Annotated in this window: 58 protein-coding genes and 1 pseudogene (2 of these 59 cut by a window edge); 36 read left to right on the top strand and 23 right to left on the bottom strand. The window is 72.8% G+C overall.

The window, feature by feature from the left end:
- The 10 genes and pseudogenes from Q0967_RS11070 to Q0967_RS11025 all read left to right on the top strand — a co-directional run.
- Positions 1-702, top strand: partial view of a DUF1028 domain-containing protein gene (locus Q0967_RS11070; RefSeq protein ID WP_299450042.1) — the 3' portion only. 225 nt of this gene lie to the left of the window's left edge; 702 of the gene's 927 nt are visible here — the last part of the coding sequence; its start codon lies off the left edge, out of view; it ends in the stop codon at positions 700-702.
- Positions 699-1,958 carry a Zn-dependent hydrolase gene (locus tag Q0967_RS11065; RefSeq protein WP_299450039.1) on the top strand — a complete coding sequence of 420 codons (1,260 nt, stop codon included), beginning with the start codon at positions 699-701 and terminating at the stop codon, positions 1,956-1,958. Before Q0967_RS11070 ends, Q0967_RS11065 begins: the two co-directional genes overlap by 4 nt.
- Positions 1,959-2,148: 190 nt before the next feature.
- Positions 2,149-3,327, top strand: coding sequence for a mandelate racemase/muconate lactonizing enzyme family protein (locus Q0967_RS11060; protein WP_299450036.1), 1,179 nt, complete (start codon positions 2,149-2,151; stop codon positions 3,325-3,327).
- Positions 3,328-3,359: 32 nt separating this feature from the next.
- On the top strand, positions 3,360-4,367 hold the full coding sequence (locus Q0967_RS11055) for a TAXI family TRAP transporter solute-binding subunit (protein WP_299450033.1): 1,008 nt from the start codon (positions 3,360-3,362) through the stop codon (positions 4,365-4,367).
- Positions 4,364-6,334, top strand: coding sequence for a TRAP transporter fused permease subunit (locus tag Q0967_RS11050; protein WP_299450031.1), 1,971 nt, complete (start codon positions 4,364-4,366; stop codon positions 6,332-6,334). The genes Q0967_RS11055 and Q0967_RS11050 overlap by 4 nt, the downstream gene beginning before the upstream one ends.
- Before the next feature lie 61 nt (positions 6,335-6,395).
- A complete protein-coding gene (locus Q0967_RS11045) occupies positions 6,396-7,505 on the top strand; it encodes a mandelate racemase/muconate lactonizing enzyme family protein (protein WP_299450028.1) in 1,110 nt (369 codons plus the stop codon).
- A gap of 56 nt (positions 7,506-7,561) precedes the next feature.
- Positions 7,562-8,566 carry a LacI family DNA-binding transcriptional regulator gene (locus Q0967_RS11040; protein ID WP_299450025.1) on the top strand — a complete coding sequence of 335 codons (1,005 nt, stop codon included), beginning with the start codon at positions 7,562-7,564 and terminating at the stop codon, positions 8,564-8,566.
- An 89-nt stretch (positions 8,567-8,655) separates the two neighbouring features.
- Positions 8,656-9,492: a hypothetical protein gene (locus Q0967_RS11035; RefSeq protein ID WP_299450023.1), complete on the top strand. Its 837-nt coding sequence runs from the start codon at positions 8,656-8,658 to the stop codon at positions 9,490-9,492.
- 84 nt (positions 9,493-9,576) lie between these two features.
- Positions 9,577-9,705: a hypothetical protein gene (locus Q0967_RS11030; protein ID WP_299450021.1), complete on the top strand. Its 129-nt coding sequence runs from the start codon at positions 9,577-9,579 to the stop codon at positions 9,703-9,705.
- 58 nt (positions 9,706-9,763) lie between these two features.
- A pseudogene (locus Q0967_RS11025) lies at positions 9,764-10,392 on the top strand (winged helix-turn-helix domain-containing protein).
- A gap of 13 nt (positions 10,393-10,405) precedes the next feature.
- On the opposite strand, the gene Q0967_RS11020 reads toward Q0967_RS11025, so the two are convergent.
- Positions 10,406-11,095 carry a GNAT family N-acetyltransferase gene (locus Q0967_RS11020; RefSeq protein WP_299450019.1) on the bottom strand — a complete coding sequence of 230 codons (690 nt, stop codon included), beginning with the start codon at positions 11,093-11,095 and terminating at the stop codon, positions 10,406-10,408.
- 37 nt (positions 11,096-11,132) lie between these two features.
- Entirely contained in the window at positions 11,133-12,008 is an 876-nt protein-coding gene (locus Q0967_RS11015; protein WP_299450017.1) for a LysR family transcriptional regulator, read from the bottom strand.
- Positions 12,009-12,108: 100 nt separating this feature from the next.
- Here Q0967_RS11015 and Q0967_RS11010 point away from each other — a divergent pair, with 100 nt between their 5' ends.
- A complete protein-coding gene (locus tag Q0967_RS11010; protein ID WP_299450015.1) occupies positions 12,109-13,029 on the top strand; it encodes a DMT family transporter in 921 nt (306 codons plus the stop codon).
- Here Q0967_RS11010 and Q0967_RS11005 read toward each other — a convergent pair.
- A complete protein-coding gene (locus tag Q0967_RS11005; RefSeq protein WP_299450013.1) occupies positions 13,013-14,413 on the bottom strand; it encodes an amidohydrolase family protein in 1,401 nt (466 codons plus the stop codon). The genes Q0967_RS11010 and Q0967_RS11005 overlap by 17 nt on opposite strands.
- Positions 14,414-14,537: 124 nt before the next feature.
- Between Q0967_RS11005 and Q0967_RS11000 the strand changes: the two genes are divergently transcribed.
- The 16 genes from Q0967_RS11000 to Q0967_RS10925 all read left to right on the top strand — a co-directional run bounded on the left by Q0967_RS11000 (position 14,538) and on the right by Q0967_RS10925 (position 27,085).
- Complete coding sequence (locus tag Q0967_RS11000) at positions 14,538-15,044, top strand: hypothetical protein (protein WP_298751323.1); 507 nt, start codon at positions 14,538-14,540, stop codon at positions 15,042-15,044.
- A gap of 97 nt (positions 15,045-15,141) precedes the next feature.
- Positions 15,142-15,549: a hypothetical protein gene (locus tag Q0967_RS10995; protein ID WP_298751326.1), complete on the top strand. Its 408-nt coding sequence runs from the start codon at positions 15,142-15,144 to the stop codon at positions 15,547-15,549.
- Between the two features lie 301 nt (positions 15,550-15,850).
- A complete protein-coding gene (locus Q0967_RS10990; protein ID WP_299450009.1) occupies positions 15,851-16,207 on the top strand; it encodes a hypothetical protein in 357 nt (118 codons plus the stop codon).
- A 136-nt stretch (positions 16,208-16,343) separates the two neighbouring features.
- The gene (locus tag Q0967_RS10985) at positions 16,344-17,336 is read left to right on the top strand and encodes a DUF389 domain-containing protein (RefSeq protein ID WP_299450006.1); all 993 of its coding nucleotides are present in this window, start codon (positions 16,344-16,346) and stop codon (positions 17,334-17,336) included.
- A gap of 49 nt (positions 17,337-17,385) precedes the next feature.
- Positions 17,386-18,231: an alpha/beta hydrolase gene (locus tag Q0967_RS10980; RefSeq protein ID WP_299450003.1), complete on the top strand. Its 846-nt coding sequence runs from the start codon at positions 17,386-17,388 to the stop codon at positions 18,229-18,231.
- 121 nt (positions 18,232-18,352) lie between these two features.
- On the top strand, positions 18,353-18,745 hold the full coding sequence (locus Q0967_RS10975; RefSeq protein WP_299450000.1) for a hypothetical protein: 393 nt from the start codon (positions 18,353-18,355) through the stop codon (positions 18,743-18,745).
- A 137-nt stretch (positions 18,746-18,882) separates the two neighbouring features.
- The gene (locus Q0967_RS10970; RefSeq protein ID WP_299449997.1) at positions 18,883-19,107 is read left to right on the top strand and encodes a hypothetical protein; all 225 of its coding nucleotides are present in this window, start codon (positions 18,883-18,885) and stop codon (positions 19,105-19,107) included.
- A gap of 75 nt (positions 19,108-19,182) precedes the next feature.
- Positions 19,183-19,395, top strand: coding sequence for a DUF2945 domain-containing protein (locus Q0967_RS10965; protein WP_299449994.1), 213 nt, complete (start codon positions 19,183-19,185; stop codon positions 19,393-19,395).
- Between the two features lie 46 nt (positions 19,396-19,441).
- On the top strand, positions 19,442-19,876 hold the full coding sequence (locus Q0967_RS10960; protein ID WP_299449991.1) for a hypothetical protein: 435 nt from the start codon (positions 19,442-19,444) through the stop codon (positions 19,874-19,876).
- Positions 19,877-20,020: 144 nt separating this feature from the next.
- Entirely contained in the window at positions 20,021-21,184 is a 1,164-nt protein-coding gene (locus Q0967_RS10955; protein WP_299449988.1) for a PIG-L deacetylase family protein, read from the top strand.
- Positions 21,181-22,194: an ATP-grasp domain-containing protein gene (locus Q0967_RS10950; protein WP_299449985.1), complete on the top strand. Its 1,014-nt coding sequence runs from the start codon at positions 21,181-21,183 to the stop codon at positions 22,192-22,194. The genes Q0967_RS10955 and Q0967_RS10950 overlap by 4 nt, the downstream gene beginning before the upstream one ends.
- The gene (locus Q0967_RS10945) at positions 22,191-22,895 is read left to right on the top strand and encodes a PHP domain-containing protein (RefSeq protein WP_298751347.1); all 705 of its coding nucleotides are present in this window, start codon (positions 22,191-22,193) and stop codon (positions 22,893-22,895) included. The genes Q0967_RS10950 and Q0967_RS10945 overlap by 4 nt, the downstream gene beginning before the upstream one ends.
- Positions 22,892-24,391: a glycosyltransferase family 2 protein gene (locus Q0967_RS10940; protein ID WP_298751349.1), complete on the top strand. Its 1,500-nt coding sequence runs from the start codon at positions 22,892-22,894 to the stop codon at positions 24,389-24,391. Before Q0967_RS10945 ends, Q0967_RS10940 begins: the two co-directional genes overlap by 4 nt.
- Positions 24,388-24,528: a hypothetical protein gene (locus tag Q0967_RS10935; protein WP_298751351.1), complete on the top strand. Its 141-nt coding sequence runs from the start codon at positions 24,388-24,390 to the stop codon at positions 24,526-24,528. The genes Q0967_RS10940 and Q0967_RS10935 overlap by 4 nt, the downstream gene beginning before the upstream one ends.
- Positions 24,525-26,345 carry a hypothetical protein gene (locus Q0967_RS10930; RefSeq protein WP_299449981.1) on the top strand — a complete coding sequence of 607 codons (1,821 nt, stop codon included), beginning with the start codon at positions 24,525-24,527 and terminating at the stop codon, positions 26,343-26,345. The genes Q0967_RS10935 and Q0967_RS10930 overlap by 4 nt, the downstream gene beginning before the upstream one ends.
- 29 nt (positions 26,346-26,374) lie before the next feature.
- The gene (locus Q0967_RS10925) at positions 26,375-27,085 is read left to right on the top strand and encodes a hypothetical protein (protein WP_298751355.1); all 711 of its coding nucleotides are present in this window, start codon (positions 26,375-26,377) and stop codon (positions 27,083-27,085) included.
- A gap of 16 nt (positions 27,086-27,101) precedes the next feature.
- Here the strand turns inward: Q0967_RS10925 and Q0967_RS10920 are convergent, their stop codons facing one another.
- From Q0967_RS10920 to Q0967_RS10910, 3 genes are all read right to left on the bottom strand, one after another.
- On the bottom strand, positions 27,102-27,917 hold the full coding sequence (locus Q0967_RS10920) for a class F sortase (protein ID WP_299449978.1): 816 nt from the start codon (positions 27,915-27,917) through the stop codon (positions 27,102-27,104).
- A complete protein-coding gene (locus Q0967_RS10915; protein WP_298751359.1) occupies positions 27,914-28,861 on the bottom strand; it encodes a hypothetical protein in 948 nt (315 codons plus the stop codon). The genes Q0967_RS10920 and Q0967_RS10915 overlap by 4 nt, the downstream gene beginning before the upstream one ends.
- A 134-nt stretch (positions 28,862-28,995) precedes the next feature.
- Positions 28,996-29,541: a DUF421 domain-containing protein gene (locus Q0967_RS10910; protein WP_298751362.1), complete on the bottom strand. Its 546-nt coding sequence runs from the start codon at positions 29,539-29,541 to the stop codon at positions 28,996-28,998.
- Between the two features lie 133 nt (positions 29,542-29,674).
- Here Q0967_RS10910 and Q0967_RS10905 point away from each other — a divergent pair, with 133 nt between their 5' ends.
- The 3 genes from Q0967_RS10905 to Q0967_RS10895 all read left to right on the top strand — a co-directional run bounded on the left by Q0967_RS10905 (position 29,675) and on the right by Q0967_RS10895 (position 33,272).
- Positions 29,675-31,024 (top strand): amidohydrolase, encoded by a 1,350-nt coding sequence (locus tag Q0967_RS10905; RefSeq protein WP_298751363.1) that lies wholly within the window; start codon positions 29,675-29,677, stop codon positions 31,022-31,024.
- Positions 31,025-31,098: 74 nt separating this feature from the next.
- Complete coding sequence (locus Q0967_RS10900; RefSeq protein ID WP_298751365.1) at positions 31,099-32,784, top strand: AbgT family transporter; 1,686 nt, start codon at positions 31,099-31,101, stop codon at positions 32,782-32,784.
- A gap of 29 nt (positions 32,785-32,813) precedes the next feature.
- The gene (locus Q0967_RS10895) at positions 32,814-33,272 is read left to right on the top strand and encodes a hypothetical protein (RefSeq protein WP_298751367.1); all 459 of its coding nucleotides are present in this window, start codon (positions 32,814-32,816) and stop codon (positions 33,270-33,272) included.
- Here the strand turns inward: Q0967_RS10895 and Q0967_RS10890 are convergent.
- The 11 genes from Q0967_RS10890 to Q0967_RS10840 form a co-directional block, all read right to left on the bottom strand.
- Positions 33,238-33,585 (bottom strand): hypothetical protein, encoded by a 348-nt coding sequence (locus tag Q0967_RS10890; protein WP_298751369.1) that lies wholly within the window; start codon positions 33,583-33,585, stop codon positions 33,238-33,240. The genes Q0967_RS10895 and Q0967_RS10890 overlap by 35 nt on opposite strands.
- A gap of 54 nt (positions 33,586-33,639) precedes the next feature.
- A complete protein-coding gene (locus Q0967_RS10885; RefSeq protein ID WP_298751371.1) occupies positions 33,640-34,428 on the bottom strand; it encodes an SDR family NAD(P)-dependent oxidoreductase in 789 nt (262 codons plus the stop codon).
- 18 nt (positions 34,429-34,446) lie between these two features.
- Positions 34,447-35,598 (bottom strand): acyl-CoA dehydrogenase family protein, encoded by a 1,152-nt coding sequence (locus Q0967_RS10880; protein WP_299450219.1) that lies wholly within the window; start codon positions 35,596-35,598, stop codon positions 34,447-34,449.
- Positions 35,599-35,796: 198 nt separating this feature from the next.
- Positions 35,797-36,882 carry an ABC transporter ATP-binding protein gene (locus tag Q0967_RS10875; protein ID WP_299449974.1) on the bottom strand — a complete coding sequence of 362 codons (1,086 nt, stop codon included), beginning with the start codon at positions 36,880-36,882 and terminating at the stop codon, positions 35,797-35,799.
- Positions 36,879-37,679 carry an ABC transporter permease gene (locus Q0967_RS10870; protein WP_299449971.1) on the bottom strand — a complete coding sequence of 267 codons (801 nt, stop codon included), beginning with the start codon at positions 37,677-37,679 and terminating at the stop codon, positions 36,879-36,881. Before Q0967_RS10870 ends, Q0967_RS10875 begins: the two co-directional genes overlap by 4 nt.
- Entirely contained in the window at positions 37,676-38,470 is a 795-nt protein-coding gene (gene modA / locus Q0967_RS10865; RefSeq protein ID WP_299449968.1) for a molybdate ABC transporter substrate-binding protein, read from the bottom strand. The genes Q0967_RS10870 and modA overlap by 4 nt, the downstream gene beginning before the upstream one ends.
- A complete protein-coding gene (locus tag Q0967_RS10860) occupies positions 38,467-38,862 on the bottom strand; it encodes a molybdopterin-binding protein (RefSeq protein WP_299449967.1) in 396 nt (131 codons plus the stop codon). The genes modA and Q0967_RS10860 overlap by 4 nt, the downstream gene beginning before the upstream one ends.
- 113 nt (positions 38,863-38,975) lie before the next feature.
- Positions 38,976-39,647 carry an HpcH/HpaI aldolase/citrate lyase family protein gene (locus Q0967_RS10855; protein ID WP_299449964.1) on the bottom strand — a complete coding sequence of 224 codons (672 nt, stop codon included), beginning with the start codon at positions 39,645-39,647 and terminating at the stop codon, positions 38,976-38,978.
- A gap of 10 nt (positions 39,648-39,657) precedes the next feature.
- Entirely contained in the window at positions 39,658-40,503 is an 846-nt protein-coding gene (locus Q0967_RS10850) for an SGNH/GDSL hydrolase family protein (protein WP_299450216.1), read from the bottom strand.
- A gap of 128 nt (positions 40,504-40,631) precedes the next feature.
- Positions 40,632-41,309, bottom strand: coding sequence for a uracil-DNA glycosylase (locus tag Q0967_RS10845; RefSeq protein WP_299449963.1), 678 nt, complete (start codon positions 41,307-41,309; stop codon positions 40,632-40,634).
- Between the two features lie 22 nt (positions 41,310-41,331).
- Positions 41,332-41,622, bottom strand: a complete 291-nt coding sequence (locus Q0967_RS10840) for a DUF3263 domain-containing protein (RefSeq protein ID WP_130014664.1) — start codon at positions 41,620-41,622, stop codon at positions 41,332-41,334.
- A gap of 245 nt (positions 41,623-41,867) precedes the next feature.
- Between Q0967_RS10840 and Q0967_RS10835 the strand changes: the two genes are divergently transcribed.
- Positions 41,868-43,535 carry a formate--tetrahydrofolate ligase gene (locus Q0967_RS10835; RefSeq protein WP_299449961.1) on the top strand — a complete coding sequence of 556 codons (1,668 nt, stop codon included), beginning with the start codon at positions 41,868-41,870 and terminating at the stop codon, positions 43,533-43,535.
- A 127-nt stretch (positions 43,536-43,662) separates the two neighbouring features.
- On the opposite strand, the gene Q0967_RS10830 is transcribed toward Q0967_RS10835, so the two are convergent.
- Together Q0967_RS10830 and Q0967_RS10825 are read right to left on the bottom strand one after the other, a co-directional pair.
- A complete protein-coding gene (locus tag Q0967_RS10830) occupies positions 43,663-45,342 on the bottom strand; it encodes a sodium:solute symporter (RefSeq protein ID WP_299449959.1) in 1,680 nt (559 codons plus the stop codon).
- On the bottom strand, positions 45,339-45,785 hold the full coding sequence (locus Q0967_RS10825; protein WP_298751391.1) for a universal stress protein: 447 nt from the start codon (positions 45,783-45,785) through the stop codon (positions 45,339-45,341). The genes Q0967_RS10830 and Q0967_RS10825 overlap by 4 nt, the downstream gene beginning before the upstream one ends.
- Before the next feature lie 166 nt (positions 45,786-45,951).
- Here Q0967_RS10825 and Q0967_RS10820 point away from each other — a divergent pair, with 166 nt between their 5' ends.
- Together Q0967_RS10820 and groL are read left to right on the top strand one after the other, a co-directional pair.
- Entirely contained in the window at positions 45,952-46,788 is an 837-nt protein-coding gene (locus Q0967_RS10820; protein ID WP_298751393.1) for an MBL fold metallo-hydrolase, read from the top strand.
- 258 nt (positions 46,789-47,046) lie between these two features.
- On the top strand, positions 47,047-48,672 hold the full coding sequence (gene groL / locus Q0967_RS10815) for a chaperonin GroEL (RefSeq protein ID WP_298751395.1): 1,626 nt from the start codon (positions 47,047-47,049) through the stop codon (positions 48,670-48,672).
- A gap of 289 nt (positions 48,673-48,961) precedes the next feature.
- Here the strand turns inward: groL and Q0967_RS10810 are convergent, their stop codons facing one another.
- Positions 48,962-49,258 carry a WXG100 family type VII secretion target gene (locus tag Q0967_RS10810; RefSeq protein WP_010147143.1) on the bottom strand — a complete coding sequence of 99 codons (297 nt, stop codon included), beginning with the start codon at positions 49,256-49,258 and terminating at the stop codon, positions 48,962-48,964.
- A 104-nt stretch (positions 49,259-49,362) separates the two neighbouring features.
- Between Q0967_RS10810 and Q0967_RS10805 the strand changes: the two genes are divergently transcribed.
- Positions 49,363-50,142, top strand: coding sequence for a DUF4031 domain-containing protein (locus Q0967_RS10805; protein ID WP_298751400.1), 780 nt, complete (start codon positions 49,363-49,365; stop codon positions 50,140-50,142).
- Between the two features lie 310 nt (positions 50,143-50,452).
- Here the strand turns inward: Q0967_RS10805 and Q0967_RS10800 are convergent, their stop codons facing one another.
- The gene (locus Q0967_RS10800; RefSeq protein WP_298751403.1) at positions 50,453-51,124 is read right to left on the bottom strand and encodes a hypothetical protein; all 672 of its coding nucleotides are present in this window, start codon (positions 51,122-51,124) and stop codon (positions 50,453-50,455) included.
- 41 nt (positions 51,125-51,165) lie between these two features.
- On the opposite strand from Q0967_RS10800, the gene Q0967_RS10795 reads away from it, so the two are divergent.
- The gene (locus Q0967_RS10795; RefSeq protein ID WP_298751405.1) at positions 51,166-52,152 is read left to right on the top strand and encodes a phosphotransferase family protein; all 987 of its coding nucleotides are present in this window, start codon (positions 51,166-51,168) and stop codon (positions 52,150-52,152) included.
- A 1-nt stretch (position 52,153) separates the two neighbouring features.
- Here Q0967_RS10795 and Q0967_RS10790 read toward each other — a convergent pair whose 3' ends face one another.
- Entirely contained in the window at positions 52,154-52,834 is a 681-nt protein-coding gene (locus tag Q0967_RS10790; RefSeq protein WP_298751408.1) for a hypothetical protein, read from the bottom strand.
- A 113-nt stretch (positions 52,835-52,947) separates the two neighbouring features.
- On the opposite strand from Q0967_RS10790, the gene Q0967_RS10785 reads away from it, so the two are divergent.
- Positions 52,948-53,913 (top strand): glycosyltransferase family 2 protein, encoded by a 966-nt coding sequence (locus Q0967_RS10785; RefSeq protein ID WP_298751410.1) that lies wholly within the window; start codon positions 52,948-52,950, stop codon positions 53,911-53,913.
- A 63-nt stretch (positions 53,914-53,976) separates the two neighbouring features.
- Here Q0967_RS10785 and Q0967_RS10780 read toward each other — a convergent pair whose 3' ends face one another.
- A protein-coding gene (locus Q0967_RS10780; protein WP_298751412.1) for an AAA family ATPase crosses the window boundary here: on the bottom strand, positions 53,977-55,657 show its 3' portion. The gene runs 386 nt beyond the window's last position; 1,681 of the gene's 2,067 nt are visible here — the last part of the coding sequence; the start codon falls outside the window, past its right edge — the gene reads right to left on this strand; it ends in the stop codon at positions 53,977-53,979.

Raw genomic sequence — 55,657 nt, 5'->3', positions numbered from 1 at the left:
GACCAACCGGCATACCGACAGCTGGCCGTCATCGATGGCGCCGGCCGCGTCGCCAACTACACCGGGGACCTGTGCGTCCCCGCCGCCGGGGCCTTGTCCGGGGACCAGGTGTCGGTGCAGGGGAACATGCTCACGTCCACCGCTGTGTACGAGTCCATGATCGGCGCCTACGTCGATGCGTCAGGGACGACGTTCGCCGCGAGGCTCCTGGCAGCCCTGCGCGCGGGCGAGGATGCCGGCGGAGATGCCCGCGGGTCGCAGTCGGCCGTGCTGAAGATCGTGTCGGGCAACCGTGCAGGGAGCCCCTGGGAGGAGACGCTCCTGGACATCAGGGTGGACGACCACCCGGACCCGGTCACCGAGATCACCCGGCTGGCCTCCCTCAGCGGTGCCTTCGACCAGATCGGATCGGTCCTCTTCACCCCGCGTCTGATGATCGGTGCGTACGAGGATGTCGACGGCGAGGCGTTGACCGAGGCGCTCGACGCCCTGCAAGGGGCGCGTGCCGTCCTGGGGGACGACAACCAGGAGGCTGCGTTCTGGAAGGCCGTCCTGCTGCTGCGGGCCGGCCGGCAGGAGGAGGCGGCCGGGTTGTTCTCCGAGGTCTTCGGGCGAGCGAACCACTGGAGGTCCTATCTGCGTCAGGTCGCCGAGGCCGGGTTCGTCGACACCGCAACGGCCGCCTCGTTGGCGCAGCGGTGAGCGGCCTGGTGCTGGTCAACGCCGAGCGTCTCACCACCACGCTGCGGGCGTTGGCGCGCTTCGGGCTCAACGAGGACGGGGGCGTCGACCGAGCCTCCTTCTCCTCGGCCGACCGGCAGGCACGCACCTGGCTGACCTCGTGGTGCGAGGAGCAAGGTCTGCAGGTCGCCGTGGACGGCATCGGCAACATGATCGTCTCCTCTCCCGAGCTGGAGCGGGGCATCGCCGATCGAGCGCCGGTGTGGTCGGGTTCCCACATCGACGCCGTGCCCAACGGGGGACGGTACGACGGGCCTCTGGGTGTCCTCGCCGCGATCGAGTGCCTCACCCGCCTGCAGGAGGAGGAGGTCTCGCTGGAACGACCCGTGCGCGCGGTGGTGTATGCCGACGAGGAGGGCAACTACGCCCACCTCCTCGGCTCCAGCGCGCTGGCGCGTGGGTTCACCGTCGATGAGCTGAGCGCGCTGGTGGGTAGGGACGGGGACCGGTTCGCCGACACCTTCACGGCGGCAGGCGGTGACCTGCTCGCCGCGGCACGCGTGCGACTACCCCAGGGCAGCATCCACGCCAGCGTGGAGCTGCACATCGAGCAGGGTCCGGTGCTCGAGCGCGAAGGTCTGGACGTGGCCAACGTGACCGGGATCGTGGCCATCGGTGGCGGCACGCTGCGCTTCCTGGGTCGAGCCGACCATGCGGGCACCACGCCCATGGACGGGCGCCAGGACGCCGTCCTCGCCATGGCCGACTTCGTCACGCGCCTGCCCGGCCTCGCCAGGGAGGTGGGGGACACCTCCGTCGTCACGACCGGCATCGTCAAGGTCTGGCCAGGGGGATCGAATGTCGTCGCCAAGATGGCAGAGGTGGTCGTGGACTACCGTGACCCCTCCACCGAGAAGGCGGCGGCCCTGGGTGACCTCATCGCCTCGGCGGCACAGGACGCGGCCCATCGCCGAGGACTCCAGGTGGAGAGCCACGTCGAGCCCCTCATCCCGGCGGCCCCTCTGCACGAGACCGTGCGACAGGCCATCCAGGCGTCCGTCCAGGCGCACGGCTACAGCTCGCGAGATCTCCCCTCGGGGGCCGGGCACGACTCGCAGAACCTCGCGACCCTCGCGCCGACCGGCATGATCTTCGTCCCGAGCGTGGACGGCCGCAGCCACAGCCCGGCCGAGCTGACCCACGACGCCGACGTCGTCCGCGGGGCCAACGTGCTGCTGGGGACGCTGATGCGTCTGGCGGCCGCCCCCACGGCCTAGCTCGCGCGGCGGCGACGCGGCACCGCCCCAGACCTCGGTGGCGCTCCTCATCCTCCTGCGAACCGGACGGCTGCCGCCGTCCGCGTCGGCGCCGCGACGGGTACCGACGTCTCGGCGTGCCGATGTCCCATGGCACTGGTGTGCCAGTGGTGGTAACGTTACCGGTATCGCTACCAATGGAGGTTCGCCCGTGAGTGCCACCCGAGTGGAGTCCGTAGAGGTCCGCATCCTGGAGGTGCCCCTCAGTCGGGCGTTCTGGATGTCGCAGCAGGCGTACATGACAGCGGGTCAGGTGACGGTCTCCATCACCACGTCCGACGGTCTGGTGGGTTTCGGTCAGGCGCACGGAAACCCCATGGCGGAGATCGCGGGCCACGTGCGGGAGCGCCTGGGGCCAGCGCTCATCGGCCGCTCCCCCTGGGAGGTGCGGTCCCTGTGGCAGGAGATGTTCGGTCTCAGCAACGCCGGACGTGAAGAGGTCACCACCGGGCAGCCTCACTTCGGCACCCGTGGCAGGTACCAGTTGCTGGCAGCGATCGCAGCGGTCGACATCGCCCTGTGGGACCTCCGTGCCCAGGCCGCCGAGCAGCCGTTGTGGCGCTTCCTCGGGGCATCGGAAGCACGGATCCCGGCGTACGCGACCGGGGGCTACTACCCCAACGGCGACGGTGACGACGCGGGGATCGACCAGCTGCTGTCGGAGGTCGCGAGCTACGTCGAGCTGGGCCTGTCAGCGGTGAAGATCAAGGTGGGGCGGGACCCCGCGATCGACATCACGAGGGTGCGGGCCCTGCGCGAGGCATATCCGGACCTGCGCATCAAGGTCGATGCGAACGGGGGGTGGACGCTGGCCGAGACGCTGCACATCGCGCCGGCGCTGAGAGAACTGGGCGTGTTCTGGCTGGAGGAGCCGCTGCAGTGGCACTACGGCCCGGCGCACCATCACCGCGTACGCACGGAAGGGGGCATCCCGCTGGCCGCCGGCGAGCAGGAGATGCACCAGTGGGGCGCCATGGAACTGGTCGACAGCGGGGATGTGAGCTACCTGCAGACGGATGCGACACGAGCGGGCGGTCTGACGGCCTGGATGGACGCGGCCAACTACGCACACATGAGGGGTGTCGGGGTGGCGCCCCACCACGACGGGCACATCCACGGTCACTACCTCGCCACCCTGTCGGGGGAGAAGTACTGCGAGACGTTCCCCAACGCGGATCGAGACCCGCTGTGGCACGCCCTCTACACCGACAAGCCCACCCTCGCCGACGGCCACCTGACCCTGAGTGACAGACCTGGACTGGGCATCGAGCTCGACCAGGAACGCCTCTCGGCATGGACCGTCATGAGCCATCTGGTGACCCAGTCCTGACCAGCACCACAGCGAGCAAAGGAGCTCAGCACATGCACACGAAGAATCTCATCACCCTGTCGGCAGCCTCCATCGGCTGCCTGGTCCTCTCCGCCTGCGGCGGTGGCAGCCTGGGTCAGGTCGGCGCCGACGACTCCGGGACTGAGACGGAAGCATCCGGTGACGGCTCCGGGGAGGTCATCACGACCTCCTGGGGTCCCAGCGACACCGACTGGTACCTCTACGGGGTGGAGTCGATGGCCGTCATCGAGGACGCGTCCGGTCTGTCGGTCACGGTCCAGGAGAGTGCCGGCTCGGAGGAGAACGCCATCCGCATGGACGCCGAGAGCGTCGACTTCGGGATGATGGACGTCTCGGGCGCCGAAGCGGCTCTGGGTGAGCATGAGCTGACCACCCTCTACCCGCTGTCGATCGTCCTGTGGCAGCTCGTCGTCGGGGCGGACACCGGTGTCACCGGGCCGTCGGGCCTGGACGGCCTCAGCTGGAACGCCGGGCCCATCGGCGGCGGGTCCACCCAGACCACCATGGACGCCCTGGCAGTGCTCGACGTCGAACCGGACTACTACGAGGCGGGTCTGGGGGACGCCGTCTCCGCCTACACCGGGCGGCAGATTCAAGGCTTCTCCTACCGCGGCGCCGGGGTACAAGCGACCGGGGCGATCCTCGAGGCCTCCTCCAGCCGCACCATCGACCTCATCAGCTTCACCGACGACGAGATGGCCAGCATCGTCGAGGCAGAGCCGACCCTGGTCCCGGTGACGATCCCGGGCGGGACCTACCAGGACGTCCCCGAGGACGTGAACACCTTCGGGTACTGGGGCGTCGTCGTCGGTGCAGGACCACAGGTCAGCGATGACCTCGCCTACGAGGTCACCAAGACCTTCTGGGACAACATCGCGGAGGTCCAGGAGCGCCTGCCCCAGACCGAGGGACTGACACCTCAGGTGGCCGTCGACGAGCTCCTGCTCCCGCTCCACCCGGGTGCTGCTCGCTACTACGCGGAGGTCGGGGTGGACGTGCCGGAGGAGATGATCGGGTGAGCACGCCCACGGCTCCCGCGACGATCGAGCCATCGGCGGACGCAGCCATCCTTGCGTCCGGCCAGACCGGGTTCGTGCGCTGGGCGGCCATACTCCTCTCGGTCGTGGCCGTCGCCTCGGCAGCCTTCCACATCTGGACCGCTGGAGCAGGGCCCCTGCCGGGGTTCAAGCAGACCAGCGTGCACGTGATGTTCGCGGTCGTCCTCTCGCTGCTCAACCTCACCTCGGCCACCGGCGCCGCACCACCGGTCAGCCCGTGGGGGAGGCTGATCGACCGGGTGGCCATCGTCGCCGGCGTCATCGTCATCGTGTGGGCCACGGTCTACGTGTGGATCCACTTCCACAGGATCGTCTTCGAGCTGGGCTACGCACGACCCACCGCGACCGATGTCCTGCTGGGCACCCTCGTCCTGCTCGTCCTCTTCGACGCCTGCCGCAGGGCGATGGGATGGGCCTTCCCGGTCATCGGCCTGGTGACCATCCTCTACCTCCTCCTCGGGGACCGGATCCCGGGCGTCTTCGGCCACTCGGGTCAGACCTACTCCCAGGTCATCGGCAACTCTTTCACCTCACCGCTGGGGATCTACGGCAACATCACCGCGGCGTCGGCCAACCAGATCGCCATCTTCGTCCTGTTCGGCGCCCTGCTCATGCGGCTGGGCGGCGGTGACGGCTTCCTCAAGCTGGCACTCGTCGTGGCGGGTCGCCTCCGCGGCGGTCCTGGCAAGGTCGCGGTCCTGTCCAGCGCGCTGTTCGGCATGGTCAACGGGAGCGCCGTCGCCAACACCGCCAGCACCGGTGTCATCACCATCCCGATGATGAAGCGGTACGGGTTCCCGAAGCGGTTCGCCGCCGCGGTGGAGGCCACGGCCTCCACCGGCGGTCAGTGGACACCACCCATCATGGGAGCGGCCGTCTTCCTCATGGCACAGCTCCTGGGGATGTCCTACTACGGACTGATCCTGGCGGCCATCATCCCGGCCGTCATCTACTACATCTCGTTCTGGGTGACCGTCGACTCCGAGGCTGCCGTCCACGAGCTGCAGGGTCTACCCGCCGAGCACATCCCCCGGATCCGCGACTTCCTGGACGAGCTGGTCATCCTCATCCCACCGGTCGTCGCGCTGCTGTCGATGATCATCATGACCTATCCGGTCCGGATGGCCGGATTCAGCGCCACGGTCATCCTGCTGGTCACGGCGTTCGCGGTACGGGTGCTCTGGAAGCGCACGTCGTGGAAGCAGTTCGCGCGCGATCTCGTGCTCGGGTGCCGTGACGGAGCCATCACCGTCGCCATGATCGGGGTGCTGGTCGCGGCCTCGCAGGTGGTCGTCCAGGCCATCGGCACGACCGGAGTCGCCCTCAACGTCGGGCAGATCATCTTCACCGTCGCTTCTGCGTCCATCCTGCTGGCTCTCGTCCTGGCGGCCGGCATCAACATCCTGCTGGGCCTGGCGCTACCCACGGTGCCCTCCTACCTCATCGCCGTCGCCATCACCGGCACCGCCCTCATCGACCTGGGAGCCACCCCGGTCAGCGTGCACATGTTCGCCCTGTACTTCGCCGTACTCGGTGGCCTCACCCCGCCGATCGGAGCCACGGTCTTCGTCGCGGCCGCGATCGCGGAGACGGACTGGTTCAGGGCCAGCCTCACCGCCCTGCGCATCGCCGCGATCGCGTTCGTCCTGCCCTTCGTGTTCGTCATGCGACCAGAGCTGTTGCTGGACGGCTCGGTCCTCACCATCCTGACGACCTCGGCCTTCTGCGCCGTCGCGGCGGTGCTGCTCGCCTTCGCCCTCTCCGGGTACGGCGCCGGCAGGAGGATCACCCGGTGGGGTTCCGTCGCGCTCCTGGTTCCCGTGGTCCTCCTGCTCCATCCCCAGCTCGCCCTGAACCTCGCCGGACTCGGTGTCGTCGCGCTGCTCGGCCTGTGGTGGTGGAGGCAGCGCACCCCCACCACGGCCTAGACACGCGGCTCGACCCGAACCGATCCATCAACCCGCCCCACCCATCCAAGGAGCGTTCCGTATGAAGATCACCAAGCTTGACGTCATCCCGGTCGAGGTCGAGCTGCCGGAGAAGTTCTCCGGCTCCGCCTACTCGATGGAGTCGAGAGCGACCCTCGTCACGCAGCTGCACACCGACGAGGGAGTCGTCGGGGTGACCTACAACGGCGACGAGGTGCACACGCAGCACGAGATCGCTCGCATCATGCAGGAGGAGCTCTTCCCGCTCATCCAGGGAGGGGACCCGTTGATGGTGGAGCAGATGTGGCACCGCATGCTTCCCGTCACCTTCGACATCCTCCGTGACCGCAAGCTGGTGGTCATGGCCATGTCCGCGCTGGACTCGGCCCTGTGGGACATCGTCGGCAAGGCTGCGCAGATGCCGCTGTTCCAGATCTGGGGTGCGCAGCGCAGCGAGCTCCCCATCATCGCCATCGGCGGGTACTACAAGCGCAGCCTGACCCAGCTCGCGGAGGAGGTCGACTACCTCCGAGGGCTTGGTCTGGGTGGATGCAAGATGAAGGTGGGCGGCGCTGCTCCGGCGGAGGACGCGGCGCGCTTCATGGCGATGGCCGATGCAGCGGGTGACGACTTCATGCTCATGGCGGACGCCAACCAGGGATACACCCTCCATCAGGCTCTGCAGTTCCTCGACAACATCGACAAGCGCAAGCTGACCTGGTTCGAGGAGCCGGTGCGGTGGTACCACGACAAGACGTGGATGCGTGACGTCCGGATGGTCGGTGGGGTCAGGGTCGCCGCAGGACAGAGTGAGATGTCCCGTCAGGGGGTCAGGGAGCTGCTGGAGCTGGGCGCGGTCGACGTGTGCAACTTCGACGCCTCGTGGGCAGGGGGTCCGACGGAGTGGCGCCGGGTCGAGGGCATGTGCTCGGCATACGGCGTCCAGATGGCACACCACGAGGAGGGTCAGATCTCCGCCCACCTCCTGGCGTCGAGTGCCGACGCCGGGCCGGTCGAGGTGTTCGCCCCCGCTCGCGACCCCCTGGTGTGGGCCATCCACGCGCAAGGTCTCCGTGCGAAGGACGGCATGTACTCTGTGCCGACTGCCCCGGGACTGGGTCTGGATCTCGACTGGGACTGGATCAAGGCGCACCGCGTCGACGCCGCATGACGCCGTGACAGGAGGGAGTCGGTCTCCGGCAGTCGCGCACGGACGAGGAGAGCGACATGAACCGCAGCGGTCGACGATCGACCCTCAAGATGGTCGCCGAGAAGGCGGGCGTGGGGACGACGTCCGTGTCGAGGGTTCTCGCAGACCACCCTGACGTGTCCGAGGAGATGCGCCAGAGGGTCCTCCGGGCGGCGGAGGAGGTGGGCTATCAGGTGGACCTGGTCGCCCGGGCCCTGCGCAGCGGTGACTCCCGGACCGTAGGCATCATGATCGGGGATCTGCTGAACCCCTTCCTGGCGGCCATCGTGTCAGGGGCCTCCGACCACCTCAGGAGCAACGGGTATGCCGTCCTGCTCGCCACGTCGGACGGAACCCCCGACGAGGACCTGACAGCCATACGCTCCCTGATGCAGCACCGGGTGAGCGGGCTCATCGTGTCGGTGTCCGACGAGCGTCCACCTGCACTGACCTCGTTGCTCACGTCGGTCGACGCGCCTGTCGTGCAGCTGGACCGGGACCTCGAGGTGCCGGGGCTCGGGAGCGTCTGGGCCGATCACGCCGGCGGCATGCAGCAGGTGGCGGACCACCTGGTCTCGCAGGGGCATCGCAGGATCGGCCTCATCGTCGGGTCCGAGGGATCCCGGCCGACGCGCGAGCGGGTAGAGGGACTGCGTCATGGGCTGAGGAGGCTCCTCGGTGGCAGCGGCGAGGTCCTGGTGCGGTACGGCGACATGTCCGAGGCGTGGGGCTACGAGGCTTCGCACAGCTGGCTCGCGGACGACGACCGGCCCACCGCCTTCGTGTGCGGTGGCAACCAGATCACGGTGGGTTTCCTGCGGGCCCTCTCCGACGTGGGTCTCTCCATGCCGGACGACGTCTCCCTCGTGGCCTGCGATGACGTGTCCATCACCCAGCTCTTCCGGCCCGGCATCACAGTCGTCGCCCGCGACGCCCTCGCCATGGGGACGGCCGCCGCGGGAATGCTCGTCGACAAGGCGGGGTCCCGGAAGGTGGTCCTCCCGACCCATCTGATCGTGAGGGGATCGACGCGCGCACTCTAGGGCTCGGTCCACTACGCTGGCGACGTCGCGACCCCGGCGGGATGTGCCGTGCGGGCTGAAACGTCGACCTTCACCGAAAGGCCGACGACATGCCGCGACCGCAGTCCTCCTCCCGACCCCTGCACCCCACCCTGCTGCGCCTGGACCGCCTCGCGGCGCACCTGGCCGGGGACGACCACGTCCTGGCGGTCCTCGGCCTGGGGTCGGCGGGAGCGGAGACGCACCGGTTCGACGAGCACTCCGACATCGACGTCTTCGTCGTCGTCGACAGCGTCTCCGTCAAGAACGACTACCTGCGGGACCCGGCGTGGCTCGCCGGTCTGGGCGGCCACGTCGCCTACAGCTTCGTCAACGACCCGAACGGCCGGAAGGCGCTCCTGTCCGACGGGCTCTTCGTGGAGTACGCGGTCTTCACGCCAGCGCAGCTGGCGGCCCTGCCCGTCGTCGGCGCCCGGGTGGTCTGGGCGCGCGACGGCCACGACCCGCTCACGAGCGCCTCGACCCCGCCGACCCCCACCGCCCTCGACACCGTCGGCATCCACCTGAACGAGGCCCTGACCAACCTCTACGTCGGGCTGCACCGCGAGCTGCGGGGAGAGCGCCTGACGGCCATGCGCTTCATCCAGGTGTATGCCGTGGACCACGTCCTCGCTCTCGTGCGCCTCGACCCCGCCTCGCGGCTGGACCACCCCGACCGCTTCGAGCCGACCCGCCGCATCGAGCAGGCAGACCTGGCCACCGACCTGCCTCTCCACCGGATGGTCCTGGGCTACGAGCACAACGTCGACGCCGCGCGGGCGGTCCTGGGCTGGCTGACGACCCGCCACGTCACCGACCCCGCCATGACGCGGGCGATCCACCAGCTGCTCGACGAGGCCGACCAACCACCGCAAAGATCTCGTCGCGGGCGCCCCCCGGGCCGCTAACGAAGCGTCAACAAGGCCAGTTTCCGGGAGGTCGAGGTGCGGGTGGTCGACCGGGGGCCGGGTGTGCCCGAGGACGAGCGAGCCGTGATGTTCGAGCCGTCCCGGCGTCTCGGGGCCGACGGCGGGCTCGGGCTGGGACTGGCGGTGGTCGACGGGTTGGCTGACGCCATCGGTGCCCAGGTCGTGCCGGACGACACCCCGGGAGCGGTCTGACGATGACGGTGACGCTGCCCCGGTCGCTGCCCGAGACGCTCCCCGAGACGGTGCCCGCATGACCCTGGAGACGGACGGGCCCGAGCACCCCGCCACCGGCAGCCGGGTGCTCGTGGTCGACGACGACGCCGGGCTGGCGCGCTCTGGCCTCCAACCTCAGGTTCCAGGGGTGGCGGGTGAGCACGGCGGCGACCGGCCGGGCTGCCTTCGAGGCGGCGGCGGGGGAGCGCCCGGACGTGGTGGTCCTGGACCTCGGCCTGCCGGACATGTCGGGCCTCGACGTCATCGCCGGCATCCGGGGGTGGAGCTCGGTGCCCATCGTGGTGCCGTCGGCCCGGCACCTCGGGGACGACAAGGTGGACGCCCTCGACGCGGGCGCCGACGAGCCCGTCGTCGAGGCTGGAGACATCCGGATCGACCTGGCGCGGCGGGTGGTGACCAGGCGGGGGGGAGGAGGTCCGGCTGAGCCCGACCAAGTGGGCGTTGCTGGACGTCCTGGTCCGTCACCGGGGCCGCCTGGTGGGGCGCCAGACCCTGCTCCGGGAGGTCTGGGGTCCGGCCTACTCGACGGAGACCCACTACCTGCGGGTCTACACCGCCCACCTGCGCCGCAAGCTCGAGGACGACCCGTCCCACCCTCTGCACCTGCTCACCCACCCGGGCGCGGGGTACCGGTTCGAACCCTGAGACCGGCGGTCCCTCAGGAGGGTGGCGGCCCCTCCTGCCCTGACGCGCAGGGGCCCGGCAGCGCGGGTGGCGACAGGTCCTTGCACAGGAGCACCGAGCGGAAGGCAAGGGCGCCACGGACGCGGGTGTGCGCCGGCCCCACCCGTGCGTAACCGAGGGCTTCGTAGAAGGCCAGCGCCCCACCGTTGGACTCCAGGACCTGCAGCGACACCCTCTGCTTGCCAAGCTGGGCCGCCGCTGCCTCGAAGTGGCCCATGATCTCGGCCCCCGCCCCCGCGCCGCGGTGACGCCGGTCGACGACCACGGAGTGGATCTGGGCCTCCTCGGTCCTCGGGGGAGGCGCGACCGTCAGCACGGCCCGCAGCACGCCGGGGTATGACGCCAGCGCGGCGGGCACCCCGAGCACGGAGGGCAGTGCCAGGAGCCTGGAGGGCGGGGTCGCCGGGCGCGGCGCCTCCTGGGTGGCCAGGCTCCCGGATCCCACGACCTCGCCGCCGTGCTCCAGGACGTATCGCCCGGTCGGTGGTGCTGCGCCCAGCAGGCGCCGGACGGCCTCGACCCGAGCGGGCTCCTCGCCGCCCAGCATGCCGGGGAGCTCGGCGTCGTAGAGCTGCAGGAAGAGGGCGCTCAGCGCGGCCAGGTCGGCCCCCGTCGCCGGCCGCACCCGCCCGTCACCGGACGCGGACCACGCTGCACCGGTCATCCGTCCTCCTCGGCCACCTGCCGCCTCAACCTAGCGCTCATCCGCCCTGCTCGGCCGCGGCAACGCTGACCAGGTTGGCGACCTGCGGGTGCCACGGTCGGTCGAGCGGGCCGGTGAGGACGAGTCGCCGGTGCAACTCCGGCGTGAGGTCCACCATGGTGAGGGTGTCGGGTAGCAGCGTCGTGGCCAGCGACGGCATGATCGCCACGCCGATGTCGTTCTCCACCATGCTGAGCAAGGTCGAGATCTCGCGCACCCGCTGCGCGGGTTCGTAGCGCACCCCGCACCGGGTGTGCAGGTCCCTGATCTGCGGCTCGCACCCGCCGGCGGACACGAGCAGCGGGTCGTCGAGGAGGTCGGGGAGCCCGACCTCCTCGAGCCCGCTGAACGGGTGGTCGGTGCGGACCACGGCGCAGAAGCGCTCCCGCAGCAGCTCGAGAGCCCCGGGTGGCGTGGTGGTGGGATCGATGAGGATGGCGCAGTCCACCACGCCGCTGCTCAGACACTCGTCGAGCTCGTCGTCGTCACCCTCGAAGAGCCGAACCTCCACGCCGGGCAGGGCGGCGGTCCACTGCTTGAGCATCCGGGGCAGCATCCGGTGTGACACCGTCGGGGACGCGGCGACGCGGACCGTGCCGGTGGGGGGCTGCTGCTGGTGGGCGCTCACGAGGGACTCGATGGCTCGCGTGGAGGCGACCGCCGTCCGGGCGTGAGGGAGCAGGGCTCGACCCAGCTCGGTCGGGCGCAGCGGGCTCGCGCGGGTCACTAGGGATGCGCCCGCCACCTTCTCCAGGGCAGCGATGCTGTGCGAGACCGAGGACTGGTCGACGCCCAGCGCGCTGGCGGCGGCACCGAACCCCTCGTGCTCGACCACCGCCACCAGCACGGTGAGCTGCTTCAGCGTGATGCTCATGAGAATCCTTCATGTGCGAATGGTCCAGATGCATTGGACTCATGGTGGCACATCCAGAGACGCTCGACAGGTCAGAGATCGTTTGGGACCAGGAGCGAGCATGGCAGTCAACACCGCACCAGCATCGAGGACCGTGGCGTCGGTCGGGGTGCAGTACCTCGCCGTGGCAGCCGTCTGGGGAGCGAGCTTCCTCTTCATCAAGATCGCTGTCGGCGGGATGTCACCGGCGCAGGTGGTCCTCGGGCGGTTGGCCGGAGGGGCGCTGCTGCTCGCGCTGCTCATGACCCTCACCCGTCGTCGGTGGCCGACCGGTCTGCGGACGTGGTCGCACCCCTTCGCGATCGGCGTGCTGATGTATGTGGCGCCGTTCCTGCTCTTCTCCTGGGCGGCCCTGCACCTTCCCTCGGGACTGTCGAGCATCTTCAACGCCACCACACCCATCGCCACGATGGTCATCGCCCTGGCGGTCCTTCCCGACGAGCGGCTGACCCGGTTGAAGACCGCGGCGATGCTCATCGCCGCCGGAGGCATCGTCGTCGTGCTGGGCCCGTGGCGCTTCCTGGGGGAGATCCAGGAGGCCGACGTCCTGGCCCAGCTGGCCTGCCTGGCGGCGACGACGTGCTACGGGCTCGGGTTCACGTATACCCGCCGGTTCTTCCGCTCGCACGCCTTCGACGCGACCACCATCGCCGCCAGCCAGGTGGGTGCGGGTGCCGTCACCATCGCCGTCCTCACCCCCTTCATCGGGTGGGAGCCGGTCACCCTGTCGCCGTCGGTCGTCGTCAGCATCGTGCTGCTGGGCGCGGTCGGCACCGGGCTCGCGTACATCTGGTACACCAACGTCATCACCACCTGGGGGGCGACCGTCGCCTCGACCGTGACCTACCTGACCCCCGTGGTCGGGGTCATCCTCGGGGTGGTGTTCCTGCAGGAGCGCATCCAGTGGAACGAGATCCTGGGCGGCGTCGTGGTCGTGCTCGCCGTCCTCGTCAGCCACGGACGGCTCACCCGACGGACCTGAGCTCTTCCAGGTCCAGCTCGGCGAGCAGGCGTTCACCGGTGGCGCGCAGCGCGGCCATGGCTTCGTGCACCTGCCCCGGCGTGTGGGAGACGAGTCGTCCGTCGTGCTTGAGCACCTTCCCGCCGAGCAGGACGGTGTCGACGTTCCCGGGGTGGGCGAGCGCGACGACGGTGTCGGTGGGGTTGAGTCCTGGTGCGGTGTTGAGGTCGTCGCTGCGGACGAGGACGATGTCGGCCTGCTTGCCGGGGGTGAGGGACCCGACGAGGTGCTCGATGCCGAGGGCGCGGGCGTTGTCCAGCGTGGCCCACCGCAGCGCGTCGGCGCTGGTGGGCTCGTGGCGGGCGGATCGGTCGGCGTCCAGCCGGGGGCGGTCGGGTCGGGGGCGGGTGCCGTGCTCGTGCGCGAGCGCGTCGAAGAGGCGCTGGATGACGAGCGACTCGCGCATCGCGGCGAACATGTCCGTCGCGGTGGTGGCCTCGGAGTCGGTGCCGATGGACGGACGTCCGCCCAGGTCGAGGACCCGGCCGACGACGGGCTCTGGTGGCCCACCGTTGATCTCGGTCATGCTGGTGGCCGTCACCGACCCGCCGTGCTCGAGGACGGCGCGCAGCTGGGTGTCGTCGAAGCCGGTGCCGTGGACGAGGTTGTGCGGGGTGCGCAGCAGTCCCTCCTGCGCCAGTCGCTGGTATGCCCCGTCGGTCTCGCCGGGGGCGTGGGCGTGGGCGGTGGTCATGACGTCGAGGTCGGCCGCCAGCGTGAAGTCGGCGCGGTTGACCTCGATCCCGGCGTAGTCCGGGCCCAGGACGCCGAGGGCCATCCGGAGCAGGTCGTCGCCGTCGAGGTGCTCGCGGACCGCGGCCGCCACGTGGGGGTCGTGCGGGAGGGTCGAGTAGTGCTGCTGCCCGGGCGCGGGCAAGGTCTTGACCGTGCCGTGCGCGAACACCCCCCGGATGCCCGCCCCTCGGAGGCCGTCCACCGCGGCGAGGCTGTGCTCGAGGGCGCGTGCGCCGTGGCACCACTCGAGCACGGAGGTCGTCCCCGAGTCCAGCAGGTTGAGGGCGCCCACGAGCTCGGCGGTGCGGAGGTCGTCCGGCGTGAGCGCCGGGACGAAGTGGGTCTGCATGTGCAGGTGGAACTCGGTGCCGGACCAGTCGAGGCCCATCCCTCGGACCGCCGTCTGCCACAGGTGGGTGTGGGCGTTGATCAACCCGGGGATGGCGATGCGGCCGGTCCCGTCGATCTCGGTGCAGTCCGGCGGCGGTGCCAGATCGGGGCCGATCGCGACGATGACCCCGTACGAGACCAGGATGTCGGCGCGACGCAGGACACCGATGGCGGGGTCGACCGTGACGGCGGCGGTGTCGCGGATGATGACGTGCTCCACGCGGATGCCCTCTCGTCGGCCGTCGGGCCCTCCACGCTAGAGGAGCCGGCTGCGGCCTGGAGGGGCAGGCCGTGCGGGTGGCTTCTCAGGTTGCCGTGCGGCGTCCGCTGCCTACGCTCGAGAGGTGGATGCCGATACCGAGTCCCCCGACCTGCCGGAGCGCGCCCTGCTGCGGATCTACCTGGAGGACCACCTGACCGGGGCCACCGGCATGGTGCGCCGGTTGACGATGATGCGCGACAGCTACCAGGACCTCACGGTGGCCGCCGAGGTCGCCCAGCTGCTGCAGGAGGTCACCGACGACCGCCAGACCCTGGTGGACGTGATCCGGTCGCTCGGTCTGCGGCCCAGTCCCGCCAAGCTGCTGCTGGCCCGCAGCGGCGAGCTGGTCGGTCGGCTCAAGCTCAACGGACGCGTGCGACGGCGCTCCCCGCTGACCCCGCTCCTCGAGCTCGAGGTGGTCCACGCGGGCATCAGCGGCAAGTCCGGGCTGTGGAGGTCGCTGACCGTGCACGCCGATGCCCTCGGGCTGGACCCCAGGCGGTTCCGGGACCTCGAGGAGCGTGCCCGGCGCCAGCAGGACGACGTCGTCGCCGCGCACCGGCGGCTCACCCGGGGCGCCTTCGGTTGAGCCGCGGGGCGGCTCGGGCGGCGCTGGTCCGGTCGGGTTGTGTGCCATCGTGGCCCTCCCGGGGCTATGACCGCACACGGACGCACGGGGAGGCCGGATGGACCACGCGGGCGAGAACGGTGAGGTATGGCGCCAGCACAGCCGACGGCGGGCCCGCTTCTGGTGGGCGTACCTCGTCATCACCGTCGCTTTCCTGACCGCTGTCGTCGTCGTGCCGGACGTCCTGTGGGGCACCCGGGTGGGGGCCGTCGGCAATGTCGTGTTCGCCTTCCTCGGCCTCGTCGATGCCCGGGGCCGGACGATGGCCGACGCTGACGGGCTCGTGGTCCGTCAGCTGCGGGAGCGCCGCATACCATGGAACGACGTGGCGGCGACCCAGTCCGCCGCTGATCGTGACCAGGGCCCGACCAGGGTCAGGCAGCGGGACGGGAGGACGGTGAAGCTGCCCGGGGTGAGGGGCGAGGACCTCGACCTCCTCGACCGCATCCGTCGCGGTGACCGCTGACCGAGGCAGCCTCCCGATCCCCGAAGGGCCGCGCTCTCGACGTGGGAGGACGCGCCATGCGTGTCCGCAGCGGTCGCACCGACGAGTCACCCCTGGGGGTTGGGACCACCGGCCCAGTCGACGGGTGAGAGGGCGGCCCGAAAGCTCCCGCTGCCGTCGCCTGTGCTGCTAGGGTGCTGCCACCCTGGGCGGGTGGCGGCCGGACTGGTCCTCGTCGGCACCGCACGGTCGCGGGAGTGACGACGCTCGCACGGGTCCCTGCCGTTCCAGGGTCAGCGCTCCTCCGAGGAGGTCGTCCGAGATGAGCACCACACCGGAGTCGCCACGGTCGCGACTCGTCGGGGCGTGGGTGGCCGTCGCCCTCACCCCCGTCTTCGTCGCAGCAGGGCTGGTCATCGCCTACGCGCTGGAGGGTTGGGTCGCCCCTGACCTCACCGGGTCGCAGCGTTCGCTGACCTCCGACCTGCTGGGGGCTGTGGTGGTGCTGGTGCTGACCGCCGTGCCTGCAGCGGTCTGCTGGCGCTGGGCCCGGTCGGTCGAGGCCGCAGGCGGCTCCGGCGCTGCGCTGCCGCGACGCGTGGCTGCCGCGGCGGTCCTTCTGGTGGCGGCCTTCCTCGTGGTCCAGCTGGTCCGCAACGGGATGCAGGGACTCTACTGAGCAGAGCGTCTAGACCAGCCCAGGTGTGCCGGTCGATTGGCTGTGCGCGGTGGTGGCCCTCCACGGGCCATGACCGCGCACGGTGGGCTGCCGCGCTGCGGTGGACGCGAGGGTCGGGCCGGGCCACACTTCCGCCATGAGACAGGCGCTGGCCGTCACGACCGAGGACATCGACCGCATCACCGGACGGCTCTTCCTGACCCTGGGGGACCGCTTCCGCAACCTCACGGCCTTCTGGGTGCTGCTCGTGCTGGCCGGGGTCATCGCCTCGGCGGGGGTGGTCGCCGACTCGACCGCGACCGTCATCGGCGCCATGATCGTCGCGCCGCTCATGACCCCGATCCTGGGGACGGCGGTCGCGGTCGTGCTGGCCGACCGCCGGCAGCTCGTGGTCAACGTCCTGACCGTCATCGGGGCCTCCCTGGCGGTCGTCGTCATCGGCTACCTCGTGGGCCTGGTCGTCCTCACCGATGTCGTGGCCGCGACCAACAGCCAGGTGTCCGGGCGGGTCAGCCCCCGCCTCATCGACCTGCTCGCCGCGGTCGCCACGGGCATGGTCGGGGCCTTCGCGCTCGTGCGGTCCGACGTCTCGGACACCCTGCCCGGCGTCGCCATCGCCATCTCCCTGGTCCCGCCGCTGGCCGTGGTCGGGCTGACGCTGGAGTCCGGGGCGCCCGACGAGGCCGTCGGGGCGCTCCTCCTCTTCGGCACCAACGTCGCGGCGATCATCGCGACGGGCACGCTGGTGATGCTCCTGGCGGGGGTGCGCCAGGCGGCCATGGAGGCCGGCGTCGCCGTCGAACGGCTCGGGCCGCGTTCGCTGGTCGCGGTGGCCGTCTCGCTCGTCCTCGTCGCGGTCCCCCTGGGCATCGGCTCCTGGACCGTCATCCAGGAGCAGCGCCTCATCATCGCCGCGCAGCCGGTGGCCGACGCCTGGGCGCAGGAGTCCGGGTGGCGGGTCTCGCAGATCTCCCTGCAGGGCTCGACGCTGCAGATCGTGGTCATCGGCGACCCGCCGCGCCCCGGCCCGGAGCAGCTGCGGGAGGCGCTGGACGCGGCCCGGCTGGCCGGTGTCGACGTCGAGCTGACGCTGGTGGTGGGGGGCTCGCAACGGCTCGACGGCGAGTGAGGGCAGGCCCGCGCCTGGACCCGCGACGCCCGCAGGCGATCATGGGCACATGCCCCAGACCTCCCGCCGCCGGAGACTGCTCCGCCGGCTCGTCCGCGTGGGGGTCGTCCTTCTCGCCGTCGTGGCGGTGATGCTCGTGGCGGTGTGGGGTCTGCAGCGGTACTTCATCTACTTCCCCGACCGCTCGCCGGTGCCGCCCGCCGCCGAGGTGGTGCCGGGGGCGCGCGACGTCACCGCGCTGACCTCCGACGGGCTGGAGCTCGGGGCCTGGCTGGTGCCGGCCGAGGCGTCGGCGGACCGCGACCTCGCGGTGCTCTTCGCCCACGGCAACGGGGGCAACCGGGAGGGAGGGGCTGACCTCGCCCGGCGGCTCAGCGAGCGTGGGTTCACCGTGCTGCTCATGGACTACCGGGGCTACGGCGGCAACCCGGGCACCCCGTCGGAGGAGGGTCTGGCCAGGGACGCGATCGCCATGTCCGACCTCCTGGCTCGGGAGGGCTTCCCGCCGGACCGGGTGGTCTACGTGGGCGAGTCCCTGGGCACGGGGGTGGTGGCCCGGCTGGCGGAGGAGCGACCCCCGCACGCGATGCTGCTGCGCTCACCCTTCACCGACCTGGTCGAGGTCGGCCGCGCGCAGTACCCGATCCTGCCGGTCGGTGCGCTGCTGCGGGACCGCTTCGACGTGCTCTCCCGGGTCTCGCAGACGACGGTCCCCGTCACCGTCGTCCGCGCCGATGAGGACTTCATCGTGCCCAGCGAGCTGAGCGCCCGCGTGGCCGCGGCAGCCCCGACCCTCGTCGAGGAGGTCGTCCTCCCCGGCGTCGGTCACAACGACCCGGCAATGACCGGTCCACCCCTGGTCGACGCCGTCGTCCGCCTCGTGGAGGCGGTCTGACGTCCAGCAGGAGCCGGGGGCGCTGCGTCCGCCTCCGTCCTGGCCAACCCCGGCCGACCCGCGTCCGGTGCCGCGCCTGCGGTGCTCCCGGCGCCTAGGGTGAGCCCATGGGACGTGCCGCATGACCTGGACCCGCCACCGCCCCAAGGCGCTGTCCTGGGCGCTGCTGCTCGCCTTCGTCCTGGTCGTGGGCTTCACCATCGCCCGCTACACCGGGGGAGGGGTGTCCGTGGGCGAGGACCTGCTGGGGCTGGTGGTGCGGCTGGCGGTGCTCGTGCTCGTCGTGCTGGCCTACCTGCGCACCGGTGGCAGCACCGAGGTGTCCCGGAAGGGGCTGGTCGTGCACAACGGGCTGCGCGCCACCCAGGTGCCGGCGCAGGCCGTCCGCACCATCCAGGAGGACCCCCGCCGGGGTGGTGTCGTCGCGCTGCTCACGACCGGCCAGGCCGTGGAGCTCCCGGGGGTGCCGATCACCGACGTGCGGCAGGTGCGGCGCGCGCTGAAGGGGCGCTGAGGCATACCAGGCATACCGGGGGCCGTTCATCCTGCGCGCCTCGCCACGGTGACCCACGATGGAAGACCCAGCCCCCGGGGCGGTGCCCCCGTGCGCGTTGCGCGAGGCCCCTGACCCCTGACACACCGAGGAGACACATGATCACCACACTCTCGTCCTACGGGCTCCGGTCCGACCACTGCTACGCGGCCGGGTTCGCCTCGATCGGGCTGTCCTTCGCGAGCCACTTCCTCTCGCGGGGCAAGAAGGATGACAGCAAGGCCCAGGCCGACCGCTGGGGGCTGTTCGTCGGCGAGTGGGCGCCCACGTTCTTCGCCCTCGGCGTCGCGCTCAGGCTGGAGGAGTCCACGACCGTCCTCTGAGGACACCCACCTCGCCGGCTGCCGCCCCCGCCCGGGGCGGCGGCCGGCGTCATCCGCGCAGGAGAAGGAGCAGGTATGGCGATCCGCACCGGCACGACGGTCCGCTGGAAGTGGGGCGACGACTACGCCGAGGGCAAGGTCACCGAGGTCCACCACGAGACGGTCGAGCGCCAGAGCAAGGGCAACACGATCAAGCGCAAGGGGAGCGACGACGACCCCGCCTACGTCATCGAGCAGGAGGACGGCACCACGGTGCTCAAGCTGAGCAGCGAGGTGGAGCGCGCCTGAGCGCGGTCGGGGCGACGCGCCGGCCGCAGGTTCCTACCCTGGGGACGTGAGCGCACCGGACCCGCCCAGCGAGTGGCTGATGCAGCCCCGCTGGTTGCCGACGCTGCGCGCGGCGATCGGCGGGGCGGTCATCGCCAGCGCCGTGACCGCGCTGGCGCTGGCCTACCCCTGGCGCGGGCTCGAGATCGCCCTCGTCGCGCTCTGGGGAGGGTATGGCGCGTTCCTCGTCTGGGCCAGCCGTCGCGAGCGCAGCGGCACCCGGCTCGAGGACGACGCTCTCGTCGTGACCTCCGGCGGGCGGACGACCCGCCTCACCCGCGGCGACATCCTCGACCTGCGCACCGACCAGCCGGGGGCGCGGGCCTGGAGGGTGCAGGCCGTGCTCAGCGACGGCCGCCTCATGACCCTGCTGGCCGTGCCGCCGGCCGAGCTGGAGCGGCTGCGGCGCTGGCACGTCGGCGGGCCCGCCGGAGCCCGCTGACCACCGACGACGCGGGACCGGGGGGTGGGAGGCCCTCTGGGTATAGGAACAGTAAAGAAACGGCTGATCGGTGCGGTCCGGGGTGGTCGCGACCCTAGGCTGGACGAGCGCACGGAGGGAATCGTCCAGGAGGGAGCCGACGGCGTGGAGAACTCCACCGACGACCAGCCGCAGGTGCTGCCCTCCGGGGCTGCCACCTGGCATCCCGGCGGGACGGGCCTCCCGGGCGTGGTGCACTCCACCCCGCCGCCCCCCTCCACCGTCCTCCTCGTCGGCGAGGACCCCGGCGAGCAGATCCTCGCCTGCCTGCGTCGCGCCGGCTGCACCGTGGAGTCGGTGGAGCCCTGGGCGGCCGTCGAGCGGGCGGCCGACGCGGGGTCGGTCCGGCTCGCGGTCGTCTCCTCCGCGGTGATGGCCCACGGCGAGGGCGAGAGCCTGGTCGGCGACCTGCGAGGCGTCGTCCCCGGTCTCGAGGTGCTGCTGCTCGCGGCCACCGACCAGCTCGATCCCACGCTGCTGGTCCGGGCGCTGCGGGCGGGGGTCGCCGACGTCGTGGACCCGGACGACGTCATCACCCTCTCCACCTGCGTCGACCGGGTCCTCGCCCGCTCCCAGGAGGCCGCGGAGCGGGTCCTGGCGGTCGGGGCGCACCCGGACGACGTCGAGATCGGCTGCGCCGGGACGCTGCTCGACCATCGCCGCCGCGGTGACGACATCGTCATCCTCACCATGAGCCGGGGCGCCGTCGGCGGGGACCAGCAGGACCGGCTCGGCGAGGCCGAGGCCGCGGCGGCCCGCATCGGTGCCCGGCTGCTCATCGCCGACCTGCCGGACACCCGGATCGACGGGGGCGTGGACACCATCCGCCTCATCGAGGCGGTCGTGCGGTCCGTCGACCCCACGGTGGTCTACACGCACACCAAGCACGACAACCACCAGGACCACCGGGCGGTCAACACCGCCGTGCTCAGTGCGGTGCGGCAGGTGCCCCGGGTGTACGCCTACCAGTCGCCGTCGTCCTCCAACGACTTCTCGCCCACCCGCTACGTCCCCGTGGACGCCGTCATCGCCCAGAAGGTCGAGGTGCTCTCGTTGTTCGAGTCCCAGCGTGAGCGGACCTACCTCGAGCCCGAGTCCGTGGTCGCCTCGGCCCGCTACTGGGCCCGCAGCCTGGCACCCCGGGCCCGGTACGCCGAGCCCTTCGAGGTGATCCGCACCTTCACGCCTGACCGGTCCGACCTGCCCGGGCACGGCCGCAAGGACGCCACCGCCTCGCTCTTCCACCTGCCGACGGGGGCCCGCGGATGAGCGCGCAGGCAGCGGCCCAGCGACCGGTCGTCCTGGTCACCGGGGCGGGTGGAGCGGCCGCCGTGACCCTCATCGAGGCGCTCGCCGACGACTGGACCGTCGCGGCCGCGGACCTGGACCCGCTGGCCGTCGGGCTCTACCTCGTGCCGGTCGAGCGACGAGGTCTGCTGCCGAGGGGGGCCGACCCGCGCTTCGTCGACGAGCTCCTCGACCTCGCCCTGCGGGTCGGGGCCCGGCTCGTCGTCCCCACCGTGGACGTGGAGCTCGCGGGGGTGGCCGCTGCCCGCGACCGCTTCGCCGAGCACGGGATCGCCCTCCTGGTCGAGCAGCCCGAGACGCTGCGGCTGTGCCTGGACAAGCACCTGCTCATGCAGCACTGCGCCGAGGTGGTGCGGGTGCCTCGCACGGTGCTCTGGGACGACCGGGCCACCGCGGCGCAGGTGGAGGAGGAGCTCGGGCTGCCCTTCATCGTCAAGCCCCGCCAGGGCGCCGGAGGTCGCGGGTTCGCCGTGCTGCACAGCGCCCAGGAGCTCGACCTGGTGCCCCAGGACGGGACCGTCATCGCGCAGGAGCACCTCCCGGGCGAGGAGTTCTCCATCGACGTGCTCGGCCGCCCCGGCGGCGGCCCCCCGGTCGCGGCGGTCCCTCGGCGTCGGGACAAGGTCGACTCCGGCATCGCCGTGGCCGGCCGCACGGTGGCCGACCCGGAGCTGGTCGCGGCCGGACGCGCGGTGGCCGAACGCATCGGCGTCGTGGGCGTGGTCAACGTGCAGGTGCGCCGCGCGGCGGACGGCACCCCGGCGCTGCTGGAGGTCAACCCCCGGTTCCCCGGCACGATGTCGCTCACCCGCGCCGCGGGCATCGACATGCCGCGGCTGGCCGCGCAGGCCGCCCTGGGCGCCGACCTCCCTAAGAGCCTCGACTTCACCGAGGTCGCCGTGGTCCGGCACTGGGCGGACGTCGTGGTGCCGGTGGCCGACTACCCCTTCACCCCGGACCCTCGGCCGTGATCGACACCGGGGCCGACTGGCACACCCACTCCACCACCACCGATGGGCACGACCCCCTGGCGGACATGGTCGGGGCCGGGGCGGCCGCGGGGCTGCACACGATCGGGCTCTCGGACCACGTGCGCGCCAGCACCGACTGGCTCCCGGACTACGTGCGCGAGGTCCGTGGGCTCGCCGACTCCGCGCCCCTGACGGTCCGCTGCGGCGTCGAGGTGAAGATCCTCGACGCGACGGGGCGGCTGGACCTGCCTGCCGAGCTGCCGCCGCTGGACTACCTGCTGGTCGCGGACCACCAGTTCCCGGGGCCGGACGGCCCGGTCCACCCGGACCGGGTGCGGGCCCTGCTGGAGGAGGGGGTCTGGGACGCCGCGTCGGCCCTCGACATGCTCGTGACGGCGACCGCGCGGGCGCTCGCCGCCAGCCCCGTGCCGCCCGGCCTGGCCCACCTGTTCAGCCTGCTGCCCAAGTGCGGGCTCGACGAGCAGCAGGTCTCCGACGAGCACCTCGACGCCCTCGCCGACGCCTGCCTGGCGACCGGCGGGTGGGTCGAGGCCAACGAGAAGTGGCGCTGCCCCGGCATACCCGCCCTGGCGCACCTCGCGCGCCGCGGTGTCGCGCTCAGCGCCGGCAGCGACGCCCACCGTGCGGCCGACGTCGGTCGTTGGGACTACGTGCCGGCGGTCGTCCGGGAGCTGACGTGATCGCCGGGCCGACGGACGTGTTCGTCGGCGTGCTCACGGCCCTGGTGCTGCTCGGGGCGCTGCCCATGGTCGTCTCGACCGTCGGCTTCCTCATGGTCACCGGCCACCGGTGGCGGACCCACTACGGCGCCGTCGACCCCGGGGAGCTGCCGCGGGTCGCCGTCCTGGTGCCGGCGTGGAACGAGGCACCGGTGCTCGAGCACTCGGTGGACCGGATGATGGACCTGGACTACCCGCCCGACCGGCTGCGGCTCGTCGTCGTCGACGACGCCAGCACCGACCACACGCCCGAGCTGCTGGCCGACGCCGCACGGCGTCACCCCGGCCGGGTGGTGGCCCTGCGTCGTGAGCAGGGCGGGCAGGGCAAGGCGCACACGCTCAACCACGGCCTCGACGTGCTCCTCGAGGACGACTGGGCGCAGGCCGTGCTCATCACCGACGCCGACGTCATCTTCCGGCCGGACGCCATCGTCCGCATGACCCGCCACCTCGCCGACCCGCAGGTCGGGGCGGTGACCGCCTTCATCCGCGAGGCCAGCGAGCCCTCGAGCTGGCTGAACCGCTACATCGGCTACGAGTACGCCGGCGCCCAGCTCGCGGCCCGTCGCGCCCAGAACGTCGTGGGGGCGCAGGCCTGCCTGGCCGGAGGGGCCCAGCTGCTGAGCCGCGAGAACCTCGTGGACCTGGGCGGGCGGATCGACACGACCACCCTGGCGGAGGACACCGTCACCACCCTGAAGACGCAGGTGGCCGGGCGTCGGGTGATCTTCGACCCGCACGCCGAGTGCCTCGCCGAGGAGCCGGCCTCGGTCGCCGGGCTGTGGAAGCAGCGCCTGCGCTGGTCGCGCGGCAACCTGCAGGTCACCCGGCGCTTCCACGGGGTGTTCTTCCGCCCCCACCGGGAGCACCACCTCGGCAACCTGTGGTTCGGGCTCCAGTGGTACTGCACCATGCTGCTGCCCGCCTTCATGATCCTCGCCTCCGCGGCCCTCGTGGCGATGTGGCTGCTCGACTCCGCGAGCGCGTGGCTGGCCTTCCAGGCGTACTGGGGGATCAGCGCCCTGGCGTTCGTCTACAGCACCGTCTTCACGCTCCTCCTGGACGGTCGCATCGCGCGGCGCAGCTGGGTCCAGGCCGTCACGTTCCCGGGCCTGGTGAACCTCGCCATCCTGTGCTGGGTGCTGGCCCCGGCGCCCGTCGAGCTCGCCGTGGGCCAGCTCGCCCAGGGGGTGGGGCTGGACCCCGGCCCCGGGGCCCGACGCTGGTTCGAGCTGGCGGTCTACCTGTGGACGTCGTGCTGCATGCTGGCCGCCTGGGCGGTGCGGCGGGTCGACGTCATGCGGCCGGGGAGCCGCGTGGTGGTGCCGCTGCTCGTCCTCGTCGGCTACGGCCCGCTGCTGTGCGCCATCACCTTCGCCGCCTACGTCGCGCAGGCGCGCGGTGCCGCCACCACGTGGGACAAGACCGAGAAGACAGGCAAGGTGGCGCTCTCATGACCCGTCCCGCTCGACCCGCCCCCAAGGAGATGCTGCGCGCCGACGTCCGCAGCGAGAGAGGAGTGCTGTGGAAAGGACTGCTCGCCCTGGTCCTCGTGCTGCTGCTCGCCTACCTGCGGCAGCGGTGGTGGGTATGACGCGCCGCCGCCCCTCCGCGCCCCTGCTGGCGTGGACGCGGGTCGCCCTGGTCGCCGGCCTGAGCCTGCTCATGACGTTGCCGCCGTCCGCCGGCGCCGCCCAGACGCAGGAGACCGCCGAGGGTCAGGCAGGGGGTGCCGAGCCGATTGGCTGGCCGTGGGTCCGCGCCCAGCTGGGGTCGGGCACCCCCGTCGCGACGCCGTCCGTCATCGCCCCCGACGAGGCCTACCCGGACGCCTGGACCGGACCGCTCTCCGGCACCTTCGAGCTGGTGGGGGTGGACCCGCCCGGGCAGCTCACGCAGACGCCCGTCGAGCTGGACGAGGCGCCCGACCCGGACGCCCCGGGTGTGGTCCACGGGCAGGTGAGCGTCCCGCCCTCACCCGGGCGGTGGATCATCGACGTGGTCCGACGGACCCCGGGCGGGGAGGTCTCCGCCCAGCTCCAGACGCTCGTGGACCCCGCAGGCCGCTTCAGCGTCGACCTGGCGGCGGCGGCGCCGGGGACCGGCGAGTGGGGGCTCCGGCTGCTGGACGCCCAGGCCGGGTATGCCCAGCACGGGGCGACCTGGCCCAGCCCCGCCGTCTTCGAGCACCTCGAGGTCCAGCTCTGGGTGGTCACCGACGCGGCCTACCACGTGGGGACCACCACCGCGCGGGTGGACGGCACGTTCCTGCTCCCCGAGAGCCGGCCGGGCGCCAAGGTCCTGCGGCTCGTGGACACCCGTACCGGGCAGGTGCTCGCCGGGGCCGCACCGGACACCGGGCTGGTGCGCTCCTTCGACGTGCCCGAGGCGCACCCGCTGCACGGGCGGACCTACGCCTACGACCAGGCGCTGGCGCTGCTCACGGCGTTGTCGGTCGGCGACGAGGAGACCGCCCGCCGGCTGGGCCAGGGACTGCTCGCGCTGCAGGTCGACGACGGTCCCCAGCAGGGGGCCCTGGTGGCCTCCTCGGCCGTGCTGGCCCCGGGCTACGCCCGCCCCGAGCTGCGCACCGGCATCCACGGCGTCGGGACCTATGCGTTGCTGCGCTGGCTGGGAGAGCTGGACCCGCAGGACCCCGCGCGCGCGGAGGCCGAGGCCGGAGCCACCTGGGCGGTGGCCTGGCTGATGCACCAGCAGGTCCCGGAGGGGCCGTTGGCCGGCCTGGTCACCGCGGGCTACGGCCAGGACGGGCCGGGCGGCTTCGACCCGGACGCCGCGTTGCCGTGGGCGTCCACCGAGCACAACCTCGACGCGTGGCACGCCCTCGACCTGGCGGGGACGACCCTGTCCGGGGCGTCGGGCGTGGCGGCCGGCCAGGCGGCGGACCGGCTGGACGCGGCGGTCATGGCGCTGCTCTGGGACCCCCAGGTGGGGGGCTTCCTGCAGGGGCGCAGCCCCGCCGGTCCCGACCCCACCCGCGCGCTGGACGTCGACTCCTGGGGAGCGGTCTGGCTGCAGGCCACGGGACGACCCTCCCTCGCCGCCGGCGCGCTGGCCCGCACCGCCGACCTCGCATGGACCCACGACGGGCGCAGCGGGTATGCCCCGCACGTGGTGCAGCAGCCCCTGGTGTGGACCGAGGGGACCGCCGGCGTCGCCCTGGCGCAGCAGCGGGTGGGCGATGCCACGGGGGCCCGGGCCACCCTGGACGGGCTCGGTCCGGCCGGACCCGACGGTGCGCGACCGGGAGCCACGCGCGACGACGCGGCCGTCTCCATGACCACGGCATCCGCGGTGGCGGGTGTCACCTGGGTGCTGCTGACCGAGCAGGCCCTGGCCGGCCGACCGAGCATCTGGGACACCTCCGCACCGACAGGAGCCAACGACTGATGGCCTACAGCCAACCCCGCGGGTACCGGATGCCCAGCAGCGTCTCCCTGCCCCACGTGACCCGTCGGCTGGAGCTGCTCGGCTGGCCGCTGTGGCGTGCCGAGGTGGTCTCGACGCTGGCGACCGTCTGCCACGAGGTGCTCTCCACGGACGACCCGGACGACGTCTACGCGCGACTCTCGCACGACCAGGTCACCCGCGCCGACCTCACGCTCAGCGCGGCCCACCGGAACAGCCTCATCGCCCAGGCCGCGGAGTTCATCGACGTGGCGCACGGGCTCATGGCCATGCCGTCCGCGCGTCCCGTCTCGCCGGCGCTGGACCTGCGGTGCCGCGCGCAGTTCATGGACGACCCGGACCATCCGGGTGGCCCCTGGACCTACGTGCTCTTCGGCACGCAGATGGCGGTGCTGCACGCCGCGTTCGCCGACATGGACGGCATCGAGGCATACCCCGTGGACGGCGGCGGGGCGGCGGACCCCGAGGGGGAGGAGAGGGCGGCCGTCTGGGACCGGGTCCTCGCTCCGTATGCCCGCTTCACGCCTCTCTCGGTCTCCGCGCCCGAGCCGCAGGTGCTCTTCGACGTCATCGAGTCCGAGGACGCCGGTGCCGAGGGTGACGACGCGCTGGCCGCCCAGGGGAAGGTGACCGTCAGCGCGGTCGTCGAGGCCAGTGCCCGCCTCGGGACCGGGCCGCAGGCAGACGTGCGCGAGCGGCTCCTGTCGCCCCCACCGGGCTAGGGCCCCGGCATCGGCCTCAGGTCGTCCGGGTCGCCTGGACCACCCAGTTGTTGAGGCCGTGCCCGGTCACGTCGACGTCCTGGCCCAGATCGCAGGAGAACAGCGAGACCGTGCGCCCCGGCTCGTCCAGGCTCCATACCCAGGCGTAGTCGGTGCCGGCCTTCTCGGTGACCTCGTTCTTGGGCACCGACAGGGCGTCCGCGTCGACGTGGAAGCTCGCCTCCTGGCCGTCCGCGTAGCCGATGACGACGACATCGCCGGCCCGCACCTCGCCCAGGCGGTGGAAGACGTCCCGCACGCCGTCGTAGCTGGTGTGCCCGGCCAGCACCCCGGGGTAGGTCGACAGGTCCCCGGGCACGGTGGACCACTGCGGCGGTCCGTACCAGCCCACCACCCCCGGCGGAGGGTCCAGCTCGTCCCGGTCGTTGAGCTGGGTGAGCGCCACGGGCGCGTCGACGAGCACCTCCTCGCCCCGGGCGATGGTCACGTGGACGGGCCCCTCCTGCGGGTCGCCCGTCATCTCGGGCTGCACCGGGGTGGGTGTCGTGGTCGTGGCCGCCGCGCGGGTCGCGGTGGTCTGTGAGGGCGACGTGCGAGCCGCGGCGTCCGTCGTCGGGGTCGCCCGGGCCCTGCCGGTCACCTCCCCGGCGTCCGGCGCTGAGGTCACGGCGGGCGGCGGGGCGCTCGCCGCGGCGACGGGGTCCGGCCCGGCGGCCGTCGGGGCACCCCGCCACCCCCAGAAGGCCATGAGGGCGCCGACCAGCACGAGCGACAGGAGCGCCAGGGTGACGGCCCGGCGCGCCGGCCGGGGGCGGTGAGCCGTGTCGGTCACGCGCCGCGGCGCACCAGGCCGAGCTCGGCCAGGGACAGCAGGGCCAGGCCCAGACCCAGGCCCGTGGCCAGCGGGTCGGCACCTCCATCGGTCTGGACCTTCCCGGGGATCTGGTGCTCACCGCCGCCCGGCTGGGCGGGCGCCGGCTGCGCGGGGGTCGTGGGCTCGCCGGGCTCCGGGGCGCAGTCCTGCTCGACCTCGATCTCACCCTCACCGGCGAGGAGGACCTCCTCGCCGGTGGGCTCCAGGTCCTCGTCCAGGCCGGTCGCGCTCGCCCAGTAGACGAGGTCGTCGGAGACCTCGACGGTGGAGGACGCGCCGGGGGCGAGGAGGAAGGAGCCCTCGAAATCCTCCGCGAAGGGGTCGCCGTAGACGACGACGACCTCCTCGTCGGTGCGGCTGGTGAAGGTCACCGCCCCGCAGGTGACCTCGGCCGAGGTCCACTCCTCCTCGGGGAGGGAGTCGAACTCGTCGCAGTCCTCGGTCGAGACGCCGGTGACGGCGAGCGGGCCGTGCAGCAGGGTCTGCTCCGCGGGGGCGGTGCGGTCGTAGACCAGCACCTGGAAGGTCGCGACCTCGCCCTCCTCCAGCCAGTCGCTGTAGATGCCCGCCGATCCGTCGTAGAAGCGCTCGATCTCGATCGTGACCCAGCTGCCGTCCACCTCCTCCTGCAGCACGAGGTTCAGATCCCTGTCGTCCCCGGCGTACTCGACGTAGACGTTGTAGGAGCTGTCCCAGCACTCCGGACCGACGTACTCGACGTCGAAGTCCTCGGCCGGCAGCGCCTGGACCGCCGCGTCCTCGGCGGGAGCGGGTTGAGCAGTCTGCGAGGCGTCGTCCTCCAGGGCTGAGGCGGCCGGGACGACGAGGAGCGACATGAGGACGAGCGCGATGCCGGCCAGGAGGGCCACCAGCGGGCGCAGGGTGGGGAGGGGTAGGGACATGTGCGTCTCCGGGGGTGGTGAGGTGCATCCGCGGCCGATGGCGGCCGGTCGGAGCGGCGCCCCGTCGACGGAATGCTAGGTCCCCACCACCCCGCTGAACAGATGCTCGCCGAAAGTGTGTGTTGTGATGTGGATCACTCAGGGAGCTCGTCGTCGTCGCAGGTCAGAGGCGTCCACCGGGGCACGGTCGCCAGCGCCTCCCCGTCGCCGACCGAGGAGCCGGCGACGACGCTCAGGGTGCCGTCCGGCTCCAGCACCACGGCGCCGACCGAGTCGAGCCCGCCGTGACCGCTGGAGCGGATGGCCTGCATGACCTCGTCGCGGGTGAGCCGCACCCGCGAGAGCTGGTCCTCGAGGAGCCGGCCGTGGGCGACCACCAGACTGGGTTCGGCGTTGACGAAGGAGCGTCCTCCGGGCAACCGGCTGCTGACGAGGGTGACGATCATCTGCGCCAGGACGAGCAGCGCCATGCCGGTCAGGGCGTCGACGAAGAGCACGTCCTTGCTCAGCACCGCGCTGGCCAGGATGGACCCGAGCGCGACCGTGACCACCAGGTCGAAGGCGCTGAGCTTGGCCAGGATGCGCTTGCCGCCGAGGCGCAGGAGCACCACCAGCGTGACGTAGGAGGCGGCTCCCACGAGCACGATCCTCAGGACGGTGGACCACGAGTCGAACCACATGGTGGGGGACCTCTCATCGGCGACGGCAGGGCCTCAGTCTGCGCCCCGGCCCCCTCCCGGGGTGGCGCCACCCGACGGAGGCGTCCGGAGTTCTCGCCTCGACAGCGCTTACAACCTGAGTAGTCTGCTGCAGATGCAGCCTGACGCACCCCGCATCTCGACGGCCTTCCTCGACGAGCTCGAGCGGCAGACCCGCGCGACCGTCGCCGCGGCCGACCCGCCCGACAGCCCCTTCGCCGGGGCGCCGCAGGAGGATCTCGCGCGCCTGAGCGCCCTGGTCGAGGAAGGCACCGAGGACCTGGTGGGGGTGGCGCGGCAGCTGCACGCCGACCCCGAGCTGGCCTACGAGGAGCACCGCTCTGCCGCCCTGCTCGCCGACCTGATCACCCGGCGCACCGGCATACCGGTCGAGGTCGGGGCCCACGGCGTCGAGACCGCGCTGCGGGCGGAGGTCGCCACCCCCGGCTTCGACCCCGACCGGCACCGCACGGTGGCGGTCCTGAGCGAGTACGACGCGCTCCCCGGGATCGGCCACGCGTGCGGCCACAACGTCATCGCCGCCACGGGGGTGGGGGCGTTCATCGCCCTCGCGCGGCTGGTCGCCGAGGCCGGCAGCGAGGTGCAGGGCCGGGTCGTCTTCCTCGGCACGCCGGCCGAGGAGGGACACACCGGCAAGGAGGTCATGGCCCGCGGCGGCGCGTGGGACGGCCTGGACGCCGCCTGTATGACGCACCCGTTCGGCTACGACGTCGTCGACACCCTCTTCCTGGGGCGCCGGCTGCTGCGCGCCACCTTCACCGGCCACCCCGCGCACGCCTCCGCCCAGCCGTTCCAGGGCCGCAACGCCCTCGACGCGGCCGCACTCGCCTACCAGGGGATCGGGCTGCTCCGGCAGCAGATGCCGCCCTCGGACCGCGTGCACGCGGTCATCACCGAGGGGGGCACGCGTCCGTCGATCATCACCGGCTCGGCGACGATGCAGCTCTACGTGCGCTCGGCCTACCCTCGGACGCTCGTCGACCTCTCCGGTCGGGTCGAGCGGGTCATGCAGGGCGCCGCGACCATGACCGACACCACGGTCGAGCTGGAGTGGGACCACTACCCACCCTCGCTACCCATCCGCGGCAGCGCCGCCCTGGGCGGGCGCTGGGTGCGCAGCCTGGGGGAGCGCGGCCGGCAGGTGCTGCCCGCCGGGACCGTGCCCGACGTGCTCGCCGGGTCCACCGACTTCGGCAACGTCAGCGTCCGGGTGCCCGGCATCCACCCGATGATCGCCATCGCCGGGCCCGACGCCGCGCTGCACACCGAGGAGTTCGCGGCGGCCGCCGCCACCGAGGCCGCCGAGCGGGCGGCGGTCGACGGTGCGGTCGGGCTGGCCCACACGGCCTGGGACTTCCTGGCCGACGAGGAGCTGGCGCGCGCGGCGCGCGAGGAGTTCGAGGCCGCCGGCGGAGCCCTCGACCCCGCCACGTACTTCGACTGAGCGGCGCCCGCCCGGGCACCACCCCGACGGAGCGGCGCCCGCCGCCCGGCCCCACGACATACCGGAGGGACGCCATGACCACTGCCACCACAGAGCGCGAGCGCCGAGGGGTCGGTGACCGGCTCCTCACCACCATCGAGCGGTGGGGCAACAAGCTCCCCGAGCCGTTCACCCTCTTCCTCATCCTGCTGCTCATCACGGGGGTCGTCTCGACCGGGATGGCGCTCGCCGACGTCACGGTGACGGTGCCCGGCACCGAGGACGGGCCGATCGAGATCCGTGGGCTGTTCACCGGTGAGGGGCTGGCGTGGTTCACCAGCAACCTGGGACCCAACTTCATCGGCTTCCCGCCGCTGCAGACGGTGCTCACGATCCTGCTGGCCGTCGGCGTCGCCGAGAAGACCGGGATGCTCGCGGCGGTGGTCCGCAAGTCCTTCGGCTCGGCGCCCCGGTGGATGCTGCCCTACGTCGTCGGGATCGTCGGCGTGACCGGCTCCGTCATGGCGGACTCGGCCTTCATCATCATCCCACCGCTGGCCGCCCTCGTCTTCAAGGCGGCCGGTCGGCACCCGGTGGCCGGGCTGCTCGGCGGCTTCGCCGCGGTGGGCGCCGGCTACTCGACCGCGCTGGTGCCCACGTCGCTGGACGCGCTCTTCGCCGGCATCACGACCGGGGTGATGGAGTCCCTGCCGGGCATCGAGACCACCCCGGTCAACCCGGTCTCGAACTACTACTTCAACGTCGTCGCGGCCCTGCTGCTGGGCATGGTGTGCGGCTTCATCATCGACCGGATCCTCGAGCCGCGGATGGTCAAGCAGGACGTGCCGACCGCGCAGGTCGACGCCGGGGAGGAGGCCGGGCAGCCGGGCGGGGCCGGCTCGGCGGAGGCGCCGGAGGAGGCCGGACGGGGTCGTGGCGCCCGGGGCGACCAGGCGGTCGACGTGGAGGCGCCCAACGACGCCGACACGGCCGACGACACCGTCGACCCCGAGCTGTCGGCGGTCGAGACGCGGGGGTTGTGGTGGTCCCTGGCCGCCGCCGGGCTGCTCACCGTGGTCGTGGTGGTCGCCCTGCTGGTGCCGGCCTCGCCGTGGCGCAACGAGGAGGGCGGCTTCCTCCCGAGCTCCCCGCTGCTGGACTCGATCGTCTTCCTCGTCTTCGCCTACTTCATGACCATGGGCGTGGTCTACGGACGGGTCGTCGGGACGGTGTCGGGCATGGGCGACATCGTGCGGATGATGAGCTCGGCGGTGAAGGACATGATGAGCTTCCTCATCCTGGCCTTCGTGCTGGGTCAGTTCATCGCCCTGTTCAACTGGACCGGGATCGGGGCGTGGATCGCGGTCAACGGGGCGGCCGGGCTGGAGGCGAGCGGGCTCACCGGCTTCCCGGCGGTGCTGGGCTTCATCCTGCTGGCCTCCTGCCTCAACCTCTTCATCGTGTCCGGGTCCTCGATGTGGACGATCATGGCGGCGGTCTTCGTGCCGATGTTCGCGCTCATCGGCCTGGAGCCGGCCTTCACCCAGGCGGCCTTCCGGGTCGGCGACTCCGCCACGCAGATCGTCACCCCGCTCAACCCCTACATGATCGTCATCCTCGGCCTGCTGCGCCGCTACGAGCCGGACGCCGGGCTGGGCACCGTCATCGCCCGGCTCGTCGTCTTCGTCGTGCCGTTCTGGGTGTCCTGGGCCGCGCTCGTCGGCATCTGGTACTTCTTCGACCTGCCGCTCGGCCCGGGCAACGGGATCTTCCTGCCCTGAGCCCCAGGGTGAGCGCCTACCATCGCCGCATGGACCTGCACCGTCTCGCCCGCGCGACAGGCCGGGTGCTGCTCGGCGGCACGCTGCTCTTCACCGGGGTGTCGCACCTCACCGTGGCCCGCGAGGAGTTCCAGGCGCAGGTGCCGTCGTGGGTGCCGGTCGACCCCGACCTCGTGGTGGTGCTCTCCGGCATCGCCGAGGTCGGGCTCGGGGCGGCACTGGTGGCGCTGCCGCGGTGGAAGGTCCCCGTCGGCTGGGCCACCGCGGCCTTCTTCGTCGCCATCTTCCCGGGCAACGTCGCGCAGTACGTCGAGGGCACGGACGGCTTCGGCCTGGACACCGACCAGGCCCGGCTGACGAGACTGTTCTTCCAGCCCGTCCTCGTGGCCTGGGCGCTGTGGTCGACCGCCGCGTGGCGGGACCGCCACCAGCTGCTGCGGCGGGAGGGGTCCGTCAGCGCCGGTCGGCGATCAGTGCCGCCGCGTTGAGGGCGGCCCAGGTGAGCGGGACCCCGGCGAGCTTGGCCCGCTCGGACGCCGGGCCGGTGCTGCCGAGGATGGCAGCGTCCCCCAGGTCACCGGTGATCCGCAGCAGACCCGCCACCGGTGCCAGGCCGGGCACGAAGGCGAGCGCACTGGTGCTCAGGTCGCGCACGGCGTAGGTCCACGCGAGCCGGTCGGTGGCCTGCGCGGCCGCACCCGTCTCGTCGAGCGCCGAGGACAGGTGAGAGGGACGGACGGCGGCGAAGACGGCATACCCGGCGGTCAGCGCGGCCATCGTCTTGGTCAGGGGGTAGCTCATCCCTCGACGATAGGTGCCCGGTCCGCGGGTCGCGCGGCAGGCGGGCAGGCCGGGTCAGCGCGGGGGCATCCGCAGCGCTCCGTCGAGACGGATGACCTCACCGTTGAGCATGGGGTTCTCGACGATGTGGGCGACGAGCGAGGCGTACTCCTCCGGCCTGCCGAGCCGGGAGGGGTGGGGGACCAGCGCCTCGAGCGAGTCCTTCACGTCGTCGCCGAGCCCCGCCATCATCGGCGTCTCGAAGACCCCGGGAGCGATGGTCATCACGCGGATGCCCTTGTCGGCGAGGTCGCGGGCGGCGGTGAGGGTCAGGCCGACGACCCCGGCCTTGGAGCTGGCGTAGGCCGCCTGCCCGATCTGCCCGTCGAAGGCCGCGACGCTGGCGGTCATGACGATGACGCCGCGGTCCCCGTGCTCGGCGAGGTCGGGCTCGTTGGCCGCCATGGCCTCGGCCGCGAGGCGCAGCACGTTGAAGGTGCCGATGAGGTTGATCTCCACGACGGTGCGGTATGCCTCGAGGTCCAGCACCCCGCGCCGCGAGAGGATCCGGCCGGGCGTGGCGACGCCGGCGCAGTTGACGACGACACGCAGCTCCCCGAGGTCGACCGCGGCCTGCACGGCGGCCGCGACCTGCTCGGCGTCCCGCACGTCGGCGGCGGCGAAGGAGACGCGGCCCTCGCCGTGCTCGGTGGACAGCTCGCCGGCCAGCTCCTCGCCGCGCCCCCCGGGCAGGTCGACCAGCAGGACCCGGGCACCGGCCGAGAGGAGGCGGCGGGCGCTCTGCTCGCCCAGGCCGCTGGCGGCGCCGGTGACGAGGGCGACGGTGCGCTCGGTGATCTGCATGGTGGATCCTCTCAGGGGTCAGGAGTGTGCGGACAGCAGGTGGCGGGAGATCACCAGACGCTGGATCTGGTTGGTGCCCTCGAAGATCTGGGTCACCTTGGCCTCGCGCATGAGGCGCTCGACGGGGAAGTCGGTGGTGTAGCCGTAGCCGCCGAGCACCTGCACCGCGTCGGTGGTCACCCGCATCGCGGCGTCGGTGGCGACGAGCTTGGCGACCGAGGCCTCCTGGCCGTGCGGCAGCCCGGCGTCCTTGAGCCGCGCCGCGTGCAGGTAGGTCGCCCGCGCCGACCCGACCGCCGCCGCCATGTCGGCCAGCAGGAACGCCAGCCCCTGGTTGCTCGCGACGGGCCGGCCGAACTGCTCGCGCTCGCCGGCGTAGGCGGTCGCGACCTCCAGCGCCCGCTGCGCCAGCCCCACGGCGCAGGCGGCGATCCCCAGGCGGCCGGCGTCGAGCGCGGCGAGCGCGATCGGCATACCCTCGCCCTCCGCGCCGATGCGATGACGGGCCGGCAGCCGCACCCCGTCGAAGACGACCTCGCGGACCGTGTCGCAGTGCAGCCCCATCTTGCGCTCCGGCTCGCCGAGGACGAGGCCGTCGGTGTCGGCCGGCACGTGGAAGCAGGACAGCCCGCGGCCGCCGTCGTCGGAGGTGCGGGCGAAGAGCGTGTAGTAGTCGGCGTGCCCGGCGTGGCTGATCCAGGCCTTCGTGCCGGTGATGACGTAGTCCTCACCCTCGCGCACCGCCCGGGTGCGGATCGAGGCGACGTCGGAGCCGGCCTGCGGCTCGGACAGGCAGTAGGCGCCGAGCTGGTCGCCGGAGAGCATGCCGTGCAGCCACTCTCCCTGCTGCTCCGACGTGCCGAAGGCCGTCATGGGGGAGGCGGTGAGGGCGTGGACGGACACGCCGACCGCGACCGACATCCACCCGCGGGCGATCTCCTCGACCGCCTGGAGGTAGACCTCGTAGGGCTGCGCGCCGCCGCCGAAGGCCCCCGGGAACGGCAGCGACAGCAACCCGGCCCGGCCGAGCACGGTGAAGACCTCGCGGGGGAAGCGGGCGGCCGCCTCGGCCTCGTCGACCTGGGGGAGCAGCTGCTCGTCGGCGATCTCGCGGACCAGGGCCAGGAGGTCGCCGGCCTCCTCGGTGGGGAGCACGCGCGTCACGGGCAGCATGCTCCAGGACGATAGTTCCGGACGTCGCGTCACCTGCTAACCGGGCGAGGGCCGGGTGCGGGGGAGGGACTCGGTGGCCGTCCCCGCCGAGTGTCCGGTGCGGCCCGACCACGCGTCTGGTGGGGGCTGACCACGCGTCCGGTGTCCTCTGACGGCGCGTCCGGTGGGTGTTGACCACGCGTCCGGTGCGAGGGGTCAGGCGGGGTAGGCGTGGATCTCGGTCGCCTTGACGGCGGCCCACAGCTCGCGCCCGCGCTGGACGTCGAGCGCCGCCACCGCCCCCAGCGTCACCTCGGCGACGAGGTCGACGTCGCCGGTGAGGTGGACCCGGGCGCGCTGGCCGGTGACGGTCACCGACTCGACCCGCAGCAGCCACAGGTTGCGGGCGGAGGCCTGCGGCCGTCGCGAGAAGAGGGCGACGGCTGCGGGGTTGACGCTCGCCCAGACCTGCTCGCCGGCCGCGGCGTCCTCCGGCGCCTCGGCGAGCACGAGCCGGCCGGCGGACCGCCCGCCGGCAGGCCGCAGCTCCACCGCCCACCCTTCCCGGTCCACCAGCGTGCCGGCGAGCAGGTTGAGCCCGACCAGCGAGGCGACGTAGGGGGTGCGCGGCCGGGCGACCACCTCACCCGGCGTCCCGGTCTGGGTGAGGTGCCCGTCCTCGAGGAAGAGCAGCCGGTCGGCCAGCGTCAGCGCGTCCAGCGGGTCGTGGGTGGTGAGCAGGGTGACCCCCGGGTAGTCGCGCAGCCGGGTCGCGAGGTCGGCCCGGGTGCGGGACCGGGTCTGCGGGTCCAGCGCGGACAGCGGCTCGTCCAGCAGCAGCACGTCGGGATCCGTGGCCAGGGCGCGAGCGAGCGCCGCCCGCTGCGCCTGGCCGCTGGAGACCTGCGCGGGCCGGCGGCGGAGCAGCTCGCCCAGACCCACCCGCTCCAGCTCCTCCCGGGCGCGGTCGCGGGCGGCGCGCCGCGGCATACCCCTCGAGCGCGGGCCGAAGGCGACGTTGTCGAGCAGGCTGAGGTGGCCGAAGAGCACCGGGTCGGCCAGCACCAGGCCGACGCTGCGCCGGGCGGGCGCGAGGTCGACCCCGTCCCCGGCCCAGGTGCGCCCCGCCACCTCGACGCGGGCCCGCTCGGCGTGGAGGAGGCCGGCGAGCGCGAGCAGCAGGGTGGTCTTGCCCGAGCCGTTGGGCCCCAGCAGCGCGCTCACCCCGGCGGGGGCGTCGAGCCGGGCCTCCACGACGTGCTCGCCGCGGCGGACCCGCAGGTCGGCCTGCAGCCCGCTCACCGCAGCCACCTGCTGCGCAGACCGCCGAGCACGAGCACGCTCACCGCGAGCATGACCACGGACAGGGCGAGGGCGGCGTCCGGGTCCTGCTCGAGCGCGGCGTACACCCCCAGGGGGGCGGTCTGGGTGCGCCCCGGGAAGCTCCCGGCGAAGGTGATCGTGGCCCCGAACTCCCCGAGCGCCCGCGCCCAGGCGAGCGCCGACCCGGCGGCGATGCCCGGCAGGACCAGCGGCACGACGACGTGCACGAAGGTGCGGACCGGGCCCGCCCCGAGCGTGGCCGCCACCTGGTCGACCCGGCGGTCCAGGCCGCGCATCGCCCCCTCGACGGAGACGACGTAGAACGGCAGCGCCACGAACAGCTCCGCCATGACCACGGCGACCGTGGTGAACGGCACGGTGATCCCGAACCACGCCTCCAGCGGGCCGCCGACCACCCCGCGCCGGCCCCAGGCCATGAGCAGCGCGACGCCGCCCACGACCGGCGGCAGCACCAGCGGGACCGTGATGACCGCGCGGGCCCAGGCGGTGAGCGGGTGGTCCGACCGGGCCAGGAGCCACGCCAGGGGCGTGCCCAGCAGCCACACCAGCATCATGGTGGCGCTGGTGGTCACGGCGGAGAGCCGCAGCGACTGCCCGACCACGGGGGAGGACAGGTGGGTGCCGAGCTGCGGCCAGTCGGTGCGGGCGAGCAGGGCGACCAGCGGCACCACGACGAAGGCGATCCCGATGAGCGCCGGGACCCGCAGCGACCACGAGCCGGTGGTCGGCCGCTCGCGGGTCGAGGCCGCCCTCACCGCTCGGGGGCCGGGCCGAAGCCGGCCTCGACGAGGCGCTCCTGCACGTGCTCGGACAGCAGGTGGTCGACGAAGTCCTGGGCCAGCTCACGGTCGGAGACGGCCACGGCGGGATAGCGGTTGACGACGTTGCGGTCCTCCGGGATCTCGACCCCGGCGACCCGGTCGGCGGCCGCCGCGACGTCGGTGCGGTAGACCAGGCCGGCGTCGGCCTCGCCCAGCTCCACCTTGGTGAGGGTCGCGCGGACGTCGCTCTCGTAGGACGCGACGTCGGGCTGCAGACCCTCCTGCGCGAAGAGGCGCTCGGTGGCCTGGCCGCAGGGCACCTGCTCGGCGCACACGACGAGGGTCAGCCCGTCGGCGGCGAGGTCGTCGAGGTCGTCCACCCCCGCGGGGTTGTCCACCGGCACCGCGATCTCCAGCTGGTTGGTGGCGAACAGGGTGACCGGACCGCTGCGGCGCCCGTCCTCCAGCGGCTCCAGCGAGGCCTCCCCGGCGAGGGCGACGACGTCGGCCGGGGCGCCCTCGTTGACCTGCTGCACGATGGTCGAGCTGGCCGAGAAGCCGGCGCGCACGGTCAGGCCGGGGTGGTCTCCCTCGAAGCTGTCCACGACGGGCTCGAGCACGTCGGTGAGCGAGCTGGCCGCCAGCACGGTCAGGGTGAGCCCGTCCTGCGGCTCGTCGGCGTTGTCGGGCTGGGCGGCGTCGCGCGTGCAGGCGGTCAGTGTCAGGGACGCGGCGGCCAGCAGGCCGACGAGCCGGCCCGCCACGAGAGGCACCCGCCTGCTCACGCGGGCACCCCGACCCCGACGTTGGTCGCCTTGACCGTGGCGATGGCGACCGAGCCGACCTCCAGGCCCATCTCCTCGACGGCCTCGGTCGACAGCAGGGAGACGAGTCGGAACGGCCCGGCCTGGATGTCGACCTGCGACATCACGGTGTCGCTGACGATGCGGGTCACGATGCCGCGCAGCTGGTTGCGGGCCGAGGAGGCACCGACGGCTCCCACGTCGGCCGGGTGGGCCTGCTGCTGGGCGAGCGCGGCGAGCTCGGCGCCCTCGACGACCGTGCGGCCGGCCCCGTCCCGGGTGCTGGTGAGGCGGCCGGCGTCGATGGCGCGCCGGACGGTGTCGGGGGAGACCCCCAGGAGGGCCGCGGCCTCGGAGACCCGCATCTGCGTCATGAGACCGAGGATAGTGCCGCACCTGCGACAGATCTACCGCAGGCGGCGCGCCGTTCGGGGCCGCGCCGTCGGTGTGGTGCGCGCCACCGGCGGTCGCGCCGGCGACCCGGTCTCTAGCCGAGCAACGCCTCGAGCCCGCTGCGCAGCACGGTGACGTCGGTGTCGAGGGCGAGGAGGTCCAGCCCCGGGGGCAGGAGGCGGTCCAGCTCGCGGTCGCCGGAGAAGGCCCCCGCGAGCAGCCCCGCACCGGTGCAGACCTCCCGTACCCGGTGCAGGGCGGCGACGACCTGGTCGTCGGTCACGCCGGGGCGGCCCAGGGAGAGCGACAGGTCGTAGGGGCCGACGAAGAGGCCGTCCACGCCGGGCAGCGCGGCGATCCGCTCGACGTCGTCCAGGGCCCCGGCCGTCTCGACCATGGGCAGCAGCAGCGGGCGCTCCGGAGCGCCGGTGAGGACCGCCCGGGTCAGCCCGCTGCTGCGCACCCCCTCGGGCGGGAAGCGCACGGCCTGCACCAGCGCGGCCGCCCCGTCCACGGAGGTCACCCCGGGCACGATGACGCCGGCCACGCCGGTGTCGAGCACCTGCGCCAGGTGCGCGGCGTCCGCCGAGGCGGCGCGCGCCAGCACCGGCACCGGGGCGGCGCGCAGCAGCCCGGGGAGGTCGGCGACGGCATACCGGCCGTGCTGGAGGTCGACGCCGAGCCAGCCGAGACCGCGGGCGGGCAGCACCTCCAGCTCGTCAGGGCCCAGGACGGTCAGCCACAGCCCGGAAGGGGTCTGGAACATCAGCAGCTCCTCAGTGCTCGGTGGTTCCCTGCGCAGGCGGTCGCTCGGTGTCGGGGCCCACCGGCCGCACCACCGGCCCCAGCTCGGGGCGCTTGGCCAGCACGCGGTCCCCGGACGAGCGGCCGGTGAGGCGTCGGTGGACCCAGGGCCCGGCATACTCGCGGGCCCACCGGGCGTGCCCGCGGAGGGTGTCCACGGTGGCCGCCGGTGCCTGCGGCGGCAGCGGGGCCCGCCAGTCGCTGCCGTCGGCGTCCTCGACGGTGTGCCCGAGGGCGACGTAGGCGGTGAGCGCGACGCGGTGGTGCCCCTCGGGGGTCATGTGGATGCGGTCCTGGGCCCACATCCGCCAGTCCTTGAGGAAGTCGCAGGCCCACTGGTTGAGGACGTAGCAGCCGTGGCGCTGGGCGATCGACCAGATGTGGGCGATGTATGCCGCCGCCCGCCCCCGCGTGCGACCGATGATCGGGGCCCCGGCGGGGTCGGTGGGGGTCGCCATGAGCACGTCCGCGCCGGTGGCCCGGATCCGCGCCACCGCGGTGTCGAGCCGGGCCGCGAGGTCGTCGATGTCGGCGCGCGGGCGCAGGATGTCGTTGCCGCCACCGACGATGCTCACCAGGTCGGGCTGCAGACCGAGCGCGGCCTCGAGCTGCGGGCCGACGACGTCCGTGAGCGTGCGGCCCCGGACGGCGAGGTTGGCGTAGGCGAAGTCGTCGACGTGCCCGGACAGCAGCCCGGCGAGCCGGTCGGCCCACCCGACGTAGGCGTCCGGGGTGTCCGGGTCCGGGTCGCTCATGCCCTCGGTGAAGGAGTCCCCGATCGCGACGTAGCGCGTCCACGCGCGGGCGACCGGGCGGATGCTGCCGGCCCGGCCGTGCACGGTGGGTCCGGCCTCGCCGTGCACCAGCCGCAGCGGGTGGGCGTGCTGGTCTCGCCCCTCGGCCAGGCGGTGCTGCGGGGTCGCGGTCGCGGTGTGGTCGTGGGTGCTCAGGGCAGCCTCCAGTCGATCGGTGCACCGCCCTGCTGGCGCAGCAGCTCGTCGGCCCGGCTGAAGGGCCGGCTGCCGAAGAAGCCGTGGCGGGCGGACAGCGGTGAGGGGTGGGCGCTCTCGACGCGCGGCACGTCGCCGAGCCGGGGCGCGAGGTTGCGGGCGTCGCGGCCCCAGAGGATCGCGACGAGCGGGCCGCCGCGCCGGGTGAGGGCGTCGATGGCCAGGTCGGTGACCTCCTCCCAGCCCTGGCCGCGGTGGCTGGCCGGGGCGCCGGGGCGGACGGTGAGGACACGGTTGAGCAGCATGACGCCGGCGTCGGCCCAGGGGGAGAGGTCACCGGTGCTGGGTCGCGGCACGCCGAGGTCCTCGACCAGCTCGGTGTAGATGTTCTGCAGGCTGCGGGGCACCGGCCGCACGTCCGGGGCGACGGAGAAGCTGAGGCCGACGGCGTGCCCCGGGGTCGGGTACGGGTCCTGGCCCACGATGAGGACCCGCACGTCCTCCAGCGGGCGGGTGAAGACGCGCAGCACGTGCGGGCCGCCCGGCAGGTAGCCCCGCCCCGCCTCGACCTCACCGCGCAGGAACTCCCCGATCCGCGCCACGGTCCCCTCCGCCGGCGCCAACGCCTCGGCCCAGCTCGGGTGCACGAGGTCGCGCAGCGGTGTCGGGCTCACGCAGCCCAGCGTATGCCGTGCCTCAGCTCTGCATGCCGAGGCGTCGCATCGAGCGCGCCCGCTGGCGACGGGACCGGTCGCGACGCAGTCGCTTGATGAGCAGCGGCTTGTAGGCGAGCGCCGCCTCGCTGTCGATGAGCTGGTTGAGCAGCTGGTAGTAGCGCGTCGAGCTCAGGTCGAAGAGGTCCTTGATGCCCTGCTCCTTGGAGCCGGCGTAGGTCCAGTGGCGGTTCTCGAAGTCGAGGATCTCCTGGTCGCGCGCCGACAGCCCGACGGGAGGCTCGACCTGCTGCACGTGGCTGGCAGCACCCATGGATGCGTCCTCTCCTCATGGTGGTCTGGCTGGATCTGCGGTGGAGTCTACGGCACCGGACTTACACCCGTGTGATTTGTGCGCGCGCGCGCCCGCTCCGTCCGGGGAAGTGTGACCCACGACACGCGAGAGAGTCCTTGTCGGGCCACCGGCCGGGCCTTGTAGTTTGTGCTGACGATCACCGGGGACCGTGCTGACCATCACCGGCCACCGCGTGGTCACCGGCTGCAAGGAGGCAGGCAGGGATGTTGACGGACGTCGAGATCGCGCAGGGAGCCACGCTGGAGCGGATCGGCCGGGTGGCCGAGCGGCTGGGCCTGCACGAGGAGGAGTACGAGCCCTACGGCCACCACAAGGCCAAGATCTCCCTCGACGTCCTCGACCGCCTGCAGGACCAGCCGGACGGCAAGCTCGTCCTGGTGACGGCCATCAACCCGACGGCGGCCGGTGAGGGCAAGACCACCACCAACGTCGGGCTGTCCATGGCGCTCAACCGGATCGGCGCGCGCACCATCACCACGCTGCGCGAGCCCTCGCTGGGCCCCTGCTTCGGCATGAAGGGCGGGGCGGCCGGCGGCGGCTGGTCGCAGGTCGTCCCCATGGACGACATCAACCTGCACTTCACCGGCGACTTCCACGCGATCACCTCCGCGCACAACCTGCTCGCGGCCCTCGTCGACAACTCGCTGCACCAGGGCAACCCCCTGGGCCTGGACCCCAAGCGCATCACCTGGAAGCGCGTCCTCGACATGAACGACCGCGCCCTGCGCAACATCGTCATCGGCATGGGCAAGAAGGGGGACGGGGTCGTCCGCGAGTCCGGCTTCGAGATCACCGTGGCCAGCGAGATCATGGCCGCGCTCTGCCTCGCCACCGGGCTGGAGGACCTCAAGGAGCGCTTCGGCCGCATCATCGTGGGCTACACCTTTGACAAGCAGCCCGTGACCGCCGGCCAGCTCGGGGCGGCCGGGGCCATGGCCATGCTCATGAAGGACGCGGTCAAGCCCAACCTCGTGCAGACCCTGGAGAACACCCCGGCCATCATCCACGGCGGGCCGTTCGCCAACATCGCGCACGGCAACAACTCCGTGCTCGCCACCCGCACGGCGCTCAAGCTGGCCGACTACGTCGTCACCGAGGCCGGCTTCGGCGCCGACCTGGGCGCGGAGAAGTTCTTCGACATCGTCTGCCCGGCGGCCGGCCTGCGCCCGGCCGCGGCGGTCATCGTCGCCACGGTGCGCGCCCTCAAGCTCAAAGGCGGCGCGGCCAAGGGAGAGCTCGGCACCGAGGACCTCCGCGCCCTTCAGGACGGTCTGGCCAACCTCGAGCAGCACCTGGAGAACCTCCAGGCGTTCGGGGTGCCGGTCGTCGTGGCGCTCAACCGCTTCCCGAGCGACACGGACGCCGAGCTCGACCTGGTCCGGGAGCGCTGCGGCCAGCTGGGCGTCGACGTCGCGCTCTCCGAGGTCTTCACCCGGGGTGGCGAGGGCGGCGAGGAGCTCGCCCGCAGGGTCGTCGAGCTGTGCGAGCAGGGCAGCGACTACGCCCCGCTGTATGCCGCCGACGCCGGCCTGCGGGACAAGATCGAGACCATCGCCACGCAGGTCTACCGCGCCGACGGGGTGGACTTCGCCCCCGCGGCGCGCGCCCAGCTGGCCGAGCTCACCGACGGCGGTTTCGGCGGCCTGCCGGTGTGCATGGCCAAGACGCAGTACTCCTTCTCCGACGACCCGACCCTGCTCGGCGCGCCGCGCGGCTTCACCATCACCGTCCGCGAGCTGGTCGTCAACGCCGGGGCCGGCTTCGTCGTCGCCCTGACCGGCGACATCATGCGGATGCCCGGGCTGCCCAAGGTCCCGGCGGCGCTCGGGATGGACATCGCCGAGGACGGCACCATCACCGGTCTCAGCTGAGCGGAGTCATCCGCAGAAGGTGTTCCTCTGCCGTGATGCATCACCGCAGAGGAACACCTCCTGCTCAGGAGTGGAGACTGCCCAGCCGGTGGAGCCCGTGGAGGCTCCGGTATGCCGGTCAGGCCCGTCAGGCCCAGGTGACGACGATGGCCGCCGTGAGGACGAGCAGGACGACCGAGATGACCCGGTAGTTCGCCCAGACCGCGGTGCCCTGCAGCGCCTGCGACTCCTCGGTCCAGTACTCCGACTTCCAGGTGAGCTCGGCCGTCTTCGACTCGTCCGGTGAGGGCCCGACCAGGCTGATGCCCACGAGGAGCAGCACCGAGAGCGCGGTGCTGATGCCCGCGGCATACAGGAACTGGATCGTGGGCTCCTCGGGCAGCACCTGGGTGAGGATGAAGGTGATCAGTCCCACCGGTTGCATGATGACCAACGTGAGGAAGGCGGCGGTGCCGCTGATGCGCTTCCACGCGATGCCGGCGAGGAAGACCGCCACGACGGGCGGGACCAGGAACGACAGCACCGACTGCAGGTAGTTGTAGAGCGTGTCGAACTGGGCGATGAACGGTGCCCAGAGGATCGCCACGACCAGCGCGACCACGGTCGCCACCCGACCGGTGAAGACCAGCGCCCGCTGCGAGGTGTCCGGCCGCAGCGTCTTGACGAAGTCCATCGTCACGATCGTCGAGGCCGAGTTGAGGATCGAGTCGACGGTCGAGGTGATGGCTGCGATGACGGCCGCCAGGATGAGGCCGCGCAGCCCGACGGGGAGCAGGTCGAAGACCAGCGTCGGGAAGACCGTGTCCGGGTTGTCCAGGTTGGGGTAGAGCGAGATCGCCATGACCCCGGGGAAGATGAACAGGAAGAGGAAGGCCAGCTTGATGAAGCCGGCCAGCAGCGAGCCCCAGCGGCCGTGGTCGAGCGACTTCGCGCCGAGGGTGCGCTGGACGACGAGCTGGTTGGTCGTCCAGTAGTAGAGCCCCACGACGAGGACGCCGGTGATGAGCCCGGGCCACGGCAGGTCGGGGTTGTCGGCCGGCAGGATGAGGCTCATCTTCTCGTCCCCGGCGGCCTGCGCCATGGAGTCCCAGGACTCGATGGCGTCGAACGTCGCGATGAGGACGATGACGCCGCCGATGAGGGTGACGGTCGCCTGGATCGAGTCGCTGATCATGACCGCGCCGAGCCCGCCGATGACGGTGTAGATGGCCGCGAGGACCGCGAGCACCGCCACCGAGACGATCATCGGGATGTCGGGGTAGAGCACCTTGACGACCACGGCCCCGGCGAACAGCGCCGCGGCCATGTCGATGAACATGTTGGCGAAGAGGTTGAACCCGGCGAAGGCCATCCGGGAGCGCCGGTCGTAGCGCTGCTCGAGGTACTCCGGCAGCGTGAAGACCTTGGAGCGCAGGTAGAACGGCAGGATGAAGAAGATGAAGACGACGAGGATGACGGCCGACATCCACTCGTAGGCGAAGATCGAGATGCCCTGCTCGTAGGCGCCGCCGGCCAGGCCGACGAAGGTCGCCCCGGACATGTTGGTGGCGACCAGCGAGAGCCCGACGAAGGGCCAGATGAAGTTGCGCCCGCCGAGGAAGTAGTCCTCCGAGGCGTCGCTCTCCTTGCCGCTGGCCTTGGCCTCGGCGTGGGCCTTGCGCTTCATCCGCGCGCCGGCCACGAGCGGGATGATCCGGCTCAGCACGAGGTAGCCGATGATGACCGACAGGTCGAGGGCGCGGACGGTGAAGTCGGGCATCCCCCCGCCGGAGGAGCCGGACAGTGGGAGCAGCACGTCGGCGGTCATCGGGTCTCCCCCTCGCTGCGGACGACGAGGACGGCGCAGGGCGCGTGCCGGACGACGCCCTCGGCGTCGTTGCCGAGCAGGACGCGCACGAAGGCGTTCTGCCCCCGGCTGCCGATGACGATGAGGTCGGCGTCGATCTCGTCGCGCAGGCGCAGGATCTCGTCCGTCGCCCGACCGGTGCGCAGGTAGGTGCCGGTCACGGCCACCCCCTCCGCCTCCAGGGCGGCCGCGCCCGCGTCCAGCACGGGTCCGGCCTCGAGCTGGAGGCGTTCTCGCTGGCCGGGGCTGAGCGGCGTCGGGTTGGTCCAGGGCGACACCAGCGCGACGTGCACGACGTGCACCTCCGCGTCGGTATGCCGGACCAGGTCGACGGTGCGGGCGCGCGCCAGGGCGGCGCTCGGGGATCCGTCGGTGGCGTACAGGATGCGGGTCGGGAACGTCATTGAACCCCTCCGGGCGCTGCGGGCGTGCGGTTGGCGGGCCCCACCCTGCCCTGCCCTCTCCGGGTCCGCCAGTCGAGAGTGACCCTGCGGTAACCAGGGGCGGCGACCCGCCGCGGCCGGGCGGGGCGGCGGGCCGGGGTCCGTCCAGCACCTAGACTCGGGCGGCATGACTGAGGTGACCTGGAGAGAGGTGGCTCCCGGGGTCCACGTCCGCCGGCACGAGGAGCTCAAGCTCAACTGCGGGCTCGTGGTGGGCAGCGAGCGGTCCCTCGTCGTCGACACCCGCAGCTACCGCTCCCTCGGCCAGGAGCTGCTGGGGTCGGTGCGGGAGATCACCGCCACCGAGCTCGTCGTCGTCAACACCCACGCGCACTACGACCACTGCTTCGGCAACGTCGCGTTCCGCGACTCGCAGATCTACGCCCACTCCGGCGCCGCCGACGACCTGCGCCGCACGGGGGAGCACCAGCGTCGCCAGGTCGTCGAGCACCTGCGCTCGACCGACCGCGGGGCGCTGGCGGACGAGGTGGAGGACACCGAGATCGTGCTGCCGTTCTACCTCGTCGAGGACGACACCGTCCTCGACCTGGGGGACCGCGGTGTCGAGCTGCTCTTCGCGGGGCGCGGGCACACCGACCACGACCTGTCCGTGGCGGTCCCGGACGTCGGGGTCGTCTTCGCGGGCGACCTGGTGGAGGAGGGGGCGGACCCGGCGATGGAGGACGCCTACCCGCTGGAGTGGGCGCCCACGCTGAGCGCGCTGCTGGACAAGCCCGCCGCCGGGCTGGCGGACACCTGGGTGCCCGGCCACGGCCGGGTCGTCGACCGGTCCTTCGTCGAGAGCCAGGCCGGTCAGCTGGCCGCGATGGCCGAGCGCTTCGCCGAGGTGCTGGGCACCGGGATCGCCGGGGTCGACTCGCTCGCCAACGCCGGCCGCGGGCTGGGGCTGACCGAGGACACGCTCCGGCTGGCGGCGGTCCGCACGCTCGAGCTGCGCCACTGACGCACCGCCCGCCGAGGCGGGCCCTCGGGGGAGCCGGACGGCGGGGACCGGGTGCGGGACGGCATACCGGCCCTGCCATTTGCACTCAAGGGCCCCGAGTGCTCATCATGGACCTAGCACTCTCACCACGAGAGTGATAATCCGACCGGCCTGTCGAGGGTCGGGAGCCGGGGAGACCTGATCCTCGCGCCTCCTGGCTCGTCCGTCGCGGGCGGCACCCGGTCACCCGTCCATCCACATGTGGAGGAAGCAACTCAGATGGCCAAGACCATTGCTTTCGACGAGGAGGCTCGCCGCGGGCTCGAGAAGGGTATGAACACCCTTGCCGACGCCGTGAAGGTGACCCTCGGCCCCAAGGGCCGCAACGTCGTGCTCGAGAAGAAGTGGGGCGCCCCCACGATCACCAACGACGGCGTGAGCATCGCCAAGGAGATCGAGCTCGAGGACCCCTACGAGAAGATCGGCGCCGAGCTGGTCAAGGAGGTCGCCAAGAAGACCGACGACGTCGCGGGAGATGGCACCACCACCGCGACCGTGCTCGCCCAGGCCATGGTGAAGGAGGGCCTGCGCAACGTCGCCGCCGGCGCCAACCCGATGGCCCTCAAGCGGGGCATCGAGATCGCCGTCAAGGCGGTCAACGACGACCTGCTCGACATGGCCAAGCCGGTGGAGACCAAGGAGCAGATCGCGCAGTCCGCGAGCATCTCCGCGGCCGACACCGAGATCGGCGGCATGATCGCCGAGGCCATGGACAAGGTCGGCAACGAGGGCGTCATCACCGTCGAGGAGTCCAACACCTTCGGCCTGGAGCTCGAGCTCACCGAGGGCATGCGCTTCGACAAGGGCTACATCAGCCCCTACTTCGTCACCGACACCGAGCGCATGGAGGCCGTCCTGGAGGACGCCTACGTGCTGGTCGTCAACTCCAAGATCTCCTCGGTCAAGGACCTGCTGCCGCTGCTGGAGAAGGTCATGCAGTCCGGCAAGCCGCTGATGATCATCGCCGAGGACGTCGAGGGCGAGGGTCTGGCGACCCTGGTCGTCAACAAGATCCGCGGCAACTTCAAGTCCGTGGCCGTCAAGGCCCCGGGCTTCGGTGACCGGCGCAAGGCCATGCTGGCCGACATCGCCATCCTCACCGGTGGCCAGGTCATCTCCGAGGAGGTCGGTCTCAAGCTGGAGACCGCCGAGCTCGACCTGCTGGGCACCGCCCGCAAGGTCGTCGTCACCAAGGACGAGACCACCATCGTCGAGGGCGGCGGCGACGCCGACCAGATCGCCGGCCGGGTCTCCCAGATCCGCACCGAGATCGACAACTCCGACTCCGACTACGACCGCGAGAAGCTGCAGGAGCGGCTGGCCAAGCTGGCCGGCGGCGTGGCCGTCATCAAGGCGGGCGCGGCGACCGAGGTCGAGCTCAAGGAGCGCAAGCACCGCATCGAGGACGCCGTCCGCAACGCGAAGGCCGCCGTCGAGGAGGGCATCGTCGCCGGTGGTGGCGTCGCCCTCATCCAGGCGTCTCGCGCGTTCGACGGTCTGTCGGTCACCGGCGACGAGGCCACCGGCGCCAACATCGTCAAGGTGGCCATCGAGGCCCCGCTCAAGCAGATCGCGATCAACGCCGGTCTCGAGGGCGGCGTCGTGGCCGAGAAGGTCCGCAACCTCACCCCGGGCGAGGGCCTCAACGCCGCGACCGGTGAGTACGGCGACATGCTGGGCTTCGGCGTGGCCGACCCGGTGAAGGTGACCCGTTCTGCCTTGCAGAACGCCGCCTCCATCGCCGCGCTCTTCCTCACCACCGAGGCCGTCATCGCCGACAAGCCGGAGAAGACCCCGGCCATGCCGGCCGGCGCCGACGGTGGCATGGGCGGCATGGACTTCTGATCCTGCGGGGTCAGAGCTGACGCGCCTGCGTTCCTCGCGGGCGACCAACGACCGACGGGCGGTCCCTCCTTCGAGGAGGGGCCGCCCGTCGGCGTGTGCCCGGGGAGCCAGGTGACGGCTGGGGGTGGGGGCCCCGTGCCGGCCGCCTCACGGGGTGCGACCGGCGCGGCGACGCGCCTGGTCCGGCCTGCGGACCGCTGCGGCGTCGCCCGTCACCCGCAGGGATGACGCTCCACCCGGGACATCCTGCGCCTCGTCCGCGCCCCCTGCGCCGGACGAGGCTCGCGCCTCACTGGGGGGTGAAGCGGGTGCGGTTGGTCTGCTCGACGAGCTCGTAGTCCTGGCCCGCCGTCCGCAGCGTCGTCGAGATCTGCTGCAGGGAGGTGCGGACCTTCTCCTGGGTCGCGCTCCAGTCCTGGGTGACGCTGTGGAAGCTGCCGGCGGCCGACCCCCGCCAGCAGTCCTGGAGCGCGTTGAGCTTGGCCATCATGGAGCGGACCTCCCCCTCGATGCTGGCCGCGATGCGTTCGATGTCACCGGAGGCGGCGGCGATGCGTGCCGTGTCGACGGCGAAGGTGTTGCTCATGGGGTCCCTCCCTCGTGCGGCGGCCGGCCGGCCACCTCGTGCTCACGACGCTAGCCCGCCTCGTGGTCCCGGCGCAGAAGTTGTCCACAGGTAGGGTCCGGAGCATGACCGTCCTCGTCGACCCGCCCCGCTGGCCGGCGCACGGACGGCTCTGGTCGCACGTCGCGAGCGACACCTCGCTCGCCGAGCTGCACGCCTTCGCGGCCGGGGTCGGCATCCCGCAACGGTCCTTCGAGGGGGACCACTACGACATCCCCGAGGAGCGGTATGCCGAGGTCGTCGCCGCGGGCGCGGCCGAGGTGAGCGGCACCGAGCTGGCCCGGCGGCTGCGCGACAGCGGGCTGCGCTTCCGCAAGCGCAAGGGGGAGCGGCCGCTGGCCCGGGTCGAGGACGGGCTGGCCGGGGCCGCGCCGACCCCGCACCTGCTGGAGGTGGTCGCCTCGCCGCTGGAGCGCCTCGGCGCCGGGGCGTCGGTGGTGCTCGCCCGGGCGCAGGGGGTGCCGGAGCGCATGGCCCTGGTGCGGAACTCGACCCGGGAGGGCTGGGGCGCGCCCGGCGGCAAGCGCGAGGTCACCGACGGGTCGGCGCGGGCGGCGGCCGTGCGCGAGGTCGCCGAGGAGATCGCGGTCGAGCTCGAGGAGGAGCGGCTGGTCGCCGTGGGCTACCAGCGGATCACCCTGCCGCCCGGGCACGGCGTCCGCAGCTGGGACGAGGGGGACAACTACGTCCAGGTGTATGCCGCCACGCTGCCGTCCCCGGTGCCGCTGCGGCCGGACGGCGTCGAGGTGCTCGAGGCGCGCTGGCTGACCCTCGTGGAGGCCCGGGGCGTCGCGGGGACGGCTGCCTGGTGGCCCCTGGCCGAGTGGTGGTGGGCCCGGGGGTAGGACGGCCTGGGCTGGGCTGGGCTGGGCTGGGCTGGGCTGGGCTGGGCTGGGCTCCGCGACCGGACGGCGGGGCGCTCCTGGGCCGACCCCTCCGGGCCGGGCTCCGCGACCGGAGGGACGGACGCCACACAGGCCCCACTGGCCCCTGGCGCACCCCGCTGCGGGGAAGGTCACCGAGGGCGGGGGTATATCCCCGGCATCGGGCAACGTCTCCGCACCGCGGTGCACGTGTGGCACGGGGGACCGATGGTGTCAGGCATACCTGTCGGCAGCGCGTCGCCCGAGGCCACCGCCGCCTGGGGCACTCTCCTCAGGCCCGCCGCAGCTGCGCCAGCTCGGCCTGCAGGTTGGCGCGGGCGCGCTCGTCCCAGCGCTCGTGCGCGGGCCCGGTCCGGTAGAGCCGCTCGCGGGCGGCGAGGGGCTCCATGACCCGGAGCCGTCCGGCGCGGAAGGCCTTCTCGGGCACGTGGGCGTACTCCTCGCGCACCTGGGTGCGGTAGGCGGCATACCGCGGCGCCGGTGCGGACAGGATCCACAGGTCGGCGTCGTGGACCGCGTCCGTGGCGGCACCGCCGTCGCCGGCCGCCTCGTGGTCCAGCGTCATGAGCACCCCGGCCTCGACGGCCTCCACGACGACGTCGTCGACCCCGAGCCGGTGCAGGTGGTCGCGCGCCATGGTGGCGCTGCGGTGCTCGTTGCTGCCGGGCGCGGCGCGGGGGTCGTAGGCGAGGTCGTGGTACCAGCCCACGGTCCGCGCCACGAGCGCCTCGTCCGCGCCGACCGCCCCGGCCTGCTGGAGCTCGTCGATCGCCGCGAGGACCTCGGTGAGGTGCTCGGTCGTGTGGTAGCGCCGCTGCGGCTCCGACCAGCCGCGCAGCAGCTGCGACCCCTCGGCCAGCCACAGGTCGCGACCGGCGGCGGGCGCGAGCAGCGCGGCGTCGGCGAGCCAGCGGTCGAGCAGGGCCTCGGCGGGATGCGTCACCCGGCCACTCTGGCACGCGCCGCGGGTGCGAGGATCGGCCGGTGCTGCCGACCCAGCTGGACGTCGAGGGGGTGGCCGACCTCGCCGCCGCCCACCCGGGGTGGTTCACCGCCGCCGGGTATGCCGTGCCGCCGGGCCGCCCGCAGGTGCGCCTCCTGGGGCGGGGCGAGTCGTGCGTGGTGTGGCGGGTCGAGCCCGGTCTGGCCGTGCGGGTGCCCCACCGACCGGTGCACGAGCTGCCGCTCGGCCTGGACGCCGAGCTGGAGCTGCTGGCCCGCGTGCCGTCGGACGCCGACCTCGCCGCCCGACCGGTGGCGGTGCGGCTGCCGACGGAGGGCGACCCCACGGCATACCTCGTGAGCACGGCGGTCCCGGGTGAGGTGCTGGCGCCCGGCGACTGGACCGACGGGCTCCTCGCGGCGCTCGCCCGCGCCCTGGCCCGGCTGCACGTGGGTGGGAGGACCGACGGCCTCCCACGACCGACGGCCCCGGACCCGGTGGCCGGCGCGCACGCCGCGCGCGACTGGTGGCGCGAGCACGAGCCGGGCCCGGCCGCCGTGCTGGACCCGCTCTGGCCGGCGGTGCTGCGGCGCACGGAGCGGGCCCGTCCGGCCTTCGCCGCCGTCGAGACCGGACTGGTCCACGGGGACGCCTGCCTGAGCAACGTCGTCGTCGACGGCGGCGTCCCGCGGCTCATCGACTGGGAGTGGGGCCACGTCGGCGACCCGGCCCGCGACCTGGCGTTCTCCGGCGGTCCGGTGCACGCCGACCCGTGGTATGCCGCGATGGACGAGGACCGCGTCCGCGCCCAGGCGGAGGCCTACGCCCGCGAGCGGGCACGGCTCGGATCGCCCGTGGATCTCGAGCCGCTGCTCGCGCGGCGCGAGGTGCACCTGCTGCACGAGACGTTCTTCATCCAGCCGCACCTGCACCGGGTGGCGGCGGCTGCCACCGACCCCGCACGGCGCACGACATACCTCGAGGCCGCCGCGCAGCTGCGCGACGGCCTCGAGAGGTGGCTGGGCTGACTCAGCGCTTGCCGAGCAGCGAGTCCGCGAGGTCGGCGAGGGCCTCGGACAGGTCCTCGCGGGCGTCGTGGGCGCCCTTGGACAGGCCCTTCCAGGTGCTCTTGGCGGCCTTGCCCTTGCCGCCGCCACCGACGGCGTCGGCGAGGCCGTGGCCCACCGAGCTGGCCGCCCCGGTGACCCCCGCGGCCGCCGCGCCGGCAGCGCCGGTGACGCCACCGGCCACGGCACCCGCGGCGTTGCCGACGCCGTCGGCGACCGACTGCGCGGCGTGCTTGGTGCCGGAGAGGAAGGACTGCGTGGCCAGCGTCAGGCCGGCGCCGACCAGCCAGGTGTCCTTGGCCAGGCCGATGCCGTCCGGCGTGGGCCGGATGCCGTCCTCCTGGGTCATGCCCGGGGTCTTGAGGTAGAGCCCGGTGAGGCCGACACCGAAGGCGGCCAGCCCGGCGCCGGCGACGGCCGAGGGCACGGTCGGCAGCAGCAGCGCGGCCCCGAGCCCGATCTCGGCGTAGGCCAGGGCCTTGGTGAAGTCACCCGCCTTCATGTCCTTGAACACGGGGTAGACGCTGGAGGCCCAGCCGTGCATCTGCTCGGCCTCCTCCTCGCCGGCTTTGAGCTTGCCGAGACCGGAGTTCAGGACGAAGGCGCCGGTGGCGATCCGCAACGGTGCGTGGGTGGGGTGCATGCTCTCTCCTCGTGGGACGCGGGAACTGCTCGGCCCTACCGTATGACGTCGGCCTGGGTGGTGCGAGGCGGGCTAGGATCACCCGACGACCGACCGGCGACCCCCGAGGCACGATGACCGCTGCAGAGCATGGCGCGAGCGCGCTGAGCGTCGTCGTGCCGGTCTTCGACGAGCAGGACGTGCTGCCCCTGTTCGTGCAGCGGCTGCGTCCGGTGCTCGACGGGCTGGGGCTCGACTACGAGGTGCTCGTCGTCGACGACGGCAGCGCCGACGCAACCCCCGTGCTGCTGCAGCGGGCACGGCATACCTGGCCGCAGCTGCGGGTGGTCCGGCTGCGCGCCAACGCCGGCCACCAGGCCGCGATCTCGGCCGGGCTGGAGCGGGCGCGCGGCGACCTGGTCGTCACCATCGACGCCGACCTGCAGGACCCGCCCGAGCTCATCGCCGACATGGTGCGGCTGGCCCGGGAGGAGTCGCTGGACGTCGTCTACGCCGTGCGGGACGACCGCCGCAGCGACACCCGCTTCAAGCGGGTCACCGCGAGCGGCTACTACGACACGATGCGGCGCCTCGGGGCCGACCACGGGCCCACGCAGGCGGGGGACTACCGGCTCATGTCGCGGGCGACGGTCGCGGCGGTGACCGCGCTGCCTGAGCACCACCGGGTGCTGCGGCTCGTCGTGCCGTCGCTGGGCTTCCCCTCCGGCGTGCTCACCTACCGCCGCGACGAGCGGGCGGCGGGCACCTCGAAGTACCCGCTCTCGCGCATGCTGCGGCTGGCCGTCGACTCGATCACCGGCGCCAGCCTGGCGCCGCTGCGGCTCGCGACCTGGCTCGGCTTCGTCGGCGCGCTCGTCGCGCTGGTGCTGCTCGTCTACGCGCTGGTGGGGTATGCCGTGGGCCTCACCGTCCCCGGGTGGACCTCGACCTTCATGGTCGTCACCGCCGTCGGCGGGGTGCAGCTGCTGTGCCTGGGCATCCTGGGGGAGTACGTCGGCCGGACCTACACCATGCAGCTCGGCCGCCCCACCTACTATGTCGCCCACGACAGCCTCACCGGCGAGGAGCCGCGGGACTGATCCCTCCGCCCGAGCGGCGCGCGCTCGCCACCGCAGTGCGACTCCCGGGTCCGGGTCCGACGCCTACCTGGCCAGCTGGGGCGGCAGCGGCTCGGCGTGGACCACGCTGAGCCCGCTGACGGCGCGGGTGAGGACGACGTAGAGCCGGCGCAGGCCGGTGCGCTCGTCGGGCTCGGCGGCGGCGATCGCGGCCGGCTCGACGAGCACGACCTGGTCGAACTCCAGCCCCTTGGCCACGGTCGCCGGGACCAGGAAGACCCGCACGCCCAGGCCCTCCTCGGCGTGCGCCCCGTCCATGACCTCGTGCTCGACCCCGGCTGCGCGCAGCGCCGCCCCGACGCGGTCCATCCAGAGGTCGGGCACGATCACGCCGACGGACCCCTCGAACGCGCCGGCGTCGGTCGTCGCCGTCACGGCCCCGGCGACCGCGTCGTCCACGGGTATGACGTCGAGCCGCCCGGGGTTGGACCGCACCGACTCCGGTAGCGCCAGGTCGGGGGCGATCGCCGGGAGCAGCCGCGCGGCGAAGTCGATGACGGCCGAGGGCACCCGGAAGCCGCGGACCAGCTCCTCCAGGTGGGTCGTCGGCGCGGAGAGGTCCTTGCCCAGGTGCTGCAACGACTCCTCCCACGAGGCCGTGGACCACGGCGTGGTGCCCTGGGCGAGGTCGCCCAGGACCGTGAGCGACCCGGTGGAGGCCCGGCGCCCGACGGCGCGCAGCTGCATGGGGGAGAGGTCCTGGGCCTCGTCGAGCACGACGTGACCGAGGCTCGGGGTCCGGTCGAGCAGGTCGGCCAGCTCGTCCAGCAGCACCAGGTCGGCGGCGCTCCAGTGCGCCCCGGCCGCCGTCCGGGGCGGCGTCTCCCAGACCATGGCCTGCTGGTCGTCCTCCAGGTGGGCACCGGTGGAGAGCACGCGGGTCAGGACGGCGCCGGGCCGGACCTCGGGCCAGACCGCCTTGATGTAGGCCCTCACCGGCGCCGACCTCGCGACGCTGTCCTGCACCCGGTCGTCGGGGGAGTCGCCGGAGCGCTCCATGGCCACCATGACCGCGTGCGCGAGCCGCTGGTGCAGCATGGCCCGGGCGGCGGAGTAGCTCACGCCGCGGCCGCGCAGCTCCTCGATCATGTCCTGCACCTCGTAGGCCGGGACCCGCCACCGGCGCGAGCCGCGGGGGACGACGAGCGCCTCGGTGGCGGGGCCCACCGCGCCCCAGAGCGCCTCCCGCAGGACCGCGGCCATCCGGGCCTCGCCCTTGAGCCGGGCCACCTCGGTGCTGTCCGTCGCGCGGACCTTCGCGGACGTGCCGCCGACGACGAGGTCGTCGGCGGTCGTGTGCCGGACGCTGATCTCTCCGAGCGAGGGCAGAACCGCCCCGACGTGCTCGAGGAAGGCGCGGTTGGGGCCGACGACGAGGACGCCCGTGCGGGCCAACCGGTCGCGGAAGGCGTAGAGCAGCCAGGCCGCGCGGTGCAGTCCGACGGCGGTCTTGCCGGTGCCCGGAGCGCCCTGCACGCACAGCGTCGTGCCCACGTCGGCCCGCACGATCTCGTCCTGCTCGGGCTGGATCGTGGCGACGATGTCGCGCATCGGCCCGATCCGGGGTCGCTCGATCTCCCGGGCGAGGATGCTGCTCGCCCCGCCGGACGACCGGCCGGCACCACCCACCGACTTGCCGTCGTCGGCGGCCCCCAGCGGCTCGTCCTCGAAGGCCGTGATCTGCCCGCCCTCGACGCCGAAGCGC

Origin of the sequence: uncultured Serinicoccus sp., from assembly GCF_947500995.1 — a bacterium.
Taxonomy (GTDB): domain Bacteria; phylum Actinomycetota; class Actinomycetes; order Actinomycetales; family Dermatophilaceae; genus Ornithinicoccus.
This window is presented reverse-complemented; position numbering and strand designations above follow the sequence as displayed.

Excerpts from the sequence above, each read along its gene's own strand:
- Q0967_RS11055 (WP_299450033.1), top strand. The coding sequence starts at position 3,360 with ATGCACACGAAGAATCTCATCACCCTGTCGGCAGCCTCCATCGGCTGC.
- Q0967_RS11045 (WP_299450028.1), top strand. The coding sequence starts at position 6,396 with ATGAAGATCACCAAGCTTGACGTCATCCCGGTCGAGGTCGAGCTGCCG.
- Q0967_RS11040 (WP_299450025.1), top strand. The coding sequence starts at position 7,562 with ATGAACCGCAGCGGTCGACGATCGACCCTCAAGATGGTCGCCGAGAAG.
- Q0967_RS11035 (WP_299450023.1), top strand. The coding sequence starts at position 8,656 with ATGCCGCGACCGCAGTCCTCCTCCCGACCCCTGCACCCCACCCTGCTG.
- Q0967_RS11020 (WP_299450019.1), bottom strand. The coding sequence starts at position 11,095 with ATGACCGGTGCAGCGTGGTCCGCGTCCGGTGACGGGCGGGTGCGGCCG.
- Q0967_RS11015 (WP_299450017.1), bottom strand. The coding sequence starts at position 12,008 with ATGAGCATCACGCTGAAGCAGCTCACCGTGCTGGTGGCGGTGGTCGAG.
- Q0967_RS11010 (WP_299450015.1), top strand. The coding sequence starts at position 12,109 with ATGGCAGTCAACACCGCACCAGCATCGAGGACCGTGGCGTCGGTCGGG.
- Q0967_RS10995 (WP_298751326.1), top strand. The coding sequence starts at position 15,142 with ATGGACCACGCGGGCGAGAACGGTGAGGTATGGCGCCAGCACAGCCGA.
- Q0967_RS10990 (WP_299450009.1), top strand. The coding sequence starts at position 15,851 with ATGAGCACCACACCGGAGTCGCCACGGTCGCGACTCGTCGGGGCGTGG.
- Q0967_RS10985 (WP_299450006.1), top strand. The coding sequence starts at position 16,344 with ATGAGACAGGCGCTGGCCGTCACGACCGAGGACATCGACCGCATCACC.
- Q0967_RS10980 (WP_299450003.1), top strand. The coding sequence starts at position 17,386 with ATGCCCCAGACCTCCCGCCGCCGGAGACTGCTCCGCCGGCTCGTCCGC.
- Q0967_RS10975 (WP_299450000.1), top strand. The coding sequence starts at position 18,353 with ATGACCTGGACCCGCCACCGCCCCAAGGCGCTGTCCTGGGCGCTGCTG.
- Q0967_RS10970 (WP_299449997.1), top strand. The coding sequence starts at position 18,883 with ATGATCACCACACTCTCGTCCTACGGGCTCCGGTCCGACCACTGCTAC.
- Q0967_RS10965 (WP_299449994.1), top strand. The coding sequence starts at position 19,183 with ATGGCGATCCGCACCGGCACGACGGTCCGCTGGAAGTGGGGCGACGAC.
- Q0967_RS10950 (WP_299449985.1), top strand. The coding sequence starts at position 21,181 with ATGAGCGCGCAGGCAGCGGCCCAGCGACCGGTCGTCCTGGTCACCGGG.
- Q0967_RS10935 (WP_298751351.1), top strand. The coding sequence starts at position 24,388 with ATGACCCGTCCCGCTCGACCCGCCCCCAAGGAGATGCTGCGCGCCGAC.
- Q0967_RS10930 (WP_299449981.1), top strand. The coding sequence starts at position 24,525 with ATGACGCGCCGCCGCCCCTCCGCGCCCCTGCTGGCGTGGACGCGGGTC.
- Q0967_RS10925 (WP_298751355.1), top strand. The coding sequence starts at position 26,375 with ATGCCCAGCAGCGTCTCCCTGCCCCACGTGACCCGTCGGCTGGAGCTG.
- Q0967_RS10915 (WP_298751359.1), bottom strand. The coding sequence starts at position 28,861 with ATGTCCCTACCCCTCCCCACCCTGCGCCCGCTGGTGGCCCTCCTGGCC.
- Q0967_RS10910 (WP_298751362.1), bottom strand. The coding sequence starts at position 29,541 with ATGTGGTTCGACTCGTGGTCCACCGTCCTGAGGATCGTGCTCGTGGGA.
- Q0967_RS10905 (WP_298751363.1), top strand. The coding sequence starts at position 29,675 with ATGCAGCCTGACGCACCCCGCATCTCGACGGCCTTCCTCGACGAGCTC.
- Q0967_RS10900 (WP_298751365.1), top strand. The coding sequence starts at position 31,099 with ATGACCACTGCCACCACAGAGCGCGAGCGCCGAGGGGTCGGTGACCGG.
- Q0967_RS10895 (WP_298751367.1), top strand. The coding sequence starts at position 32,814 with ATGGACCTGCACCGTCTCGCCCGCGCGACAGGCCGGGTGCTGCTCGGC.
- Q0967_RS10890 (WP_298751369.1), bottom strand. The coding sequence starts at position 33,585 with ATGAGCTACCCCCTGACCAAGACGATGGCCGCGCTGACCGCCGGGTAT.
- Q0967_RS10885 (WP_298751371.1), bottom strand. The coding sequence starts at position 34,428 with ATGCAGATCACCGAGCGCACCGTCGCCCTCGTCACCGGCGCCGCCAGC.
- Q0967_RS10860 (WP_299449967.1), bottom strand. The coding sequence starts at position 38,862 with ATGACGCAGATGCGGGTCTCCGAGGCCGCGGCCCTCCTGGGGGTCTCC.
- Q0967_RS10855 (WP_299449964.1), bottom strand. The coding sequence starts at position 39,647 with ATGTTCCAGACCCCTTCCGGGCTGTGGCTGACCGTCCTGGGCCCTGAC.
- Q0967_RS10840 (WP_130014664.1), bottom strand. The coding sequence starts at position 41,622 with ATGGGTGCTGCCAGCCACGTGCAGCAGGTCGAGCCTCCCGTCGGGCTG.
- Q0967_RS10835 (WP_299449961.1), top strand. The coding sequence starts at position 41,868 with ATGTTGACGGACGTCGAGATCGCGCAGGGAGCCACGCTGGAGCGGATC.
- Q0967_RS10830 (WP_299449959.1), bottom strand. The coding sequence starts at position 45,342 with ATGACCGCCGACGTGCTGCTCCCACTGTCCGGCTCCTCCGGCGGGGGG.
- Q0967_RS10825 (WP_298751391.1), bottom strand. The coding sequence starts at position 45,785 with ATGACGTTCCCGACCCGCATCCTGTACGCCACCGACGGATCCCCGAGC.
- Q0967_RS10820 (WP_298751393.1), top strand. The coding sequence starts at position 45,952 with ATGACTGAGGTGACCTGGAGAGAGGTGGCTCCCGGGGTCCACGTCCGC.
- groL (WP_298751395.1), top strand. The coding sequence starts at position 47,047 with ATGGCCAAGACCATTGCTTTCGACGAGGAGGCTCGCCGCGGGCTCGAG.
- Q0967_RS10810 (WP_010147143.1), bottom strand. The coding sequence starts at position 49,258 with ATGAGCAACACCTTCGCCGTCGACACGGCACGCATCGCCGCCGCCTCC.
- Q0967_RS10805 (WP_298751400.1), top strand. The coding sequence starts at position 49,363 with ATGACCGTCCTCGTCGACCCGCCCCGCTGGCCGGCGCACGGACGGCTC.
- Q0967_RS10790 (WP_298751408.1), bottom strand. The coding sequence starts at position 52,834 with ATGCACCCCACCCACGCACCGTTGCGGATCGCCACCGGCGCCTTCGTC.
- Q0967_RS10785 (WP_298751410.1), top strand. The coding sequence starts at position 52,948 with ATGACCGCTGCAGAGCATGGCGCGAGCGCGCTGAGCGTCGTCGTGCCG.